This is a genomic window from Mycobacterium sp. 852002-51152_SCH6134967, from assembly GCF_001667105.1.
Taxonomy (GTDB): domain Bacteria; phylum Actinomycetota; class Actinomycetes; order Mycobacteriales; family Mycobacteriaceae; genus Mycobacterium; species Mycobacterium neumannii_A.
This window is the reverse complement of record NZ_LZIK01000006.1, coordinates 1-57,671: the sequence shown is the minus strand read 5'-3', so window position 1 is coordinate 57,671 and position 57,671 is coordinate 1. Positions and strand designations below refer to the sequence as shown.

The following is a 57,671-nucleotide window of genomic DNA, read 5'->3' as shown; positions in this document are numbered from 1 at the left end:
CTCGCTCAAACCGCGTGCCGTCGTGGTCGACGACGCCGTCGTCGCGCGCCCGACGATGAACCTCACCTGCGCGTTCGACCACCGCATCGCCGACGGTGCGCAGGTGGCGACGTTCCTGTGCGAACTGCGCGATCTGATCGAAGCACCGGAGACAGCGCTACTCGATCTGTAGCGGGCATGATCTCTGCCATGGTGCAAGACGATGAGTGTCCGTGCGGCAGCGGGAACGGGTATTCCGCATGCTGCGAAGCGCTGCACGACGGTGCGCGCGTCGCGGCGACGGCCGAGGAGCTGATGCGTTCGCGCTACAGCGCGTTCGCCAAAGGTGTTGCGGACTACCTCTTTACGACGTGGCACCCGCGGACGCGGCCACCCGACGTCTCACTCGACCGCGAGATAGCGTGGACCGGGCTCGAAATCAGCGATGTGGTCGCGGGCAGCCAAGCCGACCAGCACGGCCAGGTCGAGTTCACGGCCCGCTACATTCACTCGGGCCGGCCAGGGTCGATGCGTGAACGCAGCCGGTTCGAGCGCCGCGCGGGCCGCTGGTTCTACGTCGACCGCGTGTGACTCATTTGCGTTGTGCGGCCGCCAGCCGCTGCTGGAACTCGGGGGACAGGATCGAGGTGGCCTGCGGGCCGAGTTCGGTGTCGACCGCGATGCGGTGCTGCTCGACGTCGACGACGCCGGGGTTGGCCGTCGCCCGCATCGACGCCTTGGTCGCGAGCACCACCTCCCGCGGCGCCCCGGCCGGTCCGTTGGCCAGCTCCTTCGCGGCGGTCACGGCGTCGTCGGCGACCTCGAGCGCCAGGCCGTAGCGGACCGCGGCTTCGGCGTCGAACCGCATGCCGAACAGCAGCGACGCGCGAGCGGCCTGCGGACCGACCGCTCGCTGCAGCATCCAGGTCGCGCCGCCGCCGGGATGGATGCCCAACTTCTGAAAGCGCGGGTCGAACAGGGCGGCCGGCCCGGCGATCCGCACGTCGGCCGCAAGGGCCAGGTTCAGCCCGGCGCCGACGGCGGCGCCGTTCACCGCTGCGATGGTGGGCAGCGCGCAGTTGGCGACGGCGAGGAAGCCGTCGTAGATCTTGCGCAGCCCGTCCTCGGTCGCCGAACCGAGCGCGCTGAGGTCCGCGCCCGCGCAGAACGCCTTGCCCGCGCCGGTGACGATGACCGCGTGCACATCCGGGTTGGCCTCGGCCGCGTCCACGGCTTCGCGCAGCGCAGCGGACATCTCGAACGTGACCGCGTTGCGGCGCTCCGGGTCGTTGACGGTGAGGACGGCGACGCGGTCCTCGATGTGGATCAGTACCGGATCAGTCACCGGCTCAGCCTAGTGACCCGCGTGCGCCGTCAGTTGGCGACGGTGAGCGTGACGTTGTGCAGGGCCACCGCGACATCGCTGGGCAGGATGTCGACGAAGGTCGGGACGTCGCGGATCGCGCCGCCCGAGGCGATCAGGTTTCCGGGATAGCTGGGGCTGCAAGGGAAGCCATGGCAGCGGTACCAGAAGCCCGGTGCGCTCTGGTACGGAAACATGCTGGGCGCCTGGTCCACCCGGTAGCGGCCGGGTTCGATGGAGGCCGTGGTCCAGCCCGGTCGCGGGTTCGTGGTGACGTTGAAGACGCCGTTGCTGCCGTAGCTGGGCGGGGGCGCGGCATACGCGGGCAGGGCAAGCGCGATGGCCATCGCGCCTGCCCACACCGCGGCGGCGATCCCGCGCCTCGAGTTCACGCCGCTGAGTCTATCGACCGGGCACTGCCACCAGGGAGATATCGCCCGACCGGTGGACCAGGGCCGTCAGGCGGCGGCGTCGGCCCCCGCCTTCGCGCCCTCACCGGGTGCACCGGCGTTGCCGCCCGCGGCGTCGTTTTCAGCATCGTCTGCGGTGCCGAGCGCCGGGCCGGTGACAGCGGAATCATCATGCCGCTGAACGCGTTTCGGGCCGAAGCTGTCGCGGAGCTTGCCCGGCAGGGCTCGCACGCTGTCGCGCAGCACGTTGAGCTGTGGTCGGCGCTTCTGCGCGGTATCCGGGTCGCCCGCGCCGGTCGGTCGAGTCGTCTGCGCGTTGGCCAGAGTGTTGGAGTCGGTCCGCCGTTGCGTCGTCTCCGGTTCGACCGTCGGCTCCGGGTCCACCGTCGTCTCCTGCTCGACCGCCGTTTCGGGTTGCACTGTCGGCCGCGGCGAGGACGCCGCCGAAAGACCCTGCAGGATCGCGCCGGGGACCTTCACCGCCGTGGCCAACAACTCGTCGGGCGGGGGAGCGATCCGGGCCGGGCGGTAGGCGCTCGGATCCCGGGGGATCGGATTGCCGCCGTAGTAGGCCGAGTCGACGGCCAGCTTCAGCACCGGCCCGGTGAGCTCGGCGAGCTGGTCGCCGAAGACGTCGCGGATCAGCCGGGTCAGTGGAAGCTCTTCGGCGGTGTAGGTGACGTAGGTGGTGTTGCCCCTCTCGGTCACATAGGCCGTGATCCGGTCGCCGGGGGGAGCGCTGCACTGCGCGTCCGGACAGTCCAGGACGCCCCCGGTCGCGAGGATCGCGCAGGTGTTGGCGTCGCAGTGAACGGTGGGCTGGCCCTCGGCGTCCACCGGGAGTTCGCGCTCGGACTGGTTGAGCCGGGTGTAGAGGTAGCCGACCAGAGAGTTGACCGCGGCGACGGGGTTCAGCACGTCGGCCGGGGCGTTGGAGTTGTAGTCGTACTCGTAGCCGGTGTTGACGACGCGCAGCGCGGGCACGTTGCTCGGGGTCGGGATCGGGTTCACCCCGATCAGCGCGAACCACGGATATCGGGTGCCGAAGCCGCCGTCGGGCCGCGCCACGTCGTTGTCGAGGATGAAGACGGTGTCCTTCAGATCCGTCCGATTCCGCAGGAGCAGCAAACTGGCGTTCGCCGCGCCCCAGCCGGACGCCAATACCGCGTTGTGTTCGCCGGCGTGGTCGCGCAGGGCCTGCTCGATGCCGCCAGGACCGGTGCGGAAGTCGACGTAGACGACGTCGCCGCCGCCGTGGTAGTCCGTGTACCGGGGAGTGTCGAACTTCCCGCCGAAGAACTCCGCCACGCCCGCCCCAGTCGGGTTCGTCGAGCTGCCCACGACGATGAGGGCGGTCAGATCGACCACCGTCGAGGCAATGGAGGCCGGCTGGGTGGCCGCGAGGCCGACGACACAGGTAGCGACCCCCGCGGCGGCCACGCCCGTCGCCAACCGCGTCCACCTTTTGCCCGAAGCGGCCAACCTTCGCCCTCCCACCCCATGCGCAGCAAACATCAACGCTTGGCGTGATAGTACGCGAAGGGTTACAGCTTGGCGATCAGAGCGGCGGCGCGGACGTCGTCGTCGACGGTCAACGCGATCTGCACGCTGTCGCCGCGCCGCGCCCAGCGAATGGTGACGTCCTCGCCGTAGCGAATCGGCCTGCGGTATTCGACCACCGCTCGGTAGGGGGCGCGGCAGACGTCGGGGACGTGCGCCATCACCTCGTGGATGGCATGCCAGTAAGCGGTGTTGGTGACGTGCTCGAAGATGTCGATGTCGGTGCGACGCAGCGGGAACGGCACCACCTCGTCGGCGTCGTCAAGGTTGGTCAGCCAGGGCCGCCACTTCAGCCGGAGCTCGTCGGTGGTGGTGGCGAACCGGGCGATCAGGGTGTCCGAGGCGCGCTGGGGCGTAAGGGTCTTGCTGTTGATGGCGATCCAGAAGCCCTCGGTCTCGATGCGGCCGCCGTCGCTGCCCACCAGGTCGACGCGCATCGTGCACCACCGGGTGGACAGTGCAGAGCACCATCGGCTGAACGAGATCTCGTTGGGGAACTCGATCGGCTCGATCACATCGATGACCGTGCGTTGGACGAGCCAATGGGGGTGGTCGTCGGCCTCGCCGGCGTCGACGAGGTTCTCGGCCCCGACCTCCTGGATGTAGCGCGCAACGCCGTCGAGGCGCAGGTGCAGGTCGCCGTCAATGTCGCCCGTGGCCACCCGCCACGCTGTGCGATAGACGTATCCCGTGTCCGGCAGCGGGCTCAGCCGGTGCTCGAGGTCGTTGGTCGGCATCGGGTCAAGTATGTCCGGACCGAAATCCGGCGATGAGCGCCCCCGGCAGGGATCGAACCTGCGACCAGCCGCTTAGAAGGCGGCTGCTCTATCCGCTGAGCTACGGGGGCAACGCCACGAGAGTCTATCGCCAGGGCCTGCAGGCTCACGGATTAAAGCCGCCTCGCCGCCTCGCACCGCCGACTAGCGTGGTGGCCACACGATCACGAGCAGGAGGACGCGACGGCCCATGAGCGACGTGCCGGAACTCGACGCGGCGGGACTTCCTGAGGAACTCAGCCCACTCGACCAGATCCTGCACCGCGGCGAGGCCAATCCGCGTACCCGCTCGGGGATCATGACCGTCGAGCTTCTGGATTGCGCGCCGGAGTGGGATACGTTCCGCGCCAAGTTCGACGCCGCCTCGCGCAAGGTTCTGCGGCTGCGGCAGAAGGTCGTGATGCCGACGCTGCCGACCGTGGCGCCGAGGTGGGTGGTGGACCCCGACTTCAACCTCGACTTCCACCTCCGTCGGGTGCGCGCCCCGCACCCCGGCACGTTCCGTCAGGTGCTCGACCTCGCCGAGGTGGCCGCGCAGTCGCCGCTCGACATCTCCCGGCCGCTGTGGACGGCAACGCTGGTCGAGGGGCTCGCCGACGACCGCGCCGCGATGGTCGTTCACCTCAGCCATGCGGTCACCGACGGGGTCGGCGGAGTCGAGATGTTCGCCAATCTCTATGACCTCGAGCGCGACCCGTCGCCGCAGCCGCTGCCGCCCCTTCCCATCCCGCAGGATTTGTCGCCCAACGACCTGATGCGCCAAGGGCTCGTCCGGCTGCCCGGCACCATCGCGGGTCGCGTGCGCGGAGCGTTGTTCGGCGCCGCGCACGTTGCAGGGGAGGTGATCCGCGACCCGATCTCCCGGCTCGGCGGCGCTGTCGGATACGCCATGTCGGGTGCGCGCGTGATCGGTCCGGTCGCCGATCCGTCGCCGGTGCTGCGGCGACGCAGCCTGTCGTCGCGCAGCGAAGCCATCGACATCGAGTTCGGCATCCTGCACCGGGCCGCCAAGGCGGCCGGCGGTTCGATCAACGACGCGTATCTGGCGGGTTTGTGCGGTGCGCTGCGGCTCTACCACGAAGCCAAGGGCGTACCGCTCGACACGCTGCCGATGGCCGTTCCGGTCAACCTCCGCTCGGATGCGGACCCGGCGGGCGGAAACCGGTTCGCGGGTCTGAACCTCGCCGCGCCGATCGGCCTGACGGACCCCGAGATCCGCATCCGCAACATCCGCTCGCAGATGACCACCAAGCGCGAGGAACGCGCGATCGACATGGTCAGCGCCATCGCTCCGTTGGTCGGGCTGCTGCCCGACACCGCCCTCGAGACGATGGCCGGCTCGATCGTGAACTCCGACGTCCAGGCCAGCAATGTCCCGGTGTACGCGGGGGACACCTACATCGCGGGCGCAAAAGTCCTGCGCCAGTACGGACTTGGCCCGCTACCGGGCGTGGCGATGATGGTGGTGCTGATCTCGCGCTCCGGGTACTGCACGATCACCACCCGCTACGACCGCGCGGCGATCACCGACCAGGAGTTGTGGGCGCGCTGCCTGCTGTCGGGTTTCGACGAGGTCCTCGCCCTGGGCGGCGACGGTCGAGCCGAACCCGCCTCGTTCACCGTCGACCCGGCCCCTTCCACTGTCTCGTCGTCGAATGGGAGTGCAGCGCAATGACTTCGCCAAACGACCAGAGTGCCCGGCGCACCATGCGGCTGCCGGGTTCGGTCGCCGAGATCCAGGCCAGCCCGCAGGGACCCGAAGTCGGTGCGTTCTTCGATCTCGACGGCACCCTGGTCGCCGGCTTCACCGGCGTCGTGATGACGCAGGACCGGTTTCGTCGTCGCCAGATGTCGATGGGCGAGTTCATCGGCATGGTTCAGGCCGGCCTCAACCACCAACTGGGGCGGTCGGAGTTCGAGGACCTGATCGGCAAGGGTGCGCGCATGCTGCGCGGCAATTCGCTCGAGGACGTCGACGAACTCGCCGAGCGGTTGTTCGTCCAGAAGATCGTCGGCCGGATCTATCCCGAGATGCGCGAGTTGGTGCGCGCGCACATGGCCCGCGGCCACACCGTCGTCCTCAGCTCCTCGGCGCTGACGGTGCAGGTCGAGCCCGTCGCCCGCTTCCTCGGCATCTCGAATGTGTTGAGCAACAAGTTCGAGATCGACGAACACGGATTGCTCACCGGCGAGGTGACGCGCCCGATCATCTGGGGGCCGGGCAAGGCCAGGGCGGTGCAGAAGTTCGCCGCCGAGCACGGTGTCGACCTGTCGAAGAGCTACTTCTACGCCGACGGCGACGAGGACGTCGCGCTGATGTATCTGGTGGGAAACCCGCGCCCGACGAATCCGGGAGGCAAACTCGCCGCGGTCGCCGCGAAGCGGGGCTGGCCGGTGCTGCGCTTCAGCAGTCGCAGTGGCGCGAGCCCGGTCTCGCAACTGCGCACGGCGGCGGGTATCGCCACCATGGGACCCATCGCGGCAGGGGCGCTCGGCCTGGGGCTGTTGACGCGAAGCAAGCGCAACGGGGTCAACTTCTTCACCGCGGCCTTCGGCCGAGCGCTGATGAGCACCCTTGGCATCAACATCAACGTGTTGGGCAAGGAGAACCTGACCAAGAAGCGTCCCGCGGTGTTCCTGTTCAATCACCGCAACCAGGCCGACCCGTTGATCGCAGGCCACTTGGTGGACACCAACTTCACGTCGGTGGGCAAGAAGGAATTGGAGAAGGATCCGATCGTCGGCACCCTCGGCAAGATCATGGACGCCGCGTTCATCGACCGCGAGGACCCGCAGAAGGCGGTCGAGGGGCTCAAGAAGGTCGAGGAACTCGCGGGCAAGGGGCTGTCGATCCTGATCGCGCCGGAGGGCACCCGGCTGGACACAACCGAGGTGGGGCCATTCAAGAAGGGGCCGTTCCGGATCGCCATGTCGGCCGGTATTCCGGTGGTGCCCATCGTCATTCGCAACGCCGAAGTGATCGCGGCGCGCGATTCGAGCACCTTCAACCCCGGCAAGGTCGACGTCGTGGTCTATCCGCCGATCCCGGTCGACGACTGGACGCACGACAATCTCGGGGAGCGCATCGCCGAGGTGCGCCAGCTCTACCTCGACACGTTGGCGAACTGGCCGCACGACGAGTCGTCTCTTTCCGAGCTCTACGACCGCAATGTACGGCCGAAGAACACCCCCGCCAAGAAGTCGGCGGCGAAGAAGGCGGCGAAGAAGGCGACCAAGTCCGAGGCCAAGACCGCGACGAAGTCGGTGCGTAATGCGCCGGCCGCCAAGAAGTCGGCACCGAAATCCGCGGGGAGGGGGCGTCCGTGAAGCCGTCCGTCGACCAGTACACGCCCTTCACGCCCACCGGTGACGCGCTGGTGCTGGCGTCGGCTTCCTCCGCGGCCGAACGTGATCTGCTCGACGACTGGCTCGAGCGGCAACGGCGCGAGAACCCCGAGGCCAAGATCGACGTCCTGCTGTTGCCGTACGAGGACCCGCCTGCCGGTGTGCTGGCTTCGCTGGTGTCCGAACTCGAAGCGGGAGAAGACCGCTCCGTGGTGCCTGTGCGCGTGTTCTGGGTGCCAGGCGGCCTGCCCACCCGATCCAAGGTGGTGGCGCTGCTCTCGGGCCGCGACACCTACCGTCCGCCCGAGATCCTGCAGCGCCGCATCCTGCGCCGCGACCGGACGCGAGCCCGCGTCGTCGCCGGTGAACCGGCGAAGGTCTCCGAACTGCGTCAGCAATGGGCCGACACCACCGTCGCCGAAAACCCCCGGGAATTCGCGCGTTTCGTGATCCGCCGCGCGATCCTGGCGATCGAGCGGGTCGAACTGCGGCTGCTGGGGCCGGAATACAAGTCACCACGGCTCATCAAGCCGGAGTTGTTGGCGTCGGCGCGTTTCCGCGAAGGCCTGTCCAAGATTCCGGGTGCGGACCTGGAGACCGCGGGAGAGATGCTCGACGAACTCTCCACGGGGTGGAGCCGGTTCTCCGTCGATCTGATTCCGTCGTTGGGGCGCGCGATCTTCAGCCGCGGCTTCGATCCCAACATCGACTACGACCGCGACGAAGTCGAGTTGATGCGGCGCAACCTGGAGAACCATCCGGCCGTGCTGTTGTTCTCGCACCGGTCCTACCTCGACGGCGTGATCGTTCCGGTGGCGATGCAGGAGAACCGGTTACCGCCGGTGCACACCTTCGCGGGCATCAACCTCTCGTTCGGCTTCATGGGGCCGTTGATGCGCCATTCGGGCGTCATCTTCCTGCGTCGCAAGCTCGACGACCCGCTCTACAAGTACGTGCTGCGGCAGTTCGTCGGCTACATCGTCGAGAAGCGATTCAACCTCAGCTGGTCGATCGAGGGCACCCGGTCGCGGACCGGAAAGATGTTGCCGCCCAAGCTGGGCCTGCTCGCCTACGTGGCCGACGCGTACCTCGACGCCCGCAGCGAGGACATCCTGCTGCAGCCCGTGTCGATCAGCTTCGACCAGCTGCACGAGACGTCCGAATACGCCGCCTACGCCCGCGGCGGCGAGAAGACGCCCGAAAGCCTGTCGTGGATGTACAACTTCATCAAGGCCCAGGGCGAGCGCAACTACGGCAAGATCTACGTCCGCTTTCCCGAGGCCGTCTCCATGCGCGAGTACCTCGGTGCGCCGCACGGGCCGATGACCACCGATGAGAGCGCCAAACGCCTTGCCCTGCAGAAGATGGCGTTCGAAGTGTCGTGGCGGATCCTGCGGGCTACTCCGGTCAACGCCTCGGCGCTGGTGTCGGCGCTGTTGCTTACCACGCGCGGAATCGCGTTGACGCTGAGCCAGATTCATCACACGCTGCAGCCGTCGCTGGACTACCTCGAGCGTAAGCAGACCCCGATGACCAACAGCGCGTTGCGGTTACGCACCCCAGAAGGTGTGCGGGCCGCGCTCGACGCGCTGTCCAACCGCCACCCCGTCACCTGCGTCGAGGGCGGGCGCGAGCCCGTCTGGCGGATCGCTGCAGAGGACGAACACGAAGCGGCGTTCTACCGCAACACCCTCATCGACGCGTTCCTCGAGACCTCGTTGGTCGAGTTGGCGCTGGTGCACGCCGGCCGCGCGGGGTCCGACCGGCTGGAGGCGTTCTGGTCGCAGGTGATGCGGCTGCGCGATCTGCTCAAGTTCGACTTCTACTTCGCCGATTCGGCGGCGTTCCGCGAGCACGTCGCCGAGGAGCTGTCCTGGCAGAGCGGCTGGGAGGAGCAGGTGACCGGCGGCGAACAGCGGGTCGAGGAATTACTGCGGACCAAGTCGCCGCTGTTGGCGGGCGCCATGCTGCGACCCTTCTTCGAGGCGTACCAAATCGTCGCCGATGCGCTGCTCGACGCGCCTGCCGAGATCGACGAGAAGGACCTGACGAAGAAGGCGCTCGGACTGGGCAACCAGTACGTCGCGCAGAGCCGGGTGCGCAGCAACGAAGCGGTGTCGGCGTTGCTGTTCGCGACCGCCCGCCAGGTCGCCGCCGACCAGGACCTGCTCGAACCCGCCGCCGACCTGCACGAGCGCCGCACCGCGTTCCGGGACGAACTGCGGGCCATCCTGCGCGATATGGACAAGGTCGAGCAGATCGCCCGCGAGCAGTTCATCGCGCGTGAGATCGCGCGCCGTGAGGCGCGCCAAGCCTCCTGAGTCCGCCGAGCGCACGATTGGGTACGTGTTTCGCGACTTGAACCCAAGCGAGCAGCGGCGTGAGCAACCGTACGCTCGGCGATTCCCCTAGCGGCTGAGCCGCGCCATACGCTGGTGGGATGACGACGACGGCATCGGGCGTGCGCACCAGCGCGGTATGGCCGGTGCTGGTCGGGGTCGCCGTCCTGGCGGGGACGATCGCCGCGGGCATCGGCGCTCTGTCGCTGGCCGACGCGCTGAGTGCGACCGGCCTGCCGGATCCCGGGCCGATCACGACCTACGGACTGCCGTTCGTTCGGGCCGCAGGCGAGATCGCGGCGGTCATCGCCGTCGGGTCCTTCCTGTTCGCCGCGTTCCTGACGCCGCCTCAAACCAACGGCGTGCTCGACGCCGGCGGGTACCGCGCGCTGCGCCTGGGCACCGGCGCGTCCGCGGCGTGGACGGTGTGCGCGGCGCTGATGGTTCCGCTGACGGTCTCCGACGTCTCCGGTCAGCCACTGAGCGAGACTCTCGACCCGGTGGCCGTCTGGTCGGCGGCCGACCTCGTCGACATGGCCAGCGCGTGGCGGTGGACGGCGTTCCTGGCCGCCGCCGTCACGGTCGCCAGCCTGCCGGTGCTGCGCTGGTCCTGGACGCCGGTCCTGCTGGGCGGGGCGTTGACGACGCTGATCCCGCTCGGGTTGGCCGGGCATTCGTCCACCGGCGGCGCCCACGACATGGCCACCAACAGCCTGTTGTTTCACCTGGGTGCCGCTGCGCTGTGGGCGGGCGGGCTGCTCGCCCTGCTGGTACATGCGATGCGGCGCGGTAAGCACGCCGACCTCGCCGCCCGCCGGTTCTCGGCGCTCGCGTTCTGGTGCTTCGTCGTCATGGCCGTCAGCGGCGTGATCAACGCGCTCGTGCGCGTCGAACCGGCCGACCTGGTGCGCACCGAGTACGGCTGGTTGATCGTCGCGAAGATCTGCGCACTGTCCCTGCTCGCGGTGATCGGCTGGTGGCAACGCCGCTCCGCGGTGGCCGCGTTGCAGGACGACCCGGACGCACGCGGTCCGCTGGTGCGTCTGGCGCTGCTCGAGGCGCTGCTGTTCGGGGCGACGTTCGGCATCGCGGTCGGGCTCGGTCGCACTCCTCCACCGCCGCTGGTCGAACAGCCCAGCCCGGTCGAGGTGGCGATCGGATACGACCTCGCAGGCCCGCCCACTTTCGAGCGGATCCTGCTCGACTGGCGTTTCGACCTGATCTTCGGCACCGCCGCGATCGTCTTCGCGGTGGTCTACCTGCTCGGTGTGCGTCGGCTTCGCCGTCGGGGTGACGCGTGGCCGGTCGGACGGACGCTGGGTTGGCTGTGCGGCTGCGCGTCGCTGCTGATCGCGACGTCGTCGGGGCTGGGCCGCTACATGCCCGCCATGTTCTCGATGCACATGATCGCCCACATGACGCTGTCGATGCTGGTGCCGATCCTGCTGGTGCTCGGCGCGCCGATGACGCTGGCCCTGCGGGCGCTGCCGACGGCGGGACGCGGCGAGCCGCCGGGTCCGAGGGAGTGGCTGCTGGCCGCGTTGCACTCGCGGGTGTCGCGATTCCTGACCCAGCCGATCATCGCGACGGTCATCTTCGTCGCCGGTTTCTATGGGCTCTACTTCGGCGGGCTGTTCGACGCGGCGGTCGACAAGCACGGCGCACATGTGCTGATGAATCTGCACTTCCTGCTCAGCGGATACCTCTTCTATTGGGTCACGATCGGCATCGATCCGGCACCGCGCCAGATTCCTCACCTGGGCAAGGTCGCGATGGTGTTCGCGTCGCTGCCGTTGCACGCGTTCTTCGGTGTGGTGCTGATGGGCACCAAGACCGTGCTGGGCGAGCCGTTCTACCGGTCACTGCAGTTGAGCTGGCACACCGACTTGCTCGCCGATCAGCGCACCGGCGGTGGAATCGCCTGGGCCGCTGGTGAGGTCCCGCTCGTGGTGGTGATGCTCGCGCTGCTGATCCAGTGGACGCGCAGCGACCAGCGCACGGCCAAACGAATCGACCGGGCCGCCGACCGCGACGACGACGCGGAGCTCGTCGCCTACAACGCGATGCTCGCCGAGCTCGCCCGCCGCGACGCCTCGTCGCGCTGAGATCCGGCGAGCTGGCGCCCAGACCGACGCTTTGGCTGGTTTCCGGCCCGCGAATCGACCATTGCGTCGGTTTCGGGAACGGTGGGAGCCAGACCGGCGGCCGTCTGCGTCCCACCAGTGTGGAGATTCCGTTCGTCGGCCGTGACGCCGTGGCCGCCGGCCACCTCACGAGGGCACGCCTGCGCAGTCACTATCGGCCGCTGTACCGCGGCGTCTACATCCCGCGAGGCCACGAGGTGTCGCTCCGCGAGAGGATCGCCGGCGTATCCTGCGCCTCGCCTTCGGCGGTGATCGCCGGGGTAGCCGCCTCCGCGATGCACGGGGCGAAATGGGTCGTGGACGACGTTCCCATCGAATTGGTCGCGGCGGTCCGGCGCCAGCGCGGGCTGATCGTGCGCGACGAGACCCTGGACGAGGACGAGGTCACCTCGGTCGCGGGCATCCGGGTGACCACGCCGGCCCGGACCGCGTTCGACCTGGGCCGCCATCAGCCTCGTGACCCGGGCTGTCGCACGCCTGGACGCGTTGATGAATGCGTGCCCGTTCGCCACCGAGGACGTCGCGCTACTGGCGAAACGTCATCGCGGTGTGCGTGGTCTGCGCCGGCTACGGGCGGCGCTGCCGCTCGTCGACGGTGGCGCCGAGTCGCCGAGGGAAACGTGGCTGCGGCTGCTGTTCATCGATGCCGGCCTACCTGGCCCCGCCACACAATTCGTCGTCCGTGACGAGTGGGACCGCTACGTCCGGCGCATCGACATGTGTTGGGAGGACTTCAAAGTCGGCGCGGAGTACGACGGAGAACAACACCTCACCAGCCGGCGACAGTACGTGCTCGACGTTCAGGTCAATCGCGTACTGCAGCGGCTCGGCTGGCACGTCATCCACGTCATCAAAGAGGACCGCGGGGTCGACATCGTCGAGCAGGCGCGAAACGCCCTGCTGTCGCGGGGCTGGCGCCCGTAGGTTCCGGGGACGCCTCGAAACCGACGCAATGGTCGATCGCGGGTGAGTAAACCAGCCAAAACGTCGGTCTGGCGACAACGAACGCACCATCCACAACGACGAATTCATCCACAGGGCCGCCCGGCGACGGAGCGTGCCGAGTCCCGGTGTCGGCGCCGCGGCGCTCAATAGCGGTGTCACCGAGACGCCACAAGGCGATCGGCAAGCAAACGCAAAGAAACAGGAGATCGTAATGTTCGAGACACCGTTCACCATCGTCGGCAACATCGTCACCGACCCGATCCATCGGCGGGTGGGGGATCAGGAGATGGTCCGGTTCCGGGTCGCGAGCAACTCGCGCCGCCGCACGGCCGAGGGAACATGGGAGCCCGGAAACTCGTTGTTCGTGACGGTGAATTGCTGGGGGAGGGTGGTTGCCGGGCCCAGCGCGGCGCTGGTCAAGGGCGACCCCGTCATCGTCGTCGGACACGTTTACACAAGCGAATACGATGACCGGGACGGCAACCGACGCTCGTCGGTCGAAGTGCGGGCCACATCGGTCGGGCCGGATCTGGCCCGGTGCACGGCACGCATCGACCGAGGGCGGCAGCAGTCCGAACAGCGGTTCACCGACCCGGAAAACCACTCCGAAGACACCGGTGATGACGACGACACGGAGCAGCCCGACACGGCGCTGCCCCTGACCGCGTAGCGCGGGGACGCCGCCGGCGCAGGACCTCGAGTAGCTCACTCGGCTGCGCCGGCGGGGCCACGCCTACGATGGTCCGCGAGCATCACCCGAGAGACTCGCAACTTTTGAAAGGCATCCCACGGCATGGCCGAATTCATCTATTCGATGCGGAAGGTCCGCAAGGCGCACGGCGACAAGGTCATCCTCGACGACGTCAGCCTGAACTTCCTTCCGGGCGCGAAGATCGGCGTCGTCGGTCCCAACGGGGCCGGCAAGTCGAGCGTCTTGCGGATCATGGCCGGGCTGGACCAGCCCAACAACGGCGACGCGTTCCTGCAGCCCGGAGCGACTGTGGGCATCCTGCAGCAGGAACCGCCGCTCAACGAGGACAAGACCGTCCGCGAGAACGTCGAAGAGGGCGTGGCGATCAAGGAGAAGCTGAACCGCTACAACGAGGTTGCCGAGCTGATGGCCACCGACTACTCCGATGAGCTGATGGAGGAGATGGGCCGGCTGCAGGAGGAGCTCGACGCCGCCGACGCCTGGGACATCGACTCCCAGCTCGAGCAGGCGATGGACGCGTTGCGCTGCCCGCCGCCCGACGAGCCGGTCACCCATCTGTCCGGAGGCGAGCGCCGCCGGGTCGCGTTGTGCAAGCTTCTGCTGTCCAAGCCCGACCTGCTGCTTCTCGATGAGCCCACCAACCACCTGGACGCCGAGAGCGTGCAGTGGCTCGAACAGCACCTCGCCGAGTACAAGGGCGCGATCCTCGCCGTCACGCACGACCGGTACTTCCTGGACAACGTGGCCGAGTGGATCCTCGAACTCGACCGCGGACGGGCGTATCCGTACGAGGGCAACTACTCGACGTATCTGGAGAAGAAGGCCGAGCGCGTCGCCGTGCAGGGACGCAAGGACGCCAAATTGCAGAAGCGTCTCCAAGACGAGCTCGCCTGGGTTCGGTCGGGCGCCAAGGCGCGGCAGGCCAAGAGCAAGGCCCGCCTGCAGCGCTACGAGGAGATGGCCGCCGAGGCGGAGAAGACTCGCAAGCTCGACTTCGAGGAGATCCAGATTCCGACGCCGCCACGGCTGGGCAACGTCGTCGTCGAGGTGGAGCACCTCGACAAGGGCTTCGACGGCCGCACCCTGATCAAGGACCTGTCGTTCACGCTGCCGCGTAACGGCATCGTCGGGGTCATCGGTCCCAACGGTGTCGGTAAGACGACGCTGTTCAAGACCATCGTGGGCCTCGAGCAGCCCGACAGCGGCACGGTCAAGGTCGGCGAGACGGTCAAGTTGAGCTACGTCGACCAGAGCCGTGCGGGCATCGACCCGAAGAAGACGGTGTGGGAGGTCGTCTCCGACGGGCTGGATTACATCGAGGTCGGCCAGAACGAAATCCCCTCGCGGGCTTACGTCTCCGCGTTCGGCTTCAAGGGGCCGGACCAGCAGAAGCCGGCCGGTGTGCTGTCCGGCGGTGAACGCAACCGGCTCAACCTCGCGTTGACCCTCAAGGAGGGCGGCAACCTGATCCTGCTCGACGAGCCGACCAACGACCTGGACGTCGAAACGCTGTCATCGCTGGAGAACGCGCTCGAGAGCTTCCCCGGCTGCGCGGTCGTGATCTCCCACGACCGGTGGTTCCTGGACCGCACGTGTACCCACATCCTGGCGTGGGAGGGCGACGAGGACAACGAGGCCAAGTGGTTCTGGTTCGAGGGCAACTTCGGTGCCTACGAGGAGAACAAGGTCGAACGGCTCGGCGCAGAGGCCGCCCGCCCGCACCGCGTGACGCACCGAAAGCTCACCCGCGACTAGATCCGGCGGGGTACCCGCAAAGCCCGCGCGCGGGCTACTAGGGTCGACTTCTGCGGACCGCGGAGCCGCTTCGCTCATCGGGGCTGGTGGTGACATCCAACGGCGGAGGTCCGCGCCTACAGTTCAGGAGCGTCGCATGTCGGTGAATCCGGGAGACGTCGGGAGATCAGCGGGCGCCGGGGTCGGCGTCACCGGGGCCAACCACTCTCCTGGACTTGACGACCAGACCATGGGGCGGCTCGCGCGGGCCTATCTGGAGACCTATCGGGGTCCGCACGCCGACGCGCCCGCCGCCGATTCCACGGTCACCATGCCGGTGACGGCGACGGCGCATCAGGTCGTCACGCCGAGCCTCATCGCCGCGCATCACCGGCTCGGTCGCTTCCGCCCCTACGGCGATACCCGCGTCGAGGTGTACCGCGCCGACGACCCGGCCGGGTTCGGGCCCGCGCTGCAGATCGTCACCGACAACTCCGCGATGGTGATGGACTCGGTCACGGTGCTGCTGCACCGCTTCGGCGTCGCCTACACCGCGATCATGAACCCGGTGCTGCGGGTACACCGTGCGCGCGCAGGCGAACTCCTCGACATCGCGCCGGCCACTGAAGCCGGCGGGTCCCGCGACGGGGTGTTCGAGGCCTGGATCCACGTCCAGCTCGCGGCGACCGTCGACCCCAAAGCGCTGGCTCAGGTGGCGCAGATGCTCCCGAGCGTGCTCGCCGATGCACGTCACGTCGCGCTCGATTCTGACGAGCTGTCGTCGACGCTGCGCCGGTTGGCGCACGACGTGGCCACCGACACCGGCGGCAGGTTCCGCGGACCCGACCGCGAGGACGTCGCCGCTCTGTTGCGATGGCTGGCCGACGGACATTTCGTGCTGCTGGGCTACCAGCGGTGTTCGATACAGGACGGCCGGTCGTCGGTCGATCCGTCCAGCCGGCTGGGGGCGCTTCGGCTGCGCCACGACGTGCTGCCGCCGCTGACCGACGACGACGACGACCTTCTCGTGTTGGCGCAGGCCACCATTCCGAGCTATCTGCGTTACGGCGCCTACCCTCACATCGCGGTCGTGCGCGAACAACACGGACCGACCGTCATCGAACACCGCTTCGTCGGCTTGTTCACGGTGGCGGCCATGAACGCCAACGTGCTTGAGATCCCGTTGATCTCGCGCAGGGTGACCGAAGCGCTGTCGCTGTCCCGCAACGACCCCAGCCACCCCGGACAACTGCTGCTCGACATCATCCAGACCATCCCGCGCTCGGAATTGTTCGCCCTGTCGGCGCAGGACGTGCTGGACATGGTGAAGGCCGTCGTCGACCTCGGGTCCCGGCGGCGCACGTTGCTGTTCATGCGTGCCGATTCGCTCGCGCAGTTCGTCTCGTGCCTGGTGTACCTGCCGCGCGACCGCTACACCACCGCCGTGCGGTTGGAGATGCAGGACATCCTCGTGCGCGAACTCGGCGGTGTCAGCATCGAGTACACCGCGCGGGTGAGCGAATCGCCATGGGCGGTGGTTCATTTCGCGGTACGAATGCCCGACGGCACCACCGCCCGCGACATCGACACATCCCCGAACAACGAGTCGCGGATCCAGGATCTGCTCACCGAAGCGGCGCGCACCTGGGGCGACCGGTTGATCGGCGCGGTGAAGACGGGTTCGATCAATCAGCGCACGGCGCAACACTATTCCGCCGCCTTTTCCGAGGCCTACAAGCAGGCGGTCGCGCCGCTCGACGCGATCGCCGACATCGCGGTCATCGAAGACCTGCAGGACGGTTCGATCCAACCGGTGCTCACCGATCTCGAGGAGGGCACCGCGCAGCTCACGTTATATCTGGGCGGGCACTCGGCGTCGCTGAGCGATCTGCTGCCGATGCTGCAGTCGATGGGCGTGGTGGTTCTCGAAGAGCGACCGTTCACCGTCGAACGTCCCGACGGGCTCGTAGTGTGGATCTACCAGTTTAAAATCTCACCGCACAAGTCGATCCCGCACATCGAGTCCGAATCCGAACGAACCGGAACCGCCACGCGTTTCGCCGACGCGCTGACCGCGATCTGGCAGGGCCGCGCCGAGACCGACCGGTTCAACGAGCTGGTGATGCGGGCCGGCCTGAACTGGCAGCAGGTCTCGGTGCTGCGCAGCTACGCGAAATACCTGCGGCAGGCGGGTTTTCCGTACAGCCAGTCACACATCGAGGCCGTCGTCAACGACCACGCCAAGACCGCCCGTTCCTTGGTCGAACTGTTCGAGGCGCTGTTCTGTCCGTTCGAGGACGAGCAGGAGGACGCACCGAAACGTCGTGACGCCCAGGCGGCCGCGGCGGCGGTGAGTGCCGACATCGACGCACTGGTCAGCCTGGACACCGACCGCGTGCTGCGGGCGTTCGCGTCGATGATCCAGGCGACGCTGCGCACCAACTACTTCGTCAGGCGGCAGGAGTCGGCCCGGTACGAGGACGTGTTGTCGTTCAAACTCGATCCCGGATTGATCGACGAATTACCGCTGCCGCGACCGAAGTTCGAGATCTTCGTGTACTCGCCGCGGGTCGAGGGTGTGCACCTGCGGTTCGGTTACGTCGCGCGCGGCGGCTTGCGCTGGTCGGACCGCCGCGAGGACTTCCGCACCGAAATCCTCGGGTTGGTCAAGGCGCAGGCTGTCAAGAACGCGGTGATCGTGCCTGTCGGCGCCAAGGGCGGTTTCGTCGTCAAGCAGCCGCCGACACCGACCGGAGATGCCGCCGACGACCGCGAAGCGCAACGCGCCGAGGGCGTGTCGTGTTACAAGCTGTTCATCGCCGGTCTGCTCGACCTGACCGACAACGTCGACAAGGGGTCCGGACAGGTGGTTCCGCCGCCGGATGTGGTGCGCCGCGACGGCGACGACGCCTATCTCGTCGTCGCCGCCGACAAGGGCACCGCGACGTTTTCCGACATCGCCAACGAGGTCGCCAAGTCCTACGGCTTCTGGCTCGGTGACGCGTTCGCCTCGGGCGGTTCCGTGGGGTACGACCACAAAGCCATGGGCATCACCGCCAGAGGCGCGTGGGAGTCGGTCAAGCGGCACTTCCGCGAAATGGGTGTCGACACCCAGTCCGAAGACTTCACCGTCGTCGGTGTCGGCGACATGAGCGGCGACGTGTTCGGCAACGGCATGTTGCTGTCCAAGCACATTCGCCTGTTGGCTGCCTTCGACCACCGTCACATCTTCATCGACCCCGATCCCGACGCGGCGCGCTCGTGGGAGGAGCGCAAGCGTCTGTTCGACCTGCCGCGGTCGAGCTGGGAGGACTACGACTCCTCGCTGATCAGCGAGGGCGGCGGCGTCTACAGCAGGGAGCACAAGTCGATCCAGATCAGCTCGCAGGCCCGCGCCGCGCTGGGCATCGACGACGACGTCGATGAGCTGACCCCGCCCAACCTGATCAAGGCGATCTTGAAGGCGCCCGCCGACCTGTTGTTCAACGGTGGTATCGGCACCTACATCAAGGCCGAGTCCGAATCCGACGCCGACGTCGGCGACCGTGCGAACGACCCGGTCCGGGTGAACGGAAACCAGTTGCGGGCCAAGGTGGTCGGTGAGGGCGGCAACCTCGGTGTGACCGCGCTCGGGCGTATCGAGTTCGACCTCGCCGGTGGCCGCATCAACACCGACGCGCTGGACAACTCGGCTGGGGTCGACTGCTCCGATCATGAGGTCAACATCAAGATCCTGATCGACTCGCTGGTCACTGCGGGCAAGGTCAGCCCCGAAGATCGCACCGAACTGTTGCTGTCGATGACCGACGAGGTCGGCCGGCTGGTGCTCAGGGACAACGAGGATCAGAACGATCTGATGGGCACCAGCCGCGCCAACTCGGCAAGCCTGCTTCCGGTGCACTCGCGGATGATCAAGGCCTTCGTCGCCGACCGCGGCCTCAACCGTGAACTCGAAGCGCTGCCGTCGGAGAAGGAGATCCACCGCCGCACCGATGCCGGAATGGGTTTGACCTCACCGGAACTCGCCACGCTGATGGCTCACGTCAAGCTTGCGTTGAAGGCCGACCTGTTGGCAAGCGAGCTGCCCGATCAGGAGGCGTTCGCCTCCCGGCTGCCGTGGTACTTCCCCGAGAAGTTACGTGAGCCGTTCGCCGCGGAGATCCGGTCGCACGAACTGCGCCGCGAGATCGTCACGACCATGCTGGTCAACGACGTCATCGACACCAGCGGAATCACCTACGTGTACCGCATCAGCGAGGACGCCGGGGTGGGCCCGCTGGACGCCGTGCGCAGTTATGCCGCGGCCAACGCGATCTTCCGGATCAGCGACCTCTGGCGGCAGATCCGCGCGGCGGGGGAAGACGGCGTTTCGGTTGCGGTGACCGACCGGATGACCCTGGATCTGCGGCGGCTGGTGGACCGGGCCGGGCGCTGGCTGCTCAACTACCGTCCTCAGCCGCTGGCGGTGGGCGCCGAGACCAACCGGTTCGCGGCCAAAGTCGCGGCATTGACACCGCGGATGTCCGAGTGGCTGCGTGGCGAGGACGAGGCCATCGTGGCCAAGGAGGCCGACGACCTCACCTCGCGCGGAGTCCCCGAGGATCTGGCGTACGAGGTGGCCACGGGGCTGTACCAGTTCAGCCTTCTCGACATCATCGACATCGGGGACATCGTGGAGCGCGAACCCGACGAGGTGGCCGACACCTACTTCGCGCTGATGAACTACCTCAACACCGATACGCTGCTCACCGCGGTGTCGCGGCTCGAGCGCGACGACCGCTGGCATTCGTTGGCGCGACTGGCGATTCGCGACGACATCTACGGGTCGCTGCGCGCTCTGTGCCTGGACGTGCTGGCGGTGGGTGAACCTGAGGAGACGGGTGAGGAGAAGATCGCCGAATGGGAGACGACGAACGGTTCCCGGGTGGACCGCGCCCGTCGCACGCTCGACGAGATTCATGAAAGCGGTCAGCACGACCTCGCGACGCTGTCGGTGGCGGCGCGTCAGATTCGCAGCATGACACGGACCAGTGGAACGGGGACTTCTCGATGACAGGCGCTGATCTCGCGCGCACCACGAGTGGGGCAGGGTTTGTCGCGCCGGTCCATGTGCGGTGGTCGGACATCGACATGTACCAGCACATCAACCACGCCACCATGGTGACGATCCTCGAGGAAGCCCGGATCCCATTCCTGCGAGAACCGTTCGGCCCGGAGATCGAGACCATCGGCTTGCTCATCGCCGAGGTCAACATCGCGTACAAGGCCCAGTTGCGGCTGATCGACTCGCCGCTTCAGGTGACCATGTGGTCGAAGCGCGTGCGCTCGGTCGATTTCACCGTCGGCTACGAGGTGCGATCGGTGGGCGCGCCGCCGGACTCGAAGCCCGCGGTGATCGCGGACACCCAGTTGGCCGCTGTGCACATCAAAGAGCAGCGTTTGCACCGGCTTTCGCCGCAGCAAAAAGAGTATCTGCAGCGCTGGACACGATGACGCGCTCCGAGCGGGGCCTCTGGCTGACCGAGCTACCGCATCGCGGAGACCTCGCGACGTTCACCGAGCGGGCTTTACGTCTCGACGAAGCCGCGGTGATCAGGCTGCGTCAACGGTCCGAGGAAGTGCTGGTCGCCTGGGTTGCAACGGGATTCGATGTGCTGGCCAGCCGGGTTGTGGAGGGCCGGGTCAATCCGCCGGATCTTTCGGCGGGGGCCGACGCGCTGGCCGAGGGTCTGCGGACCATCGACGGAACCGGTTTCGTCGAACCCGGCTTCGCGCTGGATTCCGCCTGGCGCGGAGTGCTTCCGCCGGACTCCGGCTTCGTACACCTCGACGATGTGCCCGCCCGCGTCGTGCTCGACTTGGCGCAGCGCGGTGGGGAGTTGGCCAAAGAGCACTCCAGCAGTCACGGTCCGCCGGTGTCGCTGCTGGACCAGGAGGTCGTCGCGGTCAGTTCCGGCGACGACAGCGTCGGTATCCCGATGAGGTGTGTATTCGCTTTGACGGCAATGGGTTTCCTGCCGCAGTCGGGATCAGCGGTGGGAGCCGATGAGATCGTTCGGGTGCGGGTGACGCCGGCGTGGCTGCGCATCGACGCGCGGTTCGGTTCGGTGTACCGCCGCCGCGGCGATCCGGCCGTCGTCCTGCGCTGACTTTTCCCGCCGTGTGGGCTCACGCGCGAAGCCGGCGAGTGTCCGTGTTTGCACAGCGACACGCCGCTAGCGGCGTACATCTTGCGGTCGCTCGCGCCACCGCGAGCGCGCATCGCTCACAGCGCCCTAGCGTGCGATCGCTAGACCAACCACGCCGCGCTGTCGGGCGGCAGGGCGCCGTCGGACACCTCCGCGCTCGCCAGCAGAACCTGACCCTCCGGCAGCGGTATCGGCCGCGAGCCGGCGTTCAGCACACACACCAACCCGCCGGTGCGGTGAAACACCAGGCTGTCGGCGGGCGAGTCCAGCCACTCGACCATCGAACCGTCGAATTCGGCACGCTGTGAACGCAATTCGAAAGCGCGATGGAAGAACGCCAGCGTCGACGACGGATCCGCCAACTGCTTCTCAACCGTCAGCGCCGACCATTCCGGGGGAATCGGCAACCAGGTGTCCGGGTTATCCGAGAACCCGAACGGAGGGGTGTCGCCCTCCCACGGCATCGGAACCCTGCTGCCGTCGCGCCCGCGGCGGGTGTGCCCGGAGCGCTCCCACACCGGGTCGCGCAGCGCCTCGTCGGGGAGGTCGGCGTTCGGCAGGCCCAGTTCCTCGCCGTTGTAGATGAACACGGGCCCGGGCAGCGCCAGCATGACCAGGGCCATCGCCGTGGCGCGGGCAGAGCCGACGGCACCGCCGCCGTAGCGGGTGGGCACGCGGTCGACGTCGTGGTTGGCCAGCGTCCACGTCGGGACGGCATCCACCAATCCGGCTGCGGCCATCGAGTTCTCGATCGCGTGACGGATGTCGGCGGCGTCGAACGCCGCGCGCAGGAGCCGGAAGTTGAAGCCCAGATGCAGTTCGTCGGGACGCACGTAGCGTGCGAACTGCTCGTTGTCGTAGACCCAGACCTCGCCGATCGCAACGGATTCCGGATAGTCGTCGAACACCCGCCGGATCCGGCGATGGATCTCGTGCACGCCGTCGTTGTTGAACCGGGGATCGTCGTCCATCTCGGCCAGCAGCATCTCGCGTCCCACGATCTTCATGTCGGGAAGCCCGGGCGGCTTGGCCATCCCGTGCGCGACGTCGATGCGGAAGCCGTCGACGCCGCGGTCGAGCCAGAACCGCAGTGTCCGTTCGAGGTCGTCGAAGACCTCGGGGTTCTCCCAGTTGAGGTCGGGCTGCTCGGCGTCGAACAGGTGCAGATACCACTGGCCGGGGTTGCCGTCGGCTTCGGTCACCCGGGTCCACGCAGGCCCACCGAACACCGACAGCCAATTGTTGGGGGGTTTCGAACCGCCGGGCCCGGTGCCGTCGCGGAAGATGTAGCGCTCGCGCTGCGCGCTGCCCGGGCTCGCGGCCAGCGCCGCCTGGAACCATGGATGCGCGGAGCTGGTGTGGTTGGGCACCAGATCCATCGTCACCTTCATGCCCAGGTCATGGGCGGCGGCGGTGAGCCGGTCCAACGCCGCCAGGTCGCCGAACAGAGGGTCGACGTCGCGCGGGTCGGTTACGTCGTAGCCGTTGTCGGCCATCGGCGAGACCATCACCGGGTTGAGCCAGATCGCGTCGACGCCGAGTGCCTTGAGATAGTGCAGGCCGGAGGTCACCCCGTCGAGGTCGCCGACCCCGTCACCGTTGCTGTCGCGGAACGAGCGCGGATAGACCTGATAGAACAGCGCGTCAGACCACCAAGGATTCGTCATTAGAACGGCGCGTTCACCATCGAATGCGCGGCCATCTCCAGGTAGGCCAGCAGCTCTTTACGGTGCTCGTCGTCGAGTGTGTGCGAGTCGATCTCCGCGACCGCGGTGTGCATGCACCGCAGCCACGCGTCGCGTTCGATGTAGCCGATCCGGAACGGGGCGTGGCGCATCCTCAACCGCGGATGCCCACGCTGGTCGGAGTACGTGCGGGGGCCGCCCCAGTACTGCTCGAGGAACATCCGCAGCCGCACCTCGGCCGGTCCGAGGTCCTCCTCGGGGTAGAGCGGACGCAGGATTTCGTCCTCGCGGACCAACTCGTAGAACCGCGCCACGATCACGCGGAACGTCTCGTGGCCACCGACTTCGTCATAGAACGACCTCTGTGGCTGTGTCACGCCGACCATTGTTCCTTGTTGCTGGATTGACCAGGTCAGGCGGGCGCACCACCCGATGTTCACCTGACTGACCTGCGAACACGTCGAGAATTGTCGTGCGATTCACAGGAATCCGTGGTGAACTGTCGGACGGAGGACGTATGGCGCATCGCAAGAAAGGCCCGTCCAAAAGGGCCGGCCAGCGGAGTCACGGTGCCGCGACCGCCCTAGCCGGGTCGGTGGTACCGGGCGCGCAGACACGCGTCCTCCACAGCGTCGACATCCATCCGCCGAGTACCACCGAGGGCTCGATCTGGGGTCGTCGCCGTGTGCTGCTGCTGAACTCCACCTACGAACCGTTGACCGCTCTGCCCATGCGGCGGGCGGTCATCATGTTGATGTGCGGTAAGGCCGACGTCGTGCATGACGATCCCGGCGGGCCGGTGATCCATTCGGCGACCCGATCGATCGTGGTGCCCTCGGTCATCCGGTTGCGCTCCTACGTCCGGGTGCCGTACCGGGCGCGCATCCCGATGACGCGCGCGGCTTTGATGCACCGCGACCGGTTTCGCTGCGCCTATTGCGGGAGTAAGGCCGACACCGTCGACCATGTGGTTCCGCGCAGCCGCGGGGGAGTGCACTCGTGGGAGAACTGCGTAGCGGCCTGTTCGTCGTGCAATCACCGCAAGGCCGACCGGCTGCTCACCGAGCTGGGATGGTCGCTGCGCATAGTGCCCGTTCCGCCGAAGGGCCAGCACTGGCGGCTGTTGTCCAGCGTCAAGGAACTCGACCCGTCTTGGGTTAGATATCTGGGCGAGGGCGCGGCGTAAACGCGGCTGGTATACGGTTTGCGTCGTGAGCACCACAACGACAATCGCGCTTCTGACTTTGGTGCCGCTCGGGCTGACGGCCGTCCTTGCCCTGTTGATCTGGCGCAGTAAGGGCCCGCACCCGGCGAGCTACAAGATGTCCGACCCTTGGAAGCACGCCCCGATCCTGTGGGCGTCCGACGAGCCCGCCGATCACGGGCACGCGACCGGACGCAGTGTGGCCGCCGACTCGGCGGCCCACGGCGGAAACGTGGGTGAACACCAGTCCAACGCGGTGACGATTGGAGGCGGCGCCAGTGGCAAGTGGTGACGTTGCGGTAACCGGCCATCGGGCCGCGCTCGAGCACACCGACCTCCCGATGGGTTGGGTGGTCACCTCCAGCGGCCGAATCTCCGGTGTCACGCAGCCGGGTGAGCTGTCTCTGGACTACCCCTTCCCGACCAAGGACCTGGTGTTCCTCGACGACGCGCTCAAATACGGCTCGCGGGCTTCGAAGGCCCGGTTCGCCGTGTACATCGGCGATCTCGGTGACGACACGGCGGCCACCGCGCGCGAGATCCTCGCTCAGGTGCCTACCCCGAACAACGCCGTGCTGCTGGCGGTCTCGCCCGAGCAGCACGCGATCGAGGTGGTCTACGGCGCCGACGTCAAGGGACGCGGCATCGAAGAGGCCGCACCGCTGGGCGTCTCCGCGGCGGCCGCGTCGTTCAAAGAGGGCAACCTGATGGACGGGTTGATCAGCGCGGTGCGGGTGATGAGCGCCGGCGTCACCCCGGCCTGACCGCACGTTCCCCTGTTGCGCGAGAGTGCGTGTGTGTACACGACACACCGCGCCAGAGCAGCGTTATGCGCACGTTCGCGGGCGCGTCACGGTTTATCGAGTGCGAGCGCGGCACGAATTTCGACGTAACGCTCGAGGAAGCGCCGCTCGTCGAGACGCTTGCGCCGCAGCCACGCGGTGACCTCGTCGTTGCACTTGCTGGTGTTGCACGAGTCGCACGCCGGTACGACGTTGTCGATGGTGTACCGGCCGCCGCGGGAGATTGCCATGACGCAGTCGCGCTGCAACGCTCGATCTGTCGCGCCGCAGTAGGCGCAGCCCTTCCACGCGTCTTTCAGCGCTTGCCACTGCTGTGGCGTGAGGTCGTTGTCGACGGCGCCGAGTCGGCGCTTGCGCTTGCGGGCCGCCCTGGCCCGGCGAGTTCTGCTGACCGCCACGCGCTCAGCATGCACCGCGAGCGACCGCTCTTGTACGGCCCGACGCGGCGTGTCGGCGTACAAGCACGGTCGCTCGCGCAGAGAAAGGTCCGGCGGTTTAGGTGACGTCGAAGGCGCGGGCGCGCAGGGACCGCTCGACACCGGCGCGGCCCTCGATGACCAGACGGCGCAGCGGCGGCGGTACATCGGGGTCGGCGAGGAACTCGTCGGCGGCGGCCAACCCGTCTTCGCTGATGTCCCACGACGGGTACAACCCGATGACGACGGTCTGGGCCACCTCGCTGGAGCGCCGCTGCCACACGCCCGCGATCGCGCCGAAGTACCTCTCGCGGAACGGCGACAGCAGCGCCTGCTGACCGGGCTGAACGAAGCCGCCGATGATCGCGCGCGCGGTGATGTTGGCCAGCGTGTCGTCCTCGATCACCTGCTCCCACGCCGCTTCCTTGACCGCCAGTTCGGGTCGCGCGGCCGACGCTGCGGCGGCGTGCCGGCGTCCCGCCGCGGTCGGATCGCGTTGGGCCTCGGCGTCGATGAACGGCGTCTCCATACCCTCGGCGTCGACGGCGCCCGCGGCGGCGAGCGCGGTCACGATGCGCCACCGCAAGTCGGTGTCGACGACCAGACCGGGCAGACCCTTGAGCGCGGGGTCTTCGTCGAGCAGCGCCGAAAGCACCTCCACATGCCGCGGATCGAGCACCGATCCACACAGCGCGTTGACGTAGGCCAGTTGGTGATCGGAGCCGCCCTCGGCGCTGCGGGCCAGGTCGAGCAACCGGTCGGCGAACTCGGGCCAGCCCGACGAGCGCGCCCACTCCGGATCGGCGTAGGAGTTCAGCGCCGTCTGGGCCTGCAGCAGAAGCCGTTGCAGCACACCGACTTCGGTTTCGGCGTGAACACCGCCGCATACCAACGACACGAACTCGCGGGCCTTGAGCTCGGCCTCGCGTGTCATTTCCCACGCCGCCGACCACGCCAGGGTGCGCGGCAGCGGCTCGGCGATGTCGGCGATGCGCGTCAGTACCGTCTGCAGCGAATCCTGGTCCAGCCGCAGCGAGCAGTACGTCAGGTCGTCGTCGTTGACCAGAATCAACTTGCCGCGCGGAACACCGTGCAGCGCAGGCACATCCGTGCTCGAACCCTCGATGTCGAGTTCCTCGCGATGCACCCGCACCAGCTTGCCGGAGCCGTCGTCGTCGTAGATTCCGACCGCGAGGCGATGCACCCGGGTTTCACCGGCGCCGGGCGCAGCCCCGCTCTGGTCGATGGCGAACCGGGTGAACCGGCCCTCGGCGTCGAGGTCGAAGTCGGGTCGCAGCGTGTTAAGGCCCGTCGTCTTAAGCCACTGCTGTCCCCATCCCGACAGGTCGCGCCCCGAGGCCTTCTCCAGCGCGCCCAGCAGGTCACCGAATGTGGCGTTGCCGAACGCGTGGTCGCGGAAGTAATCGCGCAGGCCGGAGAGGAACTCCTCCTCGCCGACGTAGGCGACCAGTTGCTTGAGGACGCTGGCGCCCTTGGCGTAGGTGATCCCGTCGAAGTTCACTTCGACGGCCGCCAGATCGGGGATGTCGGCGGCGACGGGATGGGTGGAGGGCAGTTGGTCCTGGCGGTACGCCCACGACTTCTCCACGTTCGCGAACGTCGTCCACGCCTCGGTGTACTCGGTGGCTTCTGCCTGGCACAGCACCGAGGCGAACGTCGCGAAAGACTCGTTGAGCCACAGGTCATCCCACCACTGCATGGTGACCAGGTCGCCGAACCACATGTGCGCCATCTCGTGCAGAACGGTCTCGGCGCGCCGTTCGTAGGAGGCTCGGGTCACCTTGCTGCGGAAGACGTAGTCCTCGAGGAACGTCACCGCGCCGGCGTTCTCCATCGCGCCGGCGTTGAACTCCGGTACGAACAGCTGGTCGTACTTACCGAACGCATACGGGATGCCGAAGTTGTTGTGGTAGAAGCCGAATCCCTGCTTGGTCTCGGTGAACAGCCGCCCGGCGTCCATGAACTCGGCCAGCGTCTTGCGGCAGAACAACCCCAGCGGAATGTCGCCGTGGTCGTCGCTGTACACGTCGTCCCAGCGTGCGTATGGACCGGCGACGAGCGCCACCAGATACGTGCTCATCCGTGGTGTCGCGGCGAAGGTGTGCCGCCTGGCTGCACCGGCGTCCTCGACGGTGACGGTGGCGCCGTTGGACACGACCTCCCAGTGCGACGGCGCTGTCACCGTGACGTCGAAGGCCGCCTTGAGATCCGGTTGGTCGAAGCACGCGAACATCCGCTTGGCGTCGGCGGTTTCGAATTGCGAGTACAGGTACACCTCGTCGTCGACGGGGTCGACGAAGCGGTGCAGACCCTCTCCGGTGTTGGAGTAGCGGCAATCGGCGTCGACGACAAGGACGTTTCGCCCGGCCAGTCCGGTCAGCGCGATGCCGGTCGATTCGTCATAGCCCGACACGTCGATGTCGCGGCCGTTGAGGGTGGCGCTGTGGATCGTGTCGGCCGCGATGTCGATGTAGGTGTCGGCGCCGGGAAGGGCATCGAATTCGACCGTGGTTGTGGACCGGAACGTGCGTTCACCGGGCTTGCCGGCGCCGTCGGTCAGGTCGAGTTCGATGCGGTAACTGTCGACGGTGACCAGGGCGGCGCGTTCGACGGCTTGGTCACGGGTCAGGTTGGGAAGTGCCACCCGACCAACCTAACGCCCGCGCCGTCAAGCGGCGCGTCGCACGTCCCGAGTCAGAAACCCGGTATCGCCCGCGCCGCGGGCAGCCAGTCCATCACGGTGCCGTTGCCCACTGACGCCAACATCTGCGGGCAGTACATCGAGATCGCGATGCCGGTGAAGAAGGCCGCGATGTCCGGCGGGATGCCGTTGTCGGACACCTGCGTGTACACCTTCGCGAGGTTCTTGCCCGGTTCGACGAGCATCGGGCACACGGATTCCCCGATCGCGACCATGTTCACGGGATTGTCGACGGACATGCCTGCGCCGCGAAGGGCGGCCAGGAATGCCTCGTCGGTCGTGTCGGCTTGGGCCGGTGCGGCGAACGTCGTTGCAACCGCCGCCAGACCGACCCCCAACGCCAGAGCGCGTCCTCGAAGATCAACAGGTTTATTCACTTCGGTAACGATTCTTCACATTGGTCACATCAGGAACACGGTTCGATCACCGTTTGCACTCTTAGGCGTTTCTCATATCGCGGCCTGCGACGTGGGCCGCTATAGCCGCCGCGGCGGGGGAACACTCCAAGCACGACCGCAGTTGTCAGGAATGGACTCTGCCCACCCCGCGCCCGGAAGGATTCGCCCATGTCCGAGAAGTCCGTTGCAGAACTCTGGTTCGACCCGTTGTGTCCGTGGTGCTGGATCACCTCGCGCTGGATCCTCGAGGTCGAGAAGGTCCGCGACATCGACGTGAGCTTCCGGGTGATGAGCCTCGCGGTGCTCAACGAGGGACGCGACCTGCCCGAGGAATACCAGGAGGCGATGAAGAAGGCGTGGGGGCCGGTGCGCGTCGCCATCGCGGCCGAACAGGCCAAGGGTCGCGAGGTCCTCGGCGGACTGTACACCGCGATGGGAACCCGCATCCACAACCAGGGCATCCAGGACTTCGATGTGGTGATCAAGGAGTCGCTCGCTGAGGTCGGCCTCCCGGCCGAGCTCGCCGAGGCCGCAACCACCGACAAGTACGACGACGCGCTGCGCAAGAGCCACCACGAGGGCATGGACCCCGTCGGCGAGGACGTGGGCACCCCGACCATCCATGTCAACGGTGTCGCATTCTTCGGACCAGTGTTGTCGCGAATCCCGCGCGGCGAGGACGCCGGCAAGCTCTGGGACGCCTCGGTGACCTTCGCGTCCTATCCGCACTTCTGGGAGCTCAAGCGCACCCGCACGGAGTCGCCGGAATTCGACTGAGCGCGCCCGGGTCGGGCCGACGGCGTCTGCCACAATGACGGCCATGCGCGTCTACCTGGGAGCCGATCACGCCGGCTTCGACCTCAAGCAGGCCATCGTCGAGCACCTGCGCAGTTCCGGGCACGAGCCGATCGACTGCGGGGCATTCGTCAACGACCCCGACGACGACTATCCGGCGTTCTGCATCGCCGCCGCGGAGAAGACCGTGGCCGATTCGGGCAGCCTCGGCATCGTGCTCGGGGGTTCGGGCAACGGTGAGCAGATCGCGGCCAACAAGGTTCTCGGCGCGCGCTGTGCGTTGGCGTGGAGCGTCGAGACCGCCAAACTCGCACGCGAGCACAACAACGCTCAGCTGATCGGGATCGGCGGGCGCATGCACACCGTCGAGGAGGCGCTCGCGATCGTCGACGCGTTCGTGAGCACCCCGTGGTCGGAAGCCGAACGGCACCAACGTCGTATCGACATCCTCACCGAGTACGAACGCACCCACGTCGCGCCCCCGGTACCCGGCGCCTAGGGATGCCGGAAGGCCACACTCTGCACCGGCTCGCCCGGTTGCACCAGCGGCGATTCGCTCGTGCACCGGTGCTGGTGTCCAGCCCGCAGGGCAGGTTTGCCGACGGCGCCGCCGCCGTCGACGGGCGGGTGCTCAAGAAGGCCACCGCCTACGGCAAGCATCTGTTCCACCACTACGAAGGTGGCCGGGTGGTGCATGTGCATCTCGGGTTGTACGGCACGTTCACCGAGTGGCCGCTGCCTGCCGGGACGACACCGCCGCCGCCGGTGGGACAGGTCCGGATGCGGATGATCGGCGCCGAGTACGGCACCGACCTTCGGGGGCCGACGGTGTGTGAAGTGCTCGCCGAACCGGAGATCGCCGACGTCATCGACCGGCTCGGACCCGATCCGCTTCGCCGCGACGCCGACGGATCGCTGGCGTGGGCCCGAATCCGCAAGTCGCGCAGGCCGATCGGAGCGCTGCTGATGGACCAGACGGTGATCGCCGGGGTAGGCAACGTGTATCGCAACGAGTTGCTCTTCCGGCACGGCATCGACCCGCACCGGCCGGGCATGCGTATCGACGAGGACGAGTTCGACGCGATGTGGACCGACCTCGTCGCGTTGATGCGGATCGGGTTGCGGCGCGGCAAGATCCACACCATCCGCCCCGAGGACGACCACGGGCTGCCCTCGTACGGGCCCGGACGGCCCCGCACCTACGTCTATCGGCGGGCGGGCGAGCCGTGCCGGCTGTGCGGCACCGAGATCCGCACGAAGGTGATGGAAGGCCGCAACCTGTTCTGGTGCCCCACCGACCAGACGTAGGCACCCCGGCTGGGTCAACGTGACGGGCGCTCCTCAGCGACAATCGGCGCGTGGAGTTGATTCTCGTCGTCGTCGGAGCCATCGTCGTCACCGCTGTCGCACACCGGCGCGGCCTCGAACCGGCCCTGGTCATCGTCATCATCGGCGCCGCTGTGTCGTTTCTGCCGGATTTCGAGCCACCCGAACTGGATTCGCACATCCTCCTGACGGTGGTGCTGCCGCCGCTCCTGTACTCGGCGGCGCTGAACTTCTCGTTCCCGACGTTCCTGCGCAACATCCGGCCGATCCTGGGCCTCGGCGTCGGACTGGTCGTGGTGACGGCATTCGCGGTGGCGGCCTCGGCGTGGCTGGTGGTGGTGCCCCTGACGTTCGCCACGGCCCTGGTGCTGGGCGCGATCGTGGCGCCGCCGGACGCGGTGACCGCGGTCGCCGTCGGTCGCAAGCTGGGCCTGCCGAGGCGGGTGATGGCGATCCTGACCGGAGAGAGCCTGATCAACGACGCCGCTGCGCTGACCCTGTTCTCGATCGCGGTGGTGCAGGTCACCGGCGGGCACATCTTCATCCACAACCCGTTCCTGCTGTTCGGCTACAGCGCCGTCGTCGGGCCGATCGTGGGCGCGCTGCTCGGTTACGTGACGCTGTGGATCCGCAGGCGACTGGCCAATCCGGGGCTGGAGACGGTGCAGGGCCTCGTGGTGCCGTTCGCGGCGTTCATCGTCGCCGAGGAGCTGCACGCATCGGGGGTGTTGGCCGTCGTCGTCGCCGGCTTCGTGGTGGCCAACGGCACGCTGTCGGCCGGGTACCAGACCCGGCTGCAGGAACGTTATGTGTGGAACTCCGTCGACGTGTTGCTCGAGGCGTTCGTGTTCGCCTACATCGGGTTGCATCTGCGCTTCGTGCTCGAGGACCTGCAGGAGGCGCACGAGTCGCTGGCCGAGGTCGCTGTGGCGTCGCTGGTCGTGCTGGTCATCGTCTTGGTGATCCGGCCGCTGTCGGTGTTCGCCATCTTCGGGCGCAACAAGCTGTCCCAGCACGTCGAGACGCGGTTGAGCGTTCCCGTACCGGCGGGCGGAGGTCGCGGAGCGCTGGGAACCCGGCGGCGCAACAACCCGCCGGGTAAGTGGCGGTCACGCGTCGACCGGCGATCACTGTCCTGGCGGGAGAACGTGGTCGTGTCGTGGACCGGGATGCGCGGGGTCGTGACTTTGGCTGCGGCCGCGGCCATTCCGGCGACGACGGTCACCGGCGAGCCGTTTCCCGAGCGGGCCACCATTCAGGCCATCGCGTTCGTGGTCAGCGTCGGCACGCTGCTGCTTCAAGGCTCGACGCTGCCGATCCTGATCCGGCGGCTGCACATCTCGCGGTTCTCCGACGATCACGCGGTCGATCGCGAGGAGGAACTCAAGGCCGAACGCGTCGTGCACGACGCCGCCGATCGGGTACTGGCCGACTTTCGGGCCAGTCCGCCTGCGGGCCTGAGCTCTCGCGTGGCCGCCGAGATCGAGGCGACCATCGCCCGGCACTCGCAGGACGCCGACGAGATGCCGGACCCCGAGGCGCACACGAAGCGCTCCGAGGTGTTCGCCGCGCTGTACCGCGACGTGCTCACCCACCAGCGCGCCGCGCTGATCGCCGAACGCGACGAGGGCCGCATCGAAGACGAGGCGGTCCGCGCGATGCTCGAACGGCTCGACCTACAGGAGGCCGGGGTGTCGGCGCGTCTGGAGAGCCGGCTGTAGCAGCAGGTCAGAAGCCGCCGAAATCGCCGAAGCCGCCGCCGATGTCACCGCCGCCGCCCCAGTCGCCGCCGCCGTCACCGCCCCAGTCGCCCCCGGGATCCTGGCCTTGGTCCAACCCCTGGTCGTATCCCTGGGCGAAGCCTTCTTCATAGCCGCTGCCGTGCATGCCGGAGAACAACGCGTCGAACAGCAGCACCGAGCCCAGGCCCCAGGCGCCGGCGACGAGCGCTGGCTTCCACCACGGCTCGGAATACCAACCCGCAGGCACCGGCCGACCCGCGACCCGGCCGCCGGGGTAGTAATTCGGGGTGCGCTCGGATGGCGTCGGCGAGGCTTCGATCTCGCGGCCCTCGAAGTCGACCTTGCGCTCCTCGGTCACCGTGCCCGCCGACCGCTGGCCGGCGAGCGTTTCGAGTTCGGGGCCGGGATCCATGCCCATCGCGACGCGAGCGGCGCGCACGTAGTAGAGGCCCTCGAGCGCGCTCTCCTTGGCGAGCAACGCCTGCTTGGCGGTGTTGGCCTGGTCGATCTGCGACCCGGCAGCGGTGTAGCGCTCGGACGCGTCGGCCAGCGCCTGCTTCGACGCGTCGTCGTTGCCGGTCAGGCCGATCACCTGACCGCCGAGACGTTCGATGATGCGGCGGGCGTCGGCTTTGGCGTCCTCGAGCGAGGCGGCCTTGCGCCGGTCAGAAGCCCTCATCGCGGCGTAGGCCACGGCGCCGAGAGCGACGATGACCAGGACGACGAGAACGAGCAGAACACCGTTCATAGCGCCCAGCGTACCCAGCGTGAACGCGAAAACCGGATCGCGAACGGTGTGGCCGGGCGGTCACGCGCGTTGTCCGTCGGTGCGCTGTACTGTGGCGGTTCGTCGAGGTCTCGGGCAAACCCGGTCAACCGGCCCCCCGATTTTTGTTCGAGCGTCAATTTGCGTACCGTGAATGGGGTGACGCGGTGGGTACGCAGATTCGACGACTTCCTTAACCGCCTGCTCGAAGAGCATGCGCGCGAGGCAGGCGAGAGCGTCGACACGTACGTTGCCCGTGCGGTTGCGGCGCAAATGGCCACCGATTTGAGGCGCGCCCACGATCCGAACATCGCCGACCTGCAAACTCATCTTGCCGCCGCGGGCGTGCTCGACGAGGAGGCGATGCCAGACGTGTCGACCGTCATTGCCGACCCTGACCGACTTGCCGCCCTGCACGACACCGGCTTGCTGGACTCGCCGCCGGAGGTGATCTACGACCGGATCACCCGGGCCGCGGCCGAAGCGCTCGACGCTCCCTTCGCGATGGTGTCGCTTGTCGACGTCGATCGACAGTTCTTCAAAAGTGCCGTCGGTCAAGAAAGCACCTCACCGGAGGATCGGCAGACACCACTCGAGCGCTCGGTGTGTCAGTACGCGGTGGCCAATGGCGCGCCGCTGATCCTGGAGGACGCGCGGGCCGATCCGACTTTCAAGCAGCATCCCGCGGTGCGGGACGGGACGGTGGTGGCCTATCTCGGCATACCGCTGATGGACGATGCGGGCAATGCCGTTGGGACACTGTGCGTCTACGACACCAAGCCACGCCTGTGGAGTACGGGTCATCTTCAGGTGCTCAGTGACCTCGCCGCGCTCGCCACAGAACGCATATTCCACACGGGCACCTAGCCACAACGATGAGCGGGCCGTTCGGCCCCGCGAACTGGCTGGAACTTCGGGGTCATGACCTAGACTGGCAACGTTTGCGGACGCAGACAATTCTGTACACGTCGGGTTTCCGGGGGGAGAATGCAGCCTGACGCGAAATCGCCCACCCGTGATTCGCAGCCTCGGCTCAGGACTACGGTCCCGCAACTCACCGCCATGCCGTCACCCACTTCTCGCGGTGGGAAGTCCGGCTGGATCGAAACCCTTCGCGCCGAGTCGGGTTATGTGGCGCTCACTGTCGGCTTGGACATCTGGGCCGGGGTGTGGTCCGTCGCGATAGCGCAGTGGTTGACGCCCGGCCCCGTCGCGGAACGGAACATCGCGACAATCTCGTGGCTCTTCGTGCCGATTCTCCTGGTGATCATGCACACCCGGTCGATGTACAAGCGCAAGCTCGGCCACAGCTTCCTCGACGACTTCGAACCCGTCGAAACCTCGGTAGCGTTATCTGCGCTGGCGACACTCACCATCATGCTTGTGCTCGTGCCCCCATTACCGACCGGCTCGGTGGTCGTGGAACACGTTCGCCCAAGCGAATTGGCCATTCGGATTTGGATTTGCGCGGCCATCCTGCTGCCTGCGAACCGCCTCGCCAGATCGTTGGCTCAGCGACACCTGCGGCGAAGGCATGGCTTCGGGTCGTCAGCGCTGATCATCGGTTCCGGTCCATTCGCCCATCAGCTGATCACACGGATGCGTCAGATCCCCGACTACGGTCTGCACCCCGTCGGGGTGCTCGACGCCGCTCGCCCGAGCGCGGCGGAGTTGGCCGACGTGCCGTACTACGGATCCACGGCCAACCTCGAGGTCGTGGCTCAGACCACCGGCGCCAAAGAACTCATCGTGGCGCCCTCGTCGACTCCCGACGACGAGCTGGCCCTCACCGCTCAGCTGGCGCACAACATCGGACTCCGCGTGCGTGTAGTGCCTCGATTAATGGACGTCATCGGCGGCGCGACCTACGTCGAGCACCTCGGTGGCATCCCACTGCTGGTGCTCTCCCACACCGACCCAAAGGGATGGCAGTTCGCCGTCAAGCATGCCTTGGGCCGGCTGATCGCGGCGGTCCTGCTGATCGTGATCTCGCCCCTGTATCTCACGCTCGCGATTCTGGTGAAGCTGAGTTCGCCAGGCCCTGTCTATTTCCGTCAGGAACGCGTCGGGCGCGACGGCAAGGCCTTCGACTGCCTGAAGTTTCGCAGCATGAGACCCGTCGGCGCCGCCACTAAAGCGTTCGCGTTGAAGGAGGGTTCGGCACCTGGGGGAGTGGAAGGCGACGACCGGCGCACCGCCATCGGCAAGTTCATGCGCAAGGCGTCCCTCGACGAACTACCCCAACTGGTCAACGTGGTGCGCGGGCACATGACGCTGGTGGGCCCGCGCCCCGAGCGACCGGAGTTCGTCGAACTGTTCGAGATGCAGGTGCGACGCTACGGCGACCGCCACCGAGTGAAGGCGGGCATCACCGGTTGGGCCCAGGTGCACGGACTTCGGGGCCAGACCTCGATCGCCGACCGGGCGGAATTCGACAACTACTACATCGAGAATTGGTCGCTTCTGCTCGATTTCAAGATCCTGGTCCTGACTGTGCTTGCGGTGCTGAAACCCGCCGAGTAGGAACAATTCGGAGAACCCGGACGGGCGGAGTACTAGACCTTCAGCAACCCGAACTCGTGGTAGCGGCGTTCCTTGTTGACCTGCCAGGGGTCGACGCTCTCGCCGAAATACCGCTTGACGCTGTGCATGGCACTGAGCATCGCGTGGTCCTGGTTGTCGTAGCGGTGCATGCCGTTGCGTCCGATCGGATGCAGGGACGGGTAGTGCTTGCGCAGGTAATCCCGGATCTGGGCGACGCTTGTCTCCATCGCCGGGTTGCAGATCGGATAGGCGAACTGCGAGCGGACCACCATGACACGTTCGATCGTGGACGGATCGAAACCCAGTGTGCGCAAGTCGCTTTCGACGATCTGCCGCATGTGATCGTCGTCGGCGGCCCACAGCGCCGATCCTGCACCGATGAAGTACTCGAACCCCAGGTATGTCCCGTCCCAGTCCGGTGGAGTGAGGTCGTCGGACCATTGGCGGTAGTTCTGGATACGTCCCACCCGCAGGTCCATGCCCGGCGTGTACACCCAGTTGAAAGGGAGCTCGCGGCGCTCTCCGAGGGCGACCGCGACTGTGATCAGCCCACGGTGCTTCAGTTGGGCGGCAGCCTCCCAAATGTGCTGTGGCGGCGCGGGTTCCAGGGCATTGACCAACATCTGCAGGGGCACGCTGGAAAAGACGGCATCTCCGGTCGCGATGCCTCCGTCGCGCAGTTCGACCGTCCACCTTCTGCCATCGAAACCCAGCTTGGCCACCGGTGAGTCGAGCGACGGTTCGACACCGAATTCCGCCAGCTCCGCTGCTGCGGCGTCCCAGAGCTGACCCGGCCCGCGGCGGGGATAGAGAAACGCATCGGCGGCCATCGCGTCGCGACCGCCCCAGACGATCGGCTTGATGCGCTGCTCGGCCCAATCGCTGGTGAGTTGAGCGGGCTCGGCGAGCCATGTCTTGCGGACGTACCCGTCGAAGAACATGCGGTACCAATAGTCGCCGAATTGATACCGGCCCCAATCGAGGAAGGTCGCAGAATCGTCGAGCGAACGCCCTCCACGTCGGAGCCTGGACCACAAGAGACTGCCCAAGCCCCGCGCTCCGCGCCCATAACCCAACTGAGTCAGCAGGTTTCGACCAAGAAGCGGGTAAGGCACGAAATGGCCGTCGACGAGCATGGCGGAGCGCCTCGACACCGAGTGCCACTCTTCGGCCGGAAGCAGAGATTTCCAGAGTTCGAAGATCTGCTCGTTCTTGGTGAAGAAGCGGTGGCCACCGGGGTCGACCCGGAACCCGTTCTCACCCGGGGTGCGCGCCAGACCGCCGACGTTCGACGATGCCTCGAAGACTTGGGCCGCGACACCGTTCTTCGCCAGTTCGAGAGCAGCGGTGAGGCCGGCGGGTCCTGCTCCGATGATCAAGGGGCGCCGGTCGGAGTGCATCGGTGTCTACCGTCCCCGGAGCTGCGGCGTGCGCCGGTAGTCGTCGATGAACTCGTCGATGTGGCGCTCCTCGAGTTCGTTGAGCGGCGTCGTCAAGAACCGCAGTTGTGCGTACTGGGTCTGCAGCGGAAGAAAGCCGCTCAGCAGGGGCTCGGGGGACGTGCGGATGACCAGGTCCACATCCTCGATGTCGAAGGCACCGCGGATCTCGCCGCCCCGTTGCTGCGCTTGCTGAAGAGCTGTTCGTAGCTCGTCGTTCGCGTCGTAGGCGGCGAGGATGTTGATCCGGAATTCTTCGCCGCGCATAACCGATTGGGCGCGCTCGGCTGCCGCGACGTACTCCGGGGGCAGCACCGTGCGGTCACCGTGCAACCGCACGCTGCAGTCGTCGGGCTCGAAGCGGGCGGGAATCAAGTGGGTGAGGAAGTGGATCGAGGCGTTGAACACCGGCTCGAGTTCGGCCTGACTGCGGGCGAGATTGGCCCGGCTGAGGTTGTACACCGAGACGGTTCGCACGTTGTGTCGGCGCAGCACCTGAAGGATGTCGGCTACTTTTTCCGCGCCCTGTAGATACGCCTCAGCCAAGGAGATGCCGCGACTTTTCGCCCATCGACGCATACCGTCTGGTATCAAACCGACATGGGCAGGCTCGAAGCCCGTCAATACGCGCAATCTATCCCCCGTAAGCACACTTATAGCCCTGAGTAAGGGTACTTATTGCATTCCCATAAGTCCATTTATCCATACATTCCAGGTCGCGCCTCATCGCGACGGCCCTGGGGCGGGCCCGCACGCGGGGTCAAGCGGGAGGAATCGTCCGTCCTGATCTTGGACGGTAAAGGGGGGATCCGTACTGGGCGCACTTCCACCCGGCTCTGGCCACCGCCGGCGAGCGACGGCTGTCTCGCGCGAGAAGTCGATCGGGCCCATTGAAACCCCTTTTAATTGTTCCTTCTTAGATAGGTATGCCACCGACGGTCATGAGTCAAGTTATTGACAAAAAAAGGATGACATTCCATTGAACGAGATATGGCCCAAATATGGCATTCGGTGTCAATAGGCCGACTTTAAAGTCAGAAACCGTGACACCAACCTGCAAAGGCAGCAAATTGTCAAGACGTATCAGCCGAGCATGCCTCGGTAGCTTGCTTGCCGATGAAACGAGTGCAAGAGGGTGGTGCGCGACCGGAGGCGGCGCCGTTTTTGTTCCGGAAGCGTCAATTTCAGCGAAGAAGTGAAGTTCGTCGGGGGTGTTCCGGTGAGCAGGGTGACTCCCCGAGGAGTCGCGAGATCGGAACCGATCCACCGCCTTTCGTCAGCGCAATCCTGGTCGGACTGACACCATCGACAGGCCGGTCGACACCGGCAGGAAAGGTGGGTCGGCGGTGGCCGTGGCGCAGAGCCGTTATCGGGTACTGCTGGGGTTCGGCGCCTTCTATTTCATGGGCGCGCAGTTGGGCAGCGTTCTGGCGGTCCTGCCGTTCCTTCTGGTGGCCGAGGACATGGACGTGGCCGCCGGGTTCGTCGTCCCGAGCTTCAGTATCGGTTTCGTGCTCGGGAATGCGATGTCATCGCTGGTGCTCAAACGGTCACGGCACCGCCCGAACGTCGTCATCGCCGCCGCCGCGGGCAGCATCGCCGTCCTGACCGCAATTGTGGCCACGGCCGCGCTGCACAACACGCTGGTGGTGTTCACGTTCCTGTCGTCGTCGGTGCTCATCGGCGGCGCGATGGGAGTGGCGAACAACGCCTTCGCCGAGATCATCTCGCGCATGGTCACCGCGGCCCGGCGCAACGAGCTGGTGCTCAACCAGCAGGCGCTCGGAGCCATCCTGACCGTCGCGGCCACGTTGCTGCTCATCCCGCTGCTGCCCAACCGCGACACCGCAGACGGACATCTCGATGTGCTCTGGTTAGGCGCCGCCGCGATGGGCATCGCCTTCGTGGCCGCGCTCATCGTCGGGCCGGCGAGGCCGGGCCCGGCGGCTCCACCACGCCGTATCGTCGACGATTTCCGCGAAGGGCTCGCCGTACTCCGTACCACCCGCTGGTACCGGGTGTTCCTGACCACGCAGATCGTCTTCGTCCCGATCCTGGTGAACGAGACGTTCTTCGCGCTGCGCACATCGCTGGCCCATGTCGACACCGCCGGCAGCCTGCACATGATCGTGATTGGTTCGGCGGCGGGGCTCGTCGCCGGTTCGTTCCTGTGGCGCAACGTGTTCGGCCGCGCCGGGGTACGCGGAATGCTCGTGTCGAGCGCGTTCGTGAGCTGCGTCGCGACGGCGATCTGCCTTGCCAACGAACTGATCTTCGACGAGCCACGCTTGTGGGCGTACGGCGTTGTCTTTTTTCTGGTCGTCTTGTCGAACGCCGCGATCGCGGCCGCGATGGTGTCGTGGATCAGTGCGTTCGCCGCCGAAGAACAACGCGCAGTTCTGATCAGCTTCGCCGCTACGCTCACCGCTGTGGTCACCGGGATCCTCGGCGCGGGCTTCGGCCTGCTGGCTCAGGTCGTCGCAATCTGGCCGGTCTTCGTCGTCTTGATGCTGTGTGTACTGGCCGTGGCGGTGGCGACCCGCGCACCCGACCGCGCAGAGGTGGCCGCGTGAGGTCGATGAGCCGGTCCTTCGAGGAACTCGTCGCCGAGGCCGTTGCCGAGCCGATCGACGGGTGGGACTTCTCCTGGCTCGACGGCCGCGCTACCGAGGAACGGCCGTCGTGGGGTTTCCAGCGCCTGCTCAGCCGACGGCTGGGCGAGGTGTCAGCAGCGCTGGACCTCTACACGGGCGGGGGAGAGGTGCTCGCCGGTGTGGAGAAGTTCCCGCCGACGATGGCGGCCACCGAATCGTGGCCACCCAACGCGGCCAAAGCCACCCGTCTGCTCCATCCTCGCGGGGTCGTGGTTCTGCAGACCCGCGGCGAACCGCCGTTGCCGTTCGCCGACAACGCTTTCGACCTGGTGAGCAGTCGCCACCCCATCGCCGTCTGGTGGACCGAGATCGCCCGGGTCCTGCGGCCCGGCGGAACCTATCTGGCCCAGCATCCGGGGCCGGCGACCGCGCTCGAGCTCATCGAAGCCGTCATGGGCCCGATGCCGGAGCTCGGCGCACACATGGAGCCCTCCGTCCAGGCCGCGCAGGCGGAGGCGGCCGGTCTGAAGGTCGTTGACCTGCGCCTTGAGACGCTCACCTCGGAGTATTACGACATCGGCGCGGTCGTCTACTTCCTGCGCAAGCTGATTTGGACGGTGCCGGACTTCACCGCGGAGCCGTACCTGACGCGCCTGCGCGCGGTGCACGAACACATCGAAGCGCACGGCCAATTCGTCACCCATCCCACTCGGGTTCTCGTGGAGGCCCGAAAGCAGCTGTAGCGTCCTGGGATTCAGCGGGCCGGATGCGGCTGTTGTTTCGCCCACTCGATGTAGCGATCGATGCCCTCCCAGATCTTCACCTCGGGAGCGAAGCCGATCTGCTGCGCGAATTCGATGGAGGCCGGAAAGCGGGTCACCTCCCCGGGCCGCGCGGGCCCGTTCACCACCCTCGTGCCGAATCTTTCCGCGATGTAGTCGGCGATGTCGCGTACGCGCGTGTTCACACCGCTGGCGACATTGATGGCGCGGCCCGCCAACTCCGGCGTGTCCAACACGAGGCGGTATGCGTTCACCACGTCGCTGACGTGGAGATAATCCCTGGTGGCACTTCCGTCCCCGAAGATCACGAGGTCCTCGCCCGTCAACGCCTTGCGGACGAGGATCGGAATGAGTGCCCCGTACGCGCCGCTCTTCTGGCGTTCACCGAAGATGTTGAACGGTCGGACGATCGTGACGTCCATGCCGTAGGAGCGGTAGTAGGAGTACGCGAGACGATCGGCGGCGGCCTTCGACGCCGCATACGGACTGTTCGGCTTCAGTTCAGCGGTTTCGTCCAGCAGCGAGCCCGGGCCCAAGCGATGTCCGTCGCCGTACACCTCGCAGGTCGACGCGAGGATCACCCGCGCGCCGTATTCGCGGGCAGCCTCCAGAACGTTCTGGGTCCCCACCACATTGGTCTCGATGAAGCTCTTCGGGTCGCTGAGCGACTTGTCGACGTTGACATTTGCCGCCAGGTGAAAGACCACCTCGTGATCGCGCGCCGTCTTGCTGATCAACTCCCAGTCGGTGACCGAACCGAACACCACGTCGGCCCGGTCATCGTTCGCGATGTCGGCCAGGTTCTGCTTGCCAGTCACCGAGAAGGTGTTCAGGACGGTCACGCGGTGTCCGGCGGCGAGGAGGGCTTCGCAGAGGTGGCTCCCTTGGAAGCCGGCGCCGCCGGTAACGAGGATCCTCACCTAAAGTGCTCCCGTCTCAAGACATATGCCGCATTATGATTACCACCCGGCGCCGCTGGCGGTATGCGAAAAGGATGCATCAAATGTGCGACGTCGCCGCGGAATATCGGGGACAGATCGAGGCGTGGTGCACTCACCCCGCCCTGACCGAATTGGTCGACATGTTCGGCGGAAGCGTTCCGCGAGGCCTGACATTGAGCGAACGGCTCGCATTCCTGGACGAGTTCAGCGAGGTATGGGACTACCGGGGCAAAGCGCGGCGCCAGAGTGCGGTCCGGTTCCACAATCAGGACGCCGGCGGGGCGGTCCGGTGGCTGATCCCTCGTCTCGAGCTGCCTGATGATCACCTCGAGCGGATCGAGAAATTGGCGGAGCAGCTGGGGCTCATCGCCGAGTTACAGCCCGCCGGAACCGAGTTCGACCACCTCATCGTCATCGGCGGCGGGCGGTACACGAACCTGCTGCGAACGCGCTACGCGGGGGAGATGGTCGCGAGCCGCCGAGTCGGCAATGTCGTACTCGCCGCGGCGTCCCGACGCCTGCTGGATTCCGAAGCCGATGCCGTCGCCGCGTGCGCGCCTGGCGCGCGTACCGAGTTCGAGTTGATGGTCGCCGCCGCCCGCGACGTGTTCGGCCTCGACGTCGACGAGGTGTGCGCGCATGTGAGGCGTCGCGTCGATCGAGTGCAGTGCAACGAGACGGTCTGGCACTTTCCGCCTGACAGCAATGAATTCGGCGTACCCGTCATGCTGCTCGAGACGCCGTCACCGGATCCCGAACGTCGCCGGGCGAATTCCGCCGACACGTATACGTTCGCGGCGCAGACGGCCGGCATGCGCGGCTCGTCGTGTCTCATGGTGACGGGTCAGCCGTTGGTGCCCTACCTGCACTTCGAAGCCCTGCGGACGTTGGCATTGCGATATGACATCCGTTTGGAGTCAGCGGGTTTCGGGGTGCAGGAGTACAACCGGCTCAGCGCGATGGACCAGCAGCATCCGGCCAAGCTGCTCCAGGAGGTGCGTTCGACCATCCGGTCCGCGCGGGCTCTGGAGGATCAGCTCAGACGATGATCGCGCAGGGCGACGACGGGGGGAACGTGCCCGACACCGGGCGCGGATGCCCCGACGGTGTCCACGGCTTTAGTCCCATGTTCGCCAGGTGGCGCACGGGGTTGACGTGCTCGCCGTCGACGTGGACCTCGAAATGCAGGAAGCCGTCGGCAGATTCGTCGTGTGCCTGTAGGACGCCGATTTCCGCGCCCGCGTCGATTTCGGCTTCGACGTCGATGCGGCGGTCATCGCCCGGCCGGAAGACGTACACGGTCTCACGGTCGGCTCCCGCGATCGTCACCGATTGCAGCCCGTCGTCAAGGTTCACGACGCGGCTGACGGCGCCCGACATCGCAGCGTGGACCGGTGTTCCCGGCGCCGCCGCGAAGTCGACGCCGGGGTGGAAACCGGTGGCGCGGCGTCCATAACCCGACGCGATCGCCAGCCGGTCGCGGTCGATGGGCACCCGGGCGCCGGGTTCGGCGGGGTCGAAGTCACCTGATGCCCGCCGCCGGTAATCGGAGCGCAGCAGGTCGATCTCGTCGTAGGCGTACCCGAACAGCAGGGCGCGGTCGTAGGGCACGCCGTAGTTCAACTCGGAGTGGGGATCGAGCTTGCGGTAGTGCTCGACCTTGGCGATCCGCTCGGCCAGCGTCGACCACCCGGTGTGCAGCAGGCGGACATCGTTGGCGACGCCGATGCCACCGTGTTCGGTGATGTTGGCCGGCCAGTGCGGGTTGTGGATTGCGCGCGTCCCGGCGCGCAAACCGGGACGCCAGCGCCAGAACGGTCCGCGCATCGATTCGGCGGTGCCCATCAGCGGGATCATGTCCGGGTAGTCCGGATCGTCCCAGCTGGGGATCATCGGACACATCAGCGCCGCGACATCGTCGGGAACGCGTGCGAGCATCGCCGGGATGTCGATGTCGGTTTCGACCACCTGGTCGGAGTCGATCACGAAGATCCAGTCGGGGCGGCAGAAATCGGCCATGCGGTACAGCAATTCGAGCCCGGGCGGTTCGGGGATCAGCCACGGGGTCTGCGGAAGATCTGAGCGGGCGTGTACGACGTTGGTGACCGCGGGATGGTCGTGCAGGATCTGCGCGGTCCCGTCGGTGCTGCGGTCGTCGACCGCGTAGACGTCGTCGCACCAGCCGGCCAGGGAATCGAGCACGCGCGGCAGCACGTCCTCGCCGTTGTGCACGCGGAACATCGCCAGAATGCGCATCATGGCCTACTTCCGCTGACCTGCGATTCGACGGCGGTGAGCATCGCCGAGAGCATAACGATGCGCCTGTCCGTGCGACCGTTGGCTGCGCGGGGTGTCGCAATGGAAGGGACCGTCGAGCGGTTCAAACGCGCATGCTACCGAGCTGTCTATGGTCGCGTGTGGAGCGAAATCGGTGTGCGCGCACCTGTTCACCGAGGATCACACCGAGGCGATGGCAGCGCTGGCCCGACGGCTTCCCCACCCGGCGGCAACGTTATTCGGCTGCACGTTAACAGCGAAAATTTTGTCGCGCCTGGGTATACACCGGTTGGTTTCGCAGATGTTCAAACGGGGAGGGAATGAGCATGCGTATCGGCCATGCGTTACTCGTGCTGGCGGCAGCCGCACTTGCGTCCTGCGGATCAAACGCGTCTTCGCCCGCCACGGTGACCGTTACAGCAAGCTCCAGCCCTTCGCAGCCGACAAAGCTCTCGGGACTGTAGGAGTATCCATCTGCGCAAGCGCTCGCCGACGACCTGACCAAGTACGGACACACGTGCAATATGAGGCCGACCGGCGGGGGGATGAATTCGGTCGACGCCGGAAATTGCTACATCGACGGCACGGAGATGGTTCTTGCCATCTACGCGGACCAATCGAAGATCGATGAGCAGATCGACTTCATAGTCGAAGTTCTCGGGGGCAACAACATGGAGTACGGCATGCTCGCCGGGAAGAATTGGACCGTCAACTGCGGGAGCCGGGCCGCCTGCCAGGAGCTACAGGATGACCTTGGCGGCAGCATCACTGCGCCGCTCGGTTGATTGGGAACTTCGACTCAGCAACGCACGTGGCGCGCTCACCGACAAGACAGACGCGAAAGACGTTGGACAGATGGGGCGGGTGTGACAAAGGCCGAACGCCAAGCACATGCTCTTGCTGACCTCCCCGTGACCGAAACCGAAGCACGGCTAGACCTGGATTGGTCTTCGGCGCTGCGCCACGGCACCTTCTATAAGGCGGTGTTCCGTCCTGCGAGCCAACGCGGACGGTGCCGACCTGTCACCGGCACTGCACTTTCACGCACTGCGCCACACCTACGCGAGCTTGTGGGTCGCAGCCGGGATACCCGCCGAGAAATTGAGCCGACGTATGGGCCACGCCAAGATCGGGACGACGCTCGGCATCTACGTGCACCTCTTCCCCGAAAATGACGCCGCCGACGACATGGCCGCACTCGGCGCGATGGGACCAAAGCCCGCCCCGCCGCCGGCGGCAACGTGATTCCGTTGCGCGGCTAGCCGGGTATTCAACGCAACAAGCGCCTTGAGTCGGGGTTCTTAGGCGGGTGATGAGAAGTTCGCGGCGACTCGTTCGAGCTTGGCGAGCATCTGTCGTTGGTTGCGCTGGAACATGCGCGCGATCCCCACCTCGATTCGCCCCAGCCAGCCCGACAACGACACCGCGAGCAGCCAGCGCATCTTGCAACGCTCGGATGTAATCGGCGTGATTTCGTAAAGCTCGACTAACCCGCGAAGCCAGCGGGTGCTCGAAGCGGTGACGGCAAACCCCATGCAGCTATTCGGTTCCCACACCCAAAACTGTTCTTCAATCGTGATACCGCCCATGAAAACCACGGTTCGCGTCGTGCCTACTGCGAATGGCTTCGAGCTAGTCCACGTGACCTTTCGGATCGCACCGGACACCTCGGTCCACGAGCGCTCATCCACAAGAGTGGCAAACAATTGCTCCGCACTCACTGCCATCTCTCGCTCCGCGACAACGCGGGCGTTCGCGGACTCAAGGAGGGTTTCGTCTGTACTCAAGGGATGCATAGGCCCATCTCCTGCGGTCAAGACCGCCCCAATGTATCCGAACCGCAAGAACGTCCGCTTCGATTTCGCGGCGCACTTTGCGGCATGAGTGCGGCATGAAGCCTCAGCCGAAAAGCGGCCCTCAAAAGCAACAACGCCCGTAGCAGGACGTCATCAGAGCGGGCGACGGGAATCGAACCCGCGTAGCTAGTTTGGAAGACTAGGGCTCTACCATTGAGCTACGCCCGCATGTACAGCAAGACCAGATCGTACCGGCGGCAGCCAAATCAAATCCAATTGAGGGCTTCGCGTGTGCAGCCCGTAGTATCTCGCGTGGTCGTTCCGTGTTTTGCGGACGGCCCGCGCAGGCGCAGCGCTCAAGCGCCGGCGCGACGTGCAGAGCACGGGGTGTAGCGCAGCTTGGTAGCGCATCCGCTTTGGGAGCGGAAGGCCGCAGGTTCAAATCCTGTCACCCCGACTGCGACACCGACCGAACCAGAATATGAGGAGCAAGATCGTGAAGAGCACCGTCGAGAAGTTGAGCCCCACCCGGGTGCGCATCAACGTGGAGGTGCCCTTCACTGAGCTCGAACCCGACTTCGACCGCGCGTTCGCGCAGTTGGCCAAGCAGGTCCGGCTCCCCGGCTTCCGTCCCGGCAAGGCGCCGCGCAAGCTGCTCGAGGCGCGCGTCGGCCGCGAAGCAATGCTCGACCAGGTCGTCAGCGAGGCCCTTCCCAGCCGCTACAGCGAGGCGGTCACCAGCTCGGAGGTGCAGCCGCTGGGCCAGCCCGAGATAGAGATCACCAATAAGGAGTACGGCCAGGACCTCACGTTCACGGCCGAGGTCGACGTCCGCCCCGAGATCGAGCTTCCCGACCTGTCGGAATTGACGCTGACCGTCGACGCCATCGAGGTGACCGACGAAGAGGTCGACGCCGAACTGCAGACGCTGCGCGCACGCTTCGGAACGCTCACGGGCGTGGAGCGCGCCGCCGAGAACGGCGACTTCGTCTCCATCGACCTGTCGGCCACCGTGGACGGCCAGGAGCTGGCCGAGGCCGCCACCGAGGGGTTGTCGCACGAGGTCGGCTCGGGCCAGCTGATCGACGGTCTCGATGGGGCGATCGTCGGGCTCAAGGAGGGGGAGACTCGCGTCTTCACCACCAAACTGGCCGCCGGTGAGCACGCCGGCAAGGACGCGCAGGTGACCGTCACCGTCAAGTCGGTTAAAGAGCGCGAGCTGCCCGAGCCTGACGACGAATTCGCCCAGCTGGCAAGCGAATTCGACACCATGGATGAGCTCAAGGAGTCGCTCGTCGAGCAGGTGCGCCGGGTCAAGCGGGTGCAGCAGGCCGAGAAGATCCGCGACAAGGTGCTCGAGACGCTGCTCGAGCAGGTCGAGGTGCCGCTGCCGGAGAACGTGGTGCAGGCCCAGGTCGACGACGCGCTGCACAACGCCATCCACGGGCTCGACCACGACGAGGCGCGTCTGGCCGAGGCGCTCGAAGCCCAGGGCAGCAGCCGCGAGCAGTTCGACACCGACAATCGCACCAACGCGGAGAAGGCGGTCAAGACGCAGCTGCTGGTCGATGCGATCGCCGACAAGCTCGACGTCCAGGTCGGCCAGAACGACATCAGCGAGCGCCTGATGCTGATGTCTCAGCAGTACGGCCTGCAGCCGCAGCAGCTGATCCAGTCGCTGCAGCAGAACAACCAGCTGCCCGCGCTGTTCGCCGACGTGCGTCGTGGGCTGGCGTTGGCCGCTGTCGTCGAGGCCGCCACCGTCAAAGACTCCGACGGCAACGTGATCGACACCACCGAGTTCTTCGGCCGGTCCGAAGAGCAGACCGACGAAGCTGCCGAGGAGGCCTCCGACGCCGCCGAGTCACAAGCGGACGAGGAGTCGGCCGACGCGAAGTGACGCTGAGAGCGAACGCGGCCCGTCTAGGGACTGCACGCCCGCGCGGGTTGGTTAGTGTCGGTGAGTATCAAGCTCTTGAAGAAAGCAGGTATCCAGACGTGACCCACATGCGTGGCGCCTCGCAAGGCCTCAACCTTGTCGACTCGGTCTATGAGCGCTTGCTGGCGGAGCGGATCATCTTCCTGGGCTCGCAGGTCGATGACGACATCGCCAACAAGCTCTGCGCGCAGATTCTGCTGCTGTCGGCCGAGGATCCCACCAAGGACATCCACCTCTACATCAACTCGCCCGGCGGCTCCATCAGCGCCGGGATGGCGGTCTACGACACCATGGTGCTGGCGCCGTGCGACGTCGCCACCTACGCCATGGGTATGGCGGCCTCGATGGGCGAGTTCCTGCTCGCGGCGGGCACGAAGGGTAAGCGTTACGCCCTGCCGCACGCCCGGATTCTGATGCACCAGCCGCTCGGCGGGATCACCGGCGGTGCGGCCGACATCGCGATCCAGGCCGAGCAGTTCGCGGTGATCAAGAAGGAGATGTTCCGGTTGAACGCCGAGTTCACCGGGCAGCCCATCGAGCGGATCGAAGCGGACTCCGACCGCGACCGCTGGTTCACCGCGCAGGAGGCCCTCGAGTACGGCTTCGTCGACCACATCATCACCAGCGCGAGCGTCAACGGCTCAGGACCAGGAGCAGGACTAGACAAATGACCGATCACTTGCATCCTCAGGCTGACGCCCGCCTGCAGCCCCAGGCTCGTTACATCCTGCCGTCGTTCATCGAGCACTCGAGCTTCGGCGTCAAGGAGTCCAACCCGTACAACAAGCTGTTCGAGGAACGCATCATCTTCCTCGGTGTGCAGGTCGACGACGCGTCGGCGAACGACATCATGGCCCAGTTGCTGGTGCTGGAGTCGCTCGACCCCGACCGCGACATCACCATGTACATCAATTCCCCGGGCGGCTCGTTCACCTCGCTGATGGCGATCTACGACACCATGCAGTACGTGCGGGCCGACATCCAGACGGTGTGCCTGGGCCAGGCCGCTTCGGCCGCCGCGGTGTTGCTGGCCGCGGGCACCCCCGGCAAGCGCATGGCGCTGCCCAACGCTCGCGTGCTGATTCACCAGCCCGCGCTGGCCGGCGTCATTCAGGGCCAGTTCTCCGATCTCGAGATCCAGGCCAAGGAGATCGAACGGATGCGCACGCTGATGGAAGTCACGCTGGCCAACCACACGGGCAAGACCCCCGAGCAGATCCGCAAGGACACCGACCGCGACAAGATCCTGACCGCCGAAGAGGCTAAGGATTACGGCGTCATCGACACCGTCCTGGAGTACCGCAAGCTGTCGGCCCAGACCGCCTGATCTGTCCCGCAACCGCGCGAAATGCGGTTCGCGTCTGCCTTTGGCGTGGCACGCTGTGCGTCTGCACGGGCGGACGGCCAGGGGAGGACGGCGATGACAGTTGCGATGCGAGCGGGTTTCGCGATGACCGCGTTGGCGGTGACGGCCGCGGTTTGCGGCCTGGCTCAGATCGCCTCACCGGCGGTGAGCCAGGCTCAGGAACCGCCCTGTCCCGCAGGGACGTATTGGGACGTCTACTCGCTCCAATGCGTGCCCGTCGACGCGACCGTTTATGTCAACCCCCCGAACCCCGTCGTCGGGCCCGCAGGTCCCGTCGGTGTCGGAGGAGTGGTGGGCCCCGCTGGTCCGGGTCCGGTCGGGCCGGGACCGGCTGGGCCGGGTCCCGCAGGCCCTGGGCGCCGATAGCGTCACACCGAATCGGCGCCGGCGTGCACGGCGCCGATAACGGGTACTTTGGGTGCCGACGCCCTCTCGGTCCGGTCACGGCCACGACACGCCAACGACACGGCGGCGCGTTCGCTGGGGTCCGAGGGTAATCAGACGATATGTTGGCGCGAACACAGATGAATACCACTGGCGCGATTCGGCTTTATCTGTCGCCTCGCGCGGGAACAAACGGGTAGCGTCGGGTTCACCACCCGAGGCAACCACCGAAAAGAAGCTTCATCGGCTGCGAGGAAAGTAGGACCCCACCACCATGGCGCGCATTGGAGACGGCGGTGACCTGCTGAAGTGCTCGTTCTGCGGCAAGAGTCAAAAGCAGGTTAAGAAGCTCATTGCGGGTCCGGGCGTCTATATCTGTGACGAGTGCATCGATCTGTGCAACGAGATCATCGAAGAGGAACTCGCCGATGCGGACGACGTAAAGCTCGACGAGTTGCCCAAACCCGCGGAGATCCGCGAGTTCCTCGAGGGTTACGTCATCGGACAAGACACCGCCAAGCGCACGCTCGCGGTCGCCGTCTACAACCACTACAAGCGCATCCAAGCGGGGGAGAAGAGCCGCGATTCGCGCTCCGAGCCCGTCGAACTGGCCAAGTCCAACATCTTGATGCTCGGTCCGACCGGCTGCGGTAAGACCTACCTGGCGCAGACGTTGGCCAAGATGCTCAACGTGCCGTTCGCGATCGCCGACGCCACCGCGCTGACCGAAGCCGGATACGTGGGCGAGGACGTCGAGAACATTCTGCTCAAGCTGATCCAGGCCGCCGACTACGACGTCAAGCGCGCCGAGACCGGCATCATCTACATCGACGAGGTCGACAAGATCGCCCGCAAGAGCGAGAACCCGTCGATCACCCGTGACGTCTCCGGTGAGGGTGTCCAGCAGGCTCTGCTGAAGATCCTGGAGGGAACGCAGGCGTCGGTGCCTCCACAGGGCGGCCGCAAGCATCCGCACCAGGAGTTCATCCAGATCGACACCACCAACGTGTTGTTCATCGTGGCGGGAGCGTTCGCGGGTCTGGAGAAGATCGTGTCCGACCGCGTCGGCAAGCGCGGCCTGGGCTTCGGCGCCGAGGTGCATTCGAAGGCCGACGTCGACACCGCCGACCACTTCGCCGAGGTCATGCCCGAGGATCTGATCAAGTTCGGGTTGATCCCGGAGTTCATCGGCCGCCTGCCGGTGGTGGCGTCGGTGACGAATCTGGACAAGGACTCCCTTGTGCAGATCCTGTCCAAACCCAAGAACGCGTTGGTGAAGCAGTACACGCGCCTGTTTGAGATGGACGGCGTCGAACTCGAGTTCACCGACGAGGCGCTCGAGGCGATCGCCGATCAGGCCATCCACCGCGGCACCGGTGCTCGCGGACTGCGCGCCATCATGGAAGAGGTCCTGCTTCCGGTGATGTACGACATCCCCAGCCGCGACGACGTCGCCAAGGTGGTCGTCACCAAGGAGACCGTGCAGGACAACGTGCTGCCGACGATCGTGCCGCGCAAGCCGTCGCGTCCGGAGCGTCGCGACAAGTCCGCCTGACGACGATCAAGCGGCGAGGAACGAGCCGCGTTGAGGAGTCGGGCAATCAGGTCCCGCCTGACGACGATCAAGCGGCGAGGAACGAGCCGCGTTGAGGAGTCGGGCAATCAGTCCCGCCTGACGACGATCAAGCGGCGAGGAACGAGCCGCGTCAGTGCACGACGCGGTCGGGGCGGGTGTAGACGTTCATCGACCGGCCCCGCAGGAAGGCGACCAGGGTCAGCCCCGACTGGCTGGCCAAATCGACCGCCAGCGACGACGGCGCCGACACCGCCGCAAGCACCGGAATGCCCGCCATCACGGCCTTCTGCGTCAGCTCGAACGAGGCGCGTCCGCTGACCAGCAACACGGTCCCCGTCAGCGGAATGCGGTCCTGCTCGACCGCCCACCCGATGACCTTGTCGACCGCATTGTGCCGGCCGACATCTTCGCGCACGGCGAGCGTCGTGCCCCCGGAGTCGAAAAGCGCGGCGCCGTGCAGGCCGCCCGTGCTGGCGAACACCTTTTGGGCTTTGCGCAGCCGCGCAGGCAGCTGCGAGAGCGTCTGCACGGTGATGGTCGTCGGATCGTCCCCCGGGCCGTGGCGGCTGCTCAGCTGTACCGCCTCCAGTGAGGCCTTACCGCAGACCCCGCACGACGATGTGGTGTAGAAGTTGCGCGTGACGTCGACATCGGGCGGCGCGACATGCGGGGCCAGCGTCACATCGAGGACGTTGTAGGTGTTCTGCGAAAAGCCCGCGTCGTCGACGCCCGTGCCTCTGCAGTAGCGCGCCGTGAGCACGTCGTCACGTCCGGCGATGACCCCCTCGGTGAGCAGAAAACCCTGCGCGAGTTCGACATCGGAGCCCGGAGTGCGCATCGTCACCGTGATGGGTGCGCCGTTGACGCGGATCTCCATCGGCTCCTCGACGACGAGGGTCTCCGGCCGCGCCACCGCGGAGTCCATGGTCACATGCTTTACCCGCCGCCTGGCTGTGACCCGACCCATGACTCCACACTAGGGCGATTCGACGTCGATAACGTTTCCGTGCTGTTCATGCCGGGGCCAGCGCGCGAGGCGGCGTCCTCGCCATTCGGACGGCACAATGGATTCGTGCACAACGAACTCGAACCGAACCGCCGCATGCCGGTCTGGCGTGATCCGCTGTCGGCTGGCTTCCGCGCGCACCGCCACCTGCTGTTACTGCGCCTGCGTTGGCACGAACGGCGCGGGGAGTCGGCGTCCACCCGGCACTGACAACGGGACGACCAGCACCGACGATGGGGTGCTAGCTACCGGCTACTGGACGGTAACCATTTCCTTAGAATTTTTGTCTCGTAGACGTGACGAACAACACAGTTATGTCTCACGGCAGGCATCCACACATCGACTGAGCTGTGTGTTCGACCCTTCGTGTGCGGCACGCCGCGGGCGAGTCCGGTGAAGGGCCGCCTAAGAAAAGTGCAATAATCGGTACTGGCAGTGACATCAAAAATTTTGGTGGACGTCCACCGACGGCGCGTCGACTCGACTGTGACTCGGAGGACGTCCCCACGCAGTGTGGAAGGCAGGCCTCGTGGCAGCGAAGGACAACGCGGTCAGTCCGGGGAGTGCGGGTCCTCGACAGAAGCTCGAGAAGGTCGTCATTCGATTCGCCGGCGACTCCGGCGACGGTATGCAGCTCACCGGTGACCGGTTCACCTCCGAAGCCGCCCTGTTCGGCAACGACCTTGCCACCCAACCGAATTACCCCGCCGAGATCCGCGCGCCGCAGGGCACGCTGCCCGGTGTGTCGTCGTTCCAGATCCAGATCGCCGACTACGACATCCTGACCGCGGGCGACCGCCCCGATGTGCTCGTCGCGATGAACCCGGCGGCGCTGAAGGCCAACGTCTCCGACCTGCCCCGCGGCGGTCTGATCATCGCCAACTCCGACGAGTTCACCAAGCGCAACCTCGCCAAGGTCGGCTATGAAGCCAACCCGTTGGAGACCGAGGAACTGTCCGACTACGTCGTGCAGGCCGTGCCGATGACGACCCTGACGCTGGGTGCGGTCGAGCCGATCGGCGCCTCCAAGAAGGACGGCCAGCGGGCGAAGAACATGTTCGCGCTCGGTCTGCTGTCGTGGATGTACGGCCGCGAACTCAAGCACAGCGAGGCGTTCATCCGCGAGAAGTTCGCCCGCAAGCCCGACGTCGCCGAGGCCAACGTGCTCGCGCTCAAGGCCGGCTGGAATTACGGCGAGACCACTGAGGCCTTCGCCAGCACCTACGAGGTCGCACCCGCCAAGCTCAAAACCGGTGAGTACCGCCAGATTTCCGGTAACACCGCGCTGGCCTACGGAATCGTCACCGCCGGTCAACTCGCCGATCTGCAGGTCGTGCTCGGCACCTACCCGATCACCCCGGCGTCGGACATCCTGCACGAGCTGTCCAAGCACAAGAACTTCAACGTGATGACCTTCCAGGCCGAGGACGAGATCGCCGGCATCGGCGCGGCCATCGGCGCGTCCTACGGCGGCGCCCTGGGTGTCACCAGCACCTCGGGCCCGGGCATCTCGCTGAAGTCCGAGGCGATCGGTCTGGCGGTGATGACAGAACTGCCGCTGATCATCATCGACGTGCAGCGCGGCGGGCCGTCCACCGGTCTTCCGACCAAGACCGAGCAGGCCGACCTCCTGCAGGTGATGTACGGCCGCAACGGCGAGTCGCCGGTCGCGGTGGTGGCGCCCCGCTCACCGTCGGACTGCTTCGACGTGGCCGTGGAGGCCGCCCGCATCGCGGTCAACTACCACACGCCTGTGGTGATCCTCTCCGACGGTGCGATCGCCAACGGCTCTGAGCCGTGGCGGATTCCGGACGTCAGCAGCTACCCGGCCATCGAGCACACGTTCGCCAAGTCCGGAGAACCGTTCCAGCCGTACGCCCGCGATCCGGAGACCCTGGCGCGCCAGTTCGCGATCCCCGGTACGCCCGGTCTCGAGCACCGGATCGGTGGCCTCGAAGCGGCCAACGGCTCCGGCAACATCTCTTATGAGCCCAAGAACCACGACCTGATGGTCCGGCTGCGGCAGGCCAAGGTCGACGGCATCGCCGTGTCCGATCTCGAGGTCGACGACCCGACAGGTGACGCCGAACTGCTGATGCTCGGTTGGGGTTCCAGCTTCGGACCGATCGGTGAGGCGTGCCGGCGGGCGCGCCGCAAGGGCATCAAGGTCGCCCAGGCGCACCTGCGCAACCTCAACCCGTTCCCGGCCAACCTCGGAGAGGTGCTGCGGCGGTATCCGACGGTCGTGTGCCCGGAGATGAACCTCGGCCAACTTGCACTGTTGCTGCGGGGCAAGTACCTGGTCGACGTCCAGTCGGTCACCAAGGTGGAAGGCATGGCCTTCCTGGCCGACGAGGTCGAGGGCATCATTGATGCGGCGCTGGACGGAACGTTGGGCGAGAAGGAAAGTGACAAAGTGAAGTTCGCACGACTGGCGGCGGCCACCGTCGAAGTCGGCGTGAGCGGTGTGGGAGCGAACGTATGACCGACTTGATCGGAGCAGATCTCGGGTTGACCGCAGGCACCAGTCGGGTGCCGACGACCGATCAGCCGCAGAAGTCCAAGGACTTCACCAGCGACCAGGAGGTCCGCTGGTGCCCCGGTTGCGGTGACTACGTCATCCTCAACACCATCCGCAACTTCCTGCCCGAACTGGGGTTGCGCCGCGAGAACATCGCGTTCGTCAGCGGTATCGGCTGCTCGAGTCGCTTCCCGTACTACCTGGAGACCTACGGGTTCCACTCGATCCACGGCCGCGCCCCGACGATCGCGACCGGCCTGGCCCTGGCCCGCGAGGATCTGTCGGTGTGGGTTGTCACCGGTGACGGTGACGCGCTGTCGATCGGCGGCAACCACCTGATTCACGCGCTGCGCCGCAACGTCAACATCACGATCCTGTTGTTCAACAACCGGATCTACGGGTTGACCAAGGGGCAATACTCCCCGACGTCGGAGGTCGGCAAGGTCACCAAGTCGACGCCGATGGGGTCGCTGGACTACCCGTTCAACCCGGTGTCGTTGGCGCTCGGTGCCGACGCGACGTTCGTCGGGCGTGCACTGGACTCCGACCGCAAGGGGTTGTCCGAGGTGCTGCGGGCCGCCGCTGCTCACCGCGGTGCGGCCCTGGTCGAGATCCTGCAGGATTGCCCGATCTTCAACGACGGCTCGTTCGACGCCCTGCGCAAGGAAGGCGCCGAGGAGCGGCTGATCAACCTCACTCACGGCGAGCCGGTCACGTTCGGGGCCGACGGCGAGTACTGCGTGGTCAAGTCCGGCTACGGGCTCGAGATCGCCAAGACCGCCGACGTGTCGGCCGACGAGATCGTCGTGCACGACGCCAACCTCGAGGACCCCGCGTACGCGTTCGCGTTGTCGCGGCTGTCGGATCAGAGCCTCGAGCACATGGTGATGGGCATCTTCCGCCAGGTGAGCAAGCCGACCTACGACGATGCGGCCCGTCAGCAGATCACCGCGGCCCGCACCGAGAGGGCACACGACACGGCGGCGCTTCAGTCACTGCTTCGGGGCAAAGACACCTGGACTGTCGACTAACGTCACGGTCATGACGACCACCGTTCCGCTGGCCGGAATCATCTTGGCGGGCGGGGCTTCCCGCCGCATGGGCCGCGACAAGGCCACGTTGCCGTACGAAGGCGCCACGCTTGTCGAGCGGATGGTGGACATCCTCAAACCGCGTTGCGCGCCGATCTTCGTCATCGCCGCTCCCGGGCAGGCGATGCCGGCGCTCGACGCCGAGGTTCTGCGCGACGAGGTGCTTGGCGTCGGCCCACTGCTGGCGACCGGCCGGGGGCTGCGAGCGGCCGCCGACGCCGGATCGGAACTCGCTTTCGTCTCCGCGGTGGACATGCCGCTGTTGACCGTCGAGTTGATCGACGCATTGGTCGCTCCGGCGGTGCGCGTCGGGGCGGACGTGGTGCTGCCCTGGGACGGGCGTGACCACTACCTGGCGGGCGTCTACCGCACCGCGCTGGCTGGGCGCGTCGACGAACTGATCGACGCGGGGGAGCGCAGCATGCGCGCGCTGGTCGACCGGGTCGACACGCAGCGGATCGTGATGCCTGAACAGCGTGCGCTGACCAACCTCAACACCGCCGCCGATCTCAAGGCGATCCGCAACGTGCAAATTGCCTAGCAAATTAACTGGTTGAAATACCCGCTATTCGCGATTGAGTGAATTGAATTCCCGCCAGTGAATTAGTACGCGTTTTACGGTGATAAGCACATCAACGTGCTGATATCGGTCGGCGCGTGAAAGTGCACTATCGGCATAACAGATACACGAATACGGCTGGCTCTCAGCGCCTTTCGGCGGCATCACCTGCAGCGGTGGGCGAATTCGAGCCCCCTGGGGACTGATTCGGTGCCCGAGCCCGCCCAAAGGTATGCCGCTGCGGATGGGCCGGTCGCGGCGAAACGAGCGACGCATGGCATGGCCGTCGCATACGGCGGGTCCACGGGCCCGAAAGTGTGTCGAAACGGTGTCGCATTGACGACGAAAGACGCGCTGGGATAACGGATGCCGTAACGAGCCCGGTGAAGCCTTCGCAGGGGCGAGAAATGGGGCGGTGAGCGAACGACCTCGTGAGTTGCTGACGCGCAACGTGTTCCAACTCTTAAACCGGGTCGCAGGGCCAGCGAAGTTGCCGCAGTCATGGGGCGACGATCATGCCCGTTGCGGTCATTTTGTCGACGACACTGCGGTTTTCGCCGCACCAACCAGGACGCGACCCCACAGACGCGTGGTTCAGCTCACAAAATAGCCGTGAGATGGCTCACGAGAACTTGTCCTGACACCAGTTTTGCCGTGTTCGTCAAAGCACGCTGCAACCTGGGAATATGCTGAGAAATCTGCGCCGTAATCGTTTCGTGATCATGCCGCGACACACCTTCGCTCGATATGACGGCGGCCGAACTCTTTTTGTACGGTCCCCAATGGCTCTACCCGGAGCAAACAATTTGAAACCACGAACCTGTGTGTGAGTGGGGCTGTAGGAGGCGAACGGTCTCCGGCGGCCGCCGGCGCTGAGGCCCGGCGAGGCATTCCGGCCTCCCGCTGTCGCACCCGACCGAGACGGTGCGGCCCAACTCCCTGGCCTGGCTGACAGGCATGCCCACCCCGCGCGCTTTGGCGCGGGTGTGTGTTGGCGCGCGCGTGGCGAAAGGATAGAAGTTGAAGAACATCCGCAAGACACTTGGCCTGGCGACCTTTGCCGGAGCGCTCGCGTTAGCGCCCATGGCTCTGGCCACCGGCACTGCCAATGCGGACAGCGGTGTGAACTGGGATGCCGTCGCGGCGTGCGAGTCGGGCGGTAACTGGTCCATCAACACCGGTAACGGCTACTACGGCGGCCTGCAGTTCACCATGGGCACGTGGCAATCGAACGGTGGCAGCGGCTCCCCGCACAACGCCAGCCGCGAGGAGCAGATCCGCGTCGCCGAGAACGTGCTGCAGTCGCAGGGCATCGGCGCATGGCCGACCTGCGGCGGTCGCGGCTAAGCACGCGTTTCGTCTTAACGAAGAGGCGGGGGCCGGGATAGCGGGCCCGGGGGTGTATTAAAAAAAGAGGGATAGGCAATTAAGTAACGAATAAAACTTTTGAACACGCCATAAAACAGTAGGTTTTAACAACAAACAAACCAAAAACCACGCGGGG

50 protein-coding genes, 3 tRNA genes and 3 pseudogenes (1 of these 56 running past the window's edge) are annotated in these 57,671 nt (G+C 66.4%); 38 read left to right on the top strand and 18 right to left on the bottom strand.

Going from position 1 to position 57,671, the window contains the following annotated elements:
* Together A5790_RS01050 and A5790_RS01045 are read left to right on the top strand one after the other, a co-directional pair.
* On the top strand, positions 1-172 hold the end of the coding sequence (locus tag A5790_RS01050) for a dihydrolipoamide acetyltransferase family protein (RefSeq protein ID WP_066840714.1). It extends 1,001 nt beyond the left edge of the window; 172 of the gene's 1,173 nt are visible here — the last part of the coding sequence; the start codon falls outside the window, past its left edge; the stop codon is at positions 170-172.
* 17 nt (positions 173-189) lie between these two features.
* Positions 190-570: a YchJ family protein gene (locus A5790_RS01045; RefSeq protein WP_066840823.1), complete on the top strand. Its 381-nt coding sequence runs from the start codon at positions 190-192 to the stop codon at positions 568-570.
* Between the two features lies 1 nt (position 571).
* Here A5790_RS01045 and A5790_RS01040 read toward each other — a convergent pair whose 3' ends face one another.
* The 5 genes from A5790_RS01040 to A5790_RS01020 form a co-directional block, all read right to left on the bottom strand.
* Positions 572-1,324 (bottom strand): enoyl-CoA hydratase, encoded by a 753-nt coding sequence (locus A5790_RS01040; protein WP_066840712.1) that lies wholly within the window; start codon positions 1,322-1,324, stop codon positions 572-574.
* 29 nt (positions 1,325-1,353) lie between these two features.
* The gene (locus A5790_RS01035; RefSeq protein ID WP_066840821.1) at positions 1,354-1,689 is read right to left on the bottom strand and encodes a hypothetical protein; all 336 of its coding nucleotides are present in this window, start codon (positions 1,687-1,689) and stop codon (positions 1,354-1,356) included.
* Positions 1,690-1,800: 111 nt separating this feature from the next.
* Positions 1,801-3,204: a PE-PPE domain-containing protein gene (locus tag A5790_RS01030; RefSeq protein WP_231987566.1), complete on the bottom strand. Its 1,404-nt coding sequence runs from the start codon at positions 3,202-3,204 to the stop codon at positions 1,801-1,803.
* Positions 3,205-3,296: 92 nt separating this feature from the next.
* On the bottom strand, positions 3,297-4,049 hold the full coding sequence (locus A5790_RS01025; protein ID WP_066840708.1) for an acyl-[acyl-carrier-protein] thioesterase: 753 nt from the start codon (positions 4,047-4,049) through the stop codon (positions 3,297-3,299).
* A 37-nt stretch (positions 4,050-4,086) separates the two neighbouring features.
* Positions 4,087-4,159: transfer RNA gene (locus A5790_RS01020), tRNA-Arg, on the bottom strand.
* 119 nt (positions 4,160-4,278) lie between these two features.
* Here A5790_RS01020 and A5790_RS01015 point away from each other — a divergent pair.
* The 10 genes and pseudogenes from A5790_RS01015 to A5790_RS00970 all read left to right on the top strand — a co-directional run bounded on the left by A5790_RS01015 (position 4,279) and on the right by A5790_RS00970 (position 21,456).
* Positions 4,279-5,763, top strand: coding sequence for a wax ester/triacylglycerol synthase family O-acyltransferase (locus tag A5790_RS01015; protein WP_066840706.1), 1,485 nt, complete (start codon positions 4,279-4,281; stop codon positions 5,761-5,763).
* Complete coding sequence (locus tag A5790_RS01010) at positions 5,760-7,415, top strand: HAD-IB family hydrolase/lysophospholipid acyltransferase family protein (RefSeq protein WP_066840705.1); 1,656 nt, start codon at positions 5,760-5,762, stop codon at positions 7,413-7,415. The genes A5790_RS01015 and A5790_RS01010 overlap by 4 nt, the downstream gene beginning before the upstream one ends.
* Positions 7,412-9,754: a glycerol-3-phosphate 1-O-acyltransferase gene (locus A5790_RS01005; protein ID WP_066840704.1), complete on the top strand. Its 2,343-nt coding sequence runs from the start codon at positions 7,412-7,414 to the stop codon at positions 9,752-9,754. The genes A5790_RS01010 and A5790_RS01005 overlap by 4 nt, the downstream gene beginning before the upstream one ends.
* A gap of 119 nt (positions 9,755-9,873) precedes the next feature.
* On the top strand, positions 9,874-11,877 hold the full coding sequence (locus tag A5790_RS01000) for a cytochrome c oxidase assembly protein (RefSeq protein ID WP_066840703.1): 2,004 nt from the start codon (positions 9,874-9,876) through the stop codon (positions 11,875-11,877).
* 119 nt (positions 11,878-11,996) lie between these two features.
* A pseudogene (locus tag A5790_RS00995) lies at positions 11,997-12,840 on the top strand (hypothetical protein).
* A 232-nt stretch (positions 12,841-13,072) separates the two neighbouring features.
* The gene (locus A5790_RS00990; RefSeq protein ID WP_066840819.1) at positions 13,073-13,531 is read left to right on the top strand and encodes a single-stranded DNA-binding protein; all 459 of its coding nucleotides are present in this window, start codon (positions 13,073-13,075) and stop codon (positions 13,529-13,531) included.
* Between the two features lie 123 nt (positions 13,532-13,654).
* Complete coding sequence (gene ettA / locus A5790_RS00985) at positions 13,655-15,328, top strand: energy-dependent translational throttle protein EttA (RefSeq protein ID WP_066840701.1); 1,674 nt, start codon at positions 13,655-13,657, stop codon at positions 15,326-15,328.
* Positions 15,329-15,464: 136 nt separating this feature from the next.
* Positions 15,465-20,360: an NAD-glutamate dehydrogenase gene (locus A5790_RS00980; protein ID WP_066840699.1), complete on the top strand. Its 4,896-nt coding sequence runs from the start codon at positions 15,465-15,467 to the stop codon at positions 20,358-20,360.
* Positions 20,357-20,800 (top strand): thioesterase family protein, encoded by a 444-nt coding sequence (locus A5790_RS00975; RefSeq protein WP_066840697.1) that lies wholly within the window; start codon positions 20,357-20,359, stop codon positions 20,798-20,800. Before A5790_RS00980 ends, A5790_RS00975 begins: the two co-directional genes overlap by 4 nt.
* Entirely contained in the window at positions 20,797-21,456 is a 660-nt protein-coding gene (locus tag A5790_RS00970) for a hypothetical protein (protein ID WP_369829751.1), read from the top strand. Before A5790_RS00975 ends, A5790_RS00970 begins: the two co-directional genes overlap by 4 nt.
* Before the next feature lie 140 nt (positions 21,457-21,596).
* On the opposite strand, the gene A5790_RS00965 is transcribed toward A5790_RS00970, so the two are convergent.
* Both A5790_RS00965 and A5790_RS00960 read right to left on the bottom strand, forming a co-directional pair.
* Entirely contained in the window at positions 21,597-23,162 is a 1,566-nt protein-coding gene (locus tag A5790_RS00965) for a glycoside hydrolase family 13 protein (protein WP_066840695.1), read from the bottom strand.
* Complete coding sequence (locus A5790_RS00960; RefSeq protein ID WP_197696687.1) at positions 23,162-23,566, bottom strand: globin; 405 nt, start codon at positions 23,564-23,566, stop codon at positions 23,162-23,164. Before A5790_RS00960 ends, A5790_RS00965 begins: the two co-directional genes overlap by 1 nt.
* A 131-nt stretch (positions 23,567-23,697) precedes the next feature.
* Here A5790_RS00960 and A5790_RS00955 point away from each other — a divergent pair, with 131 nt between their 5' ends.
* The 3 genes from A5790_RS00955 to A5790_RS00945 are packed head-to-tail and all read left to right on the top strand — an operon-like array spanning position 23,698 to position 25,148.
* Positions 23,698-24,366, top strand: coding sequence for an HNH endonuclease (locus tag A5790_RS00955; protein WP_066840693.1), 669 nt, complete (start codon positions 23,698-23,700; stop codon positions 24,364-24,366).
* Between the two features lie 25 nt (positions 24,367-24,391).
* Positions 24,392-24,676: a hypothetical protein gene (locus A5790_RS00950; RefSeq protein WP_197506136.1), complete on the top strand. Its 285-nt coding sequence runs from the start codon at positions 24,392-24,394 to the stop codon at positions 24,674-24,676.
* Positions 24,663-25,148, top strand: coding sequence for a DUF5130 domain-containing protein (locus A5790_RS00945; RefSeq protein WP_066840691.1), 486 nt, complete (start codon positions 24,663-24,665; stop codon positions 25,146-25,148). The genes A5790_RS00950 and A5790_RS00945 overlap by 14 nt, the downstream gene beginning before the upstream one ends.
* 86 nt (positions 25,149-25,234) lie before the next feature.
* On the opposite strand, the gene A5790_RS00940 is transcribed toward A5790_RS00945, so the two are convergent.
* From A5790_RS00940 to A5790_RS00930, 3 genes are all read right to left on the bottom strand, one after another.
* On the bottom strand, positions 25,235-25,585 hold the full coding sequence (locus A5790_RS00940) for an HNH endonuclease (protein ID WP_156656269.1): 351 nt from the start codon (positions 25,583-25,585) through the stop codon (positions 25,235-25,237).
* Between the two features lie 97 nt (positions 25,586-25,682).
* On the bottom strand, positions 25,683-28,268 hold the full coding sequence (gene pepN / locus A5790_RS00935) for an aminopeptidase N (protein WP_066840685.1): 2,586 nt from the start codon (positions 28,266-28,268) through the stop codon (positions 25,683-25,685).
* 50 nt (positions 28,269-28,318) lie between these two features.
* Positions 28,319-28,702, bottom strand: a complete 384-nt coding sequence (locus A5790_RS00930) for a DUF732 domain-containing protein (protein ID WP_066840682.1) — start codon at positions 28,700-28,702, stop codon at positions 28,319-28,321.
* A gap of 189 nt (positions 28,703-28,891) precedes the next feature.
* Between A5790_RS00930 and A5790_RS00925 the strand changes: the two genes are divergently transcribed.
* Genes A5790_RS00925 through A5790_RS00910 form a run of 4 tightly spaced genes read left to right on the top strand, consistent with a single transcriptional unit; the run spans position 28,892 to position 32,565 of the window.
* The gene (locus A5790_RS00925) at positions 28,892-29,500 is read left to right on the top strand and encodes a DsbA family protein (RefSeq protein ID WP_066840680.1); all 609 of its coding nucleotides are present in this window, start codon (positions 28,892-28,894) and stop codon (positions 29,498-29,500) included.
* A 43-nt stretch (positions 29,501-29,543) separates the two neighbouring features.
* Positions 29,544-30,017, top strand: coding sequence for a ribose-5-phosphate isomerase (locus A5790_RS00920; RefSeq protein ID WP_066840809.1), 474 nt, complete (start codon positions 29,544-29,546; stop codon positions 30,015-30,017).
* 2 nt (positions 30,018-30,019) lie between these two features.
* On the top strand, positions 30,020-30,826 hold the full coding sequence (locus A5790_RS00915) for an Fpg/Nei family DNA glycosylase (RefSeq protein WP_066840678.1): 807 nt from the start codon (positions 30,020-30,022) through the stop codon (positions 30,824-30,826).
* A 50-nt stretch (positions 30,827-30,876) separates the two neighbouring features.
* Positions 30,877-32,565: a sodium:proton antiporter gene (locus tag A5790_RS00910; protein ID WP_066840676.1), complete on the top strand. Its 1,689-nt coding sequence runs from the start codon at positions 30,877-30,879 to the stop codon at positions 32,563-32,565.
* Between the two features lie 7 nt (positions 32,566-32,572).
* Here A5790_RS00910 and A5790_RS00905 read toward each other — a convergent pair whose 3' ends face one another.
* Entirely contained in the window at positions 32,573-33,334 is a 762-nt protein-coding gene (locus A5790_RS00905; RefSeq protein ID WP_066840674.1) for a hypothetical protein, read from the bottom strand.
* Between the two features lie 177 nt (positions 33,335-33,511).
* Here A5790_RS00905 and A5790_RS00900 point away from each other — a divergent pair, with 177 nt between their 5' ends.
* Together A5790_RS00900 and A5790_RS00895 are read left to right on the top strand one after the other, a co-directional pair.
* Positions 33,512-34,219 (top strand): GAF domain-containing protein, encoded by a 708-nt coding sequence (locus tag A5790_RS00900; protein WP_066840672.1) that lies wholly within the window; start codon positions 33,512-33,514, stop codon positions 34,217-34,219.
* 195 nt (positions 34,220-34,414) lie between these two features.
* Positions 34,415-35,875 carry a sugar transferase gene (locus tag A5790_RS00895; protein WP_066840670.1) on the top strand — a complete coding sequence of 487 codons (1,461 nt, stop codon included), beginning with the start codon at positions 34,415-34,417 and terminating at the stop codon, positions 35,873-35,875.
* 32 nt (positions 35,876-35,907) lie between these two features.
* Here A5790_RS00895 and A5790_RS00890 read toward each other — a convergent pair whose 3' ends face one another.
* Both A5790_RS00890 and A5790_RS00885 read right to left on the bottom strand, forming a co-directional pair.
* Positions 35,908-37,296, bottom strand: a complete 1,389-nt coding sequence (locus A5790_RS00890; RefSeq protein WP_066840668.1) for an FAD-dependent oxidoreductase — start codon at positions 37,294-37,296, stop codon at positions 35,908-35,910.
* A 6-nt stretch (positions 37,297-37,302) separates the two neighbouring features.
* Positions 37,303-37,959: an undecaprenyl diphosphate synthase family protein gene (locus A5790_RS00885; protein WP_369829750.1), complete on the bottom strand. Its 657-nt coding sequence runs from the start codon at positions 37,957-37,959 to the stop codon at positions 37,303-37,305.
* Between the two features lie 722 nt (positions 37,960-38,681).
* On the opposite strand from A5790_RS00885, the gene A5790_RS00880 reads away from it, so the two are divergent.
* On the top strand, positions 38,682-39,908 hold the full coding sequence (locus tag A5790_RS00880) for a hypothetical protein (RefSeq protein ID WP_066840665.1): 1,227 nt from the start codon (positions 38,682-38,684) through the stop codon (positions 39,906-39,908).
* 5 nt (positions 39,909-39,913) lie between these two features.
* Positions 39,914-40,672, top strand: a complete 759-nt coding sequence (locus A5790_RS00875) for a class I SAM-dependent methyltransferase (RefSeq protein WP_066840807.1) — start codon at positions 39,914-39,916, stop codon at positions 40,670-40,672.
* Positions 40,673-40,683: 11 nt separating this feature from the next.
* On the opposite strand, the gene A5790_RS00870 is transcribed toward A5790_RS00875, so the two are convergent.
* A complete protein-coding gene (locus tag A5790_RS00870; RefSeq protein WP_066840663.1) occupies positions 40,684-41,631 on the bottom strand; it encodes a dTDP-glucose 4,6-dehydratase in 948 nt (315 codons plus the stop codon).
* An 83-nt stretch (positions 41,632-41,714) separates the two neighbouring features.
* On the opposite strand from A5790_RS00870, the gene A5790_RS00865 reads away from it, so the two are divergent.
* Positions 41,715-42,701, top strand: a complete 987-nt coding sequence (locus A5790_RS00865) for a hypothetical protein (protein ID WP_231987565.1) — start codon at positions 41,715-41,717, stop codon at positions 42,699-42,701.
* Here A5790_RS00865 and A5790_RS00860 read toward each other — a convergent pair.
* Positions 42,691-43,908 (bottom strand): peptidoglycan DD-metalloendopeptidase family protein, encoded by a 1,218-nt coding sequence (locus tag A5790_RS00860; RefSeq protein ID WP_066840805.1) that lies wholly within the window; start codon positions 43,906-43,908, stop codon positions 42,691-42,693. The genes A5790_RS00865 and A5790_RS00860 overlap by 11 nt on opposite strands.
* 566 nt (positions 43,909-44,474) lie before the next feature.
* Here A5790_RS00860 and A5790_RS00855 point away from each other — a divergent pair.
* From A5790_RS00855 to A5790_RS26080, 3 genes and pseudogenes are all read left to right on the top strand, one after another.
* On the top strand, positions 44,475-44,714 hold the full coding sequence (locus A5790_RS00855; RefSeq protein ID WP_156656267.1) for a hypothetical protein: 240 nt from the start codon (positions 44,475-44,477) through the stop codon (positions 44,712-44,714).
* Between the two features lie 157 nt (positions 44,715-44,871).
* Positions 44,872-45,036, top strand: a pseudogene (locus tag A5790_RS26460) (site-specific integrase); the annotation flags it as partial.
* Positions 45,037-45,042: 6 nt separating this feature from the next.
* A complete protein-coding gene (locus A5790_RS26080) occupies positions 45,043-45,174 on the top strand; it encodes an integrase (RefSeq protein WP_231987564.1) in 132 nt (43 codons plus the stop codon).
* A gap of 56 nt (positions 45,175-45,230) precedes the next feature.
* On the opposite strand, the gene A5790_RS00845 is transcribed toward A5790_RS26080, so the two are convergent.
* Both A5790_RS00845 and A5790_RS00840 read right to left on the bottom strand, forming a co-directional pair.
* On the bottom strand, positions 45,231-45,725 hold the full coding sequence (locus tag A5790_RS00845; RefSeq protein ID WP_066840654.1) for an SRPBCC family protein: 495 nt from the start codon (positions 45,723-45,725) through the stop codon (positions 45,231-45,233).
* A 157-nt stretch (positions 45,726-45,882) separates the two neighbouring features.
* A tRNA-Gly gene (locus A5790_RS00840) sits at positions 45,883-45,953 on the bottom strand.
* Between the two features lie 155 nt (positions 45,954-46,108).
* On the opposite strand from A5790_RS00840, the gene A5790_RS00835 reads away from it, so the two are divergent.
* From A5790_RS00835 to clpX, 6 genes are all read left to right on the top strand, one after another.
* A tRNA-Pro gene (locus tag A5790_RS00835) sits at positions 46,109-46,182 on the top strand.
* A gap of 39 nt (positions 46,183-46,221) precedes the next feature.
* Positions 46,222-47,625, top strand: coding sequence for a trigger factor (tig, locus tag A5790_RS00830; RefSeq protein ID WP_066840804.1), 1,404 nt, complete (start codon positions 46,222-46,224; stop codon positions 47,623-47,625).
* 107 nt (positions 47,626-47,732) lie between these two features.
* Entirely contained in the window at positions 47,733-48,335 is a 603-nt protein-coding gene (locus A5790_RS00825) for an ATP-dependent Clp protease proteolytic subunit (protein ID WP_064396872.1), read from the top strand.
* Positions 48,332-48,991 carry an ATP-dependent Clp protease proteolytic subunit gene (locus tag A5790_RS00820; RefSeq protein ID WP_066840652.1) on the top strand — a complete coding sequence of 220 codons (660 nt, stop codon included), beginning with the start codon at positions 48,332-48,334 and terminating at the stop codon, positions 48,989-48,991. Before A5790_RS00825 ends, A5790_RS00820 begins: the two co-directional genes overlap by 4 nt.
* A 93-nt stretch (positions 48,992-49,084) precedes the next feature.
* Positions 49,085-49,396: a hypothetical protein gene (locus A5790_RS25905; protein ID WP_197696685.1), complete on the top strand. Its 312-nt coding sequence runs from the start codon at positions 49,085-49,087 to the stop codon at positions 49,394-49,396.
* Between the two features lie 292 nt (positions 49,397-49,688).
* Entirely contained in the window at positions 49,689-50,969 is a 1,281-nt protein-coding gene (gene clpX, locus A5790_RS00815; protein WP_064396868.1) for an ATP-dependent Clp protease ATP-binding subunit ClpX, read from the top strand.
* A gap of 151 nt (positions 50,970-51,120) precedes the next feature.
* Here the strand turns inward: clpX and fdhD are convergent, their stop codons facing one another.
* Positions 51,121-51,957: a formate dehydrogenase accessory sulfurtransferase FdhD gene (gene fdhD / locus A5790_RS00810; protein ID WP_066840650.1), complete on the bottom strand. Its 837-nt coding sequence runs from the start codon at positions 51,955-51,957 to the stop codon at positions 51,121-51,123.
* Between the two features lie 105 nt (positions 51,958-52,062).
* Here fdhD and A5790_RS00805 point away from each other — a divergent pair, with 105 nt between their 5' ends.
* The 5 genes and pseudogenes from A5790_RS00805 to A5790_RS00785 form a co-directional block, all read left to right on the top strand.
* Positions 52,063-52,206, top strand: a complete 144-nt coding sequence (locus tag A5790_RS00805; protein WP_156431692.1) for a hypothetical protein — start codon at positions 52,063-52,065, stop codon at positions 52,204-52,206.
* A gap of 319 nt (positions 52,207-52,525) precedes the next feature.
* Positions 52,526-54,481: a 2-oxoacid:acceptor oxidoreductase subunit alpha gene (locus A5790_RS00800; protein WP_064397394.1), complete on the top strand. Its 1,956-nt coding sequence runs from the start codon at positions 52,526-52,528 to the stop codon at positions 54,479-54,481.
* Positions 54,478-55,548, top strand: coding sequence for a 2-oxoacid:ferredoxin oxidoreductase subunit beta (locus A5790_RS00795; RefSeq protein ID WP_066840646.1), 1,071 nt, complete (start codon positions 54,478-54,480; stop codon positions 55,546-55,548). Before A5790_RS00800 ends, A5790_RS00795 begins: the two co-directional genes overlap by 4 nt.
* Positions 55,549-55,558: 10 nt before the next feature.
* Complete coding sequence (gene mobA, locus A5790_RS00790; RefSeq protein ID WP_066840644.1) at positions 55,559-56,149, top strand: molybdenum cofactor guanylyltransferase; 591 nt, start codon at positions 55,559-55,561, stop codon at positions 56,147-56,149.
* Positions 56,150-57,286: 1,137 nt separating this feature from the next.
* Positions 57,287-57,514, top strand: a pseudogene (locus tag A5790_RS00785) (transglycosylase family protein); the annotation flags it as partial.
* Positions 57,515-57,671: the final 157 nt, after the last annotated feature.

Bases quoted from the DNA above. Each gene is read 5' to 3' on its own strand.
- A5790_RS00845 (WP_066840654.1), bottom strand. From the start codon at position 45,725: ATGCATCCCTTGAGTACAGACGAAACCCTCCTTGAGTCCGCGAACGCC.
- A5790_RS00890 (WP_066840668.1), bottom strand. From the start codon at position 37,296: ATGCACTCCGACCGGCGCCCCTTGATCATCGGAGCAGGACCCGCCGGC.
- mobA (WP_066840644.1), top strand. From the start codon at position 55,559: ATGACGACCACCGTTCCGCTGGCCGGAATCATCTTGGCGGGCGGGGCT.
- A5790_RS00960 (WP_197696687.1), bottom strand. From the start codon at position 23,566: ATGGTCGGCGTGACACAGCCACAGAGGTCGTTCTATGACGAAGTCGGT.
- A5790_RS00860 (WP_066840805.1), bottom strand. From the start codon at position 43,908: ATGCGCATTCTGGCGATGTTCCGCGTGCACAACGGCGAGGACGTGCTG.
- A5790_RS00965 (WP_066840695.1), bottom strand. From the start codon at position 23,162: ATGACGAATCCTTGGTGGTCTGACGCGCTGTTCTATCAGGTCTATCCG.
- A5790_RS00925 (WP_066840680.1), top strand. From the start codon at position 28,892: ATGTCCGAGAAGTCCGTTGCAGAACTCTGGTTCGACCCGTTGTGTCCG.
- A5790_RS01015 (WP_066840706.1), top strand. From the start codon at position 4,279: ATGAGCGACGTGCCGGAACTCGACGCGGCGGGACTTCCTGAGGAACTC.
- A5790_RS25905 (WP_197696685.1), top strand. From the start codon at position 49,085: ATGACAGTTGCGATGCGAGCGGGTTTCGCGATGACCGCGTTGGCGGTG.
- A5790_RS00990 (WP_066840819.1), top strand. From the start codon at position 13,073: ATGTTCGAGACACCGTTCACCATCGTCGGCAACATCGTCACCGACCCG.
- A5790_RS00820 (WP_066840652.1), top strand. From the start codon at position 48,332: ATGACCGATCACTTGCATCCTCAGGCTGACGCCCGCCTGCAGCCCCAG.
- A5790_RS00865 (WP_231987565.1), top strand. From the start codon at position 41,715: ATGTGCGACGTCGCCGCGGAATATCGGGGACAGATCGAGGCGTGGTGC.
- A5790_RS26080 (WP_231987564.1), top strand. From the start codon at position 45,043: ATGGGCCACGCCAAGATCGGGACGACGCTCGGCATCTACGTGCACCTC.
- fdhD (WP_066840650.1), bottom strand. From the start codon at position 51,957: ATGGGTCGGGTCACAGCCAGGCGGCGGGTAAAGCATGTGACCATGGAC.
- ettA (WP_066840701.1), top strand. From the start codon at position 13,655: ATGGCCGAATTCATCTATTCGATGCGGAAGGTCCGCAAGGCGCACGGC.
- A5790_RS00905 (WP_066840674.1), bottom strand. From the start codon at position 33,334: ATGAACGGTGTTCTGCTCGTTCTCGTCGTCCTGGTCATCGTCGCTCTC.
- clpX (WP_064396868.1), top strand. From the start codon at position 49,689: ATGGCGCGCATTGGAGACGGCGGTGACCTGCTGAAGTGCTCGTTCTGC.
- A5790_RS00970 (WP_369829751.1), top strand. From the start codon at position 20,797: ATGACGCGCTCCGAGCGGGGCCTCTGGCTGACCGAGCTACCGCATCGC.
- A5790_RS00855 (WP_156656267.1), top strand. From the start codon at position 44,475: ATGAATTCGGTCGACGCCGGAAATTGCTACATCGACGGCACGGAGATG.
- A5790_RS00825 (WP_064396872.1), top strand. From the start codon at position 47,733: ATGCGTGGCGCCTCGCAAGGCCTCAACCTTGTCGACTCGGTCTATGAG.
- A5790_RS00975 (WP_066840697.1), top strand. From the start codon at position 20,357: ATGACAGGCGCTGATCTCGCGCGCACCACGAGTGGGGCAGGGTTTGTC.
- A5790_RS01010 (WP_066840705.1), top strand. From the start codon at position 5,760: ATGACTTCGCCAAACGACCAGAGTGCCCGGCGCACCATGCGGCTGCCG.
- A5790_RS00980 (WP_066840699.1), top strand. From the start codon at position 15,465: ATGTCGGTGAATCCGGGAGACGTCGGGAGATCAGCGGGCGCCGGGGTC.
- A5790_RS00795 (WP_066840646.1), top strand. From the start codon at position 54,478: ATGACCGACTTGATCGGAGCAGATCTCGGGTTGACCGCAGGCACCAGT.
- A5790_RS00895 (WP_066840670.1), top strand. From the start codon at position 34,415: ATGCCGTCACCCACTTCTCGCGGTGGGAAGTCCGGCTGGATCGAAACC.
- A5790_RS00915 (WP_066840678.1), top strand. From the start codon at position 30,020: ATGCCGGAAGGCCACACTCTGCACCGGCTCGCCCGGTTGCACCAGCGG.
- A5790_RS01045 (WP_066840823.1), top strand. From the start codon at position 190: ATGGTGCAAGACGATGAGTGTCCGTGCGGCAGCGGGAACGGGTATTCC.
- A5790_RS00955 (WP_066840693.1), top strand. From the start codon at position 23,698: ATGGCGCATCGCAAGAAAGGCCCGTCCAAAAGGGCCGGCCAGCGGAGT.
- A5790_RS00920 (WP_066840809.1), top strand. From the start codon at position 29,544: ATGCGCGTCTACCTGGGAGCCGATCACGCCGGCTTCGACCTCAAGCAG.
- A5790_RS01035 (WP_066840821.1), bottom strand. From the start codon at position 1,689: ATGGCCATCGCGCTTGCCCTGCCCGCGTATGCCGCGCCCCCGCCCAGC.
- A5790_RS00875 (WP_066840807.1), top strand. From the start codon at position 39,914: ATGAGCCGGTCCTTCGAGGAACTCGTCGCCGAGGCCGTTGCCGAGCCG.
- A5790_RS01000 (WP_066840703.1), top strand. From the start codon at position 9,874: ATGACGACGACGGCATCGGGCGTGCGCACCAGCGCGGTATGGCCGGTG.
- A5790_RS01025 (WP_066840708.1), bottom strand. From the start codon at position 4,049: ATGCCGACCAACGACCTCGAGCACCGGCTGAGCCCGCTGCCGGACACG.